The organism is Pseudomonas sp. 22490, from assembly GCF_052044465.1.
GTDB classification, from domain to species: domain Bacteria; phylum Pseudomonadota; class Gammaproteobacteria; order Pseudomonadales; family Pseudomonadaceae; genus Pseudomonas; species Pseudomonas aeruginosa.
Window position 1 is genome coordinate 3091 of sequence record NZ_JBQENS010000012.1, and the last position, 54808, is coordinate 57898.

The window sequence follows — 54808 nt, forward strand, 5'->3', positions numbered from 1 at the left end:
TCCGGTGGTAAGGTTGGCGTCGCCAAACAAACCCACCCAGACCACAGGAGGTCCGGCATGAAGAACGAATACCGCTTTGGATACGACGAGATGCTTATCCAGATCCAGGCATGCGTTCCTGACTCACAAAAGGGGGACGGATTGCCTATGACGATGGCCAGAGCGCAATGGATAAGCCAAGTCTTTGTGCTGTGTACCCTTGGTAACTCACTGGCACGTGACAAAGGCTGGAGGCTATGGGGAATGGATGCCATTGAGTATGCGCTCATGCGTCGCTACTCCTGGCCACTGGAAACCATTCGGGAGATGCCAATTCGGGATAGGTGGCTAGCACTGCATGAAGAACTGGCGGATTTGCAATGGGATGAAGAGGCTCAGCAGGTATGGCTAGCGAAGATCGAACCAGTGCTGCCAGGCGCACCGGGGACGGACTACGACGTCTGGCGTTCGGATGCGCCAGGATTTCAATTACCCCAAGCTCCTGGCTATCTAGTGGTCCGGTAACGAATGCTTCGGGTCTCGAGCGCTTATCGGGCCAAATCTGTTCGGGGTCGATCCTGACCACCGTGGAAAAGCGATAGCCGTGCTCCTGCCAGTGCAAGACTGCCCCGCACCGGTGACTAATCAATCCCTCCTGCTCGAGCCGCTGAGCCACCCAGCTTGGGCGTAGCCCTCCGTATGGTATGTCCTCACGGCTGTTAAGAATGTACTCGATGACACCGTGGATGAGGGCAGCGCTGGGAACAAGTAGGCAGGCATCCAATAGCCAGGCATTGGCGGCGGACCCGTCATACACTCGTCCGTGGTGGCAGAAGTTCTGCAAGGCTTGTATCCATTCGGCGCTCGCTATCGAAAGGAGATTGTTAGCGGGCTGCTGGTCACGCATGACTAGACTCCTTGCCGGCTCCCGCCGGCGAGAGATCGGAAGTTCAATGAAGGGGCTCATGCAAGAGCTCCCTGCCAAGTTGGTGCAAGGTCGGCGAAGCGGGTCTGGTTGGCGATGAAGGCGGCGCGGACGGTGCCGATCGGGCCGTTGCGGTACTTGCCGATGATGATTTCGGCAATGCCCTTGGCCTCGGTGTTGGGGTGGTAGACCTCGTCGCGGTACACGAACATGATCACGTCCGCGTCCTGCTCGATTGCGCCGCTCTCACGCAGGTCTGCGTTGTTCGGTCGCTTGTTCGGCCGGTTCTCCAGGCTGCGATTGAGCTGGGACAGGGCCACGACGGGGCAATCCATTTCCTTGGCCAGTGCTTTCAGCGAGCGGGAGATTTCCGAGATCTCGGTGGCTCGGTTTTCCAGGCCTGGGCAGCGCATCAGCTGCAGGTAGTCGACCAGGATCAGTACGGGGTGGCCGTACTTCCTGGCTGCACGGCGAACCTTGGCGCGCAGCTCTGTCGGCGTCAGGTTGCCCTGGTCGTTGATGACCAGTCGGCTGCCATAGTCGTTTATGCGCTGGATCGCGACGGTCAGCCTGGGCCAATCCTCTTCTTGCAGTTGGCCCTTCATCAGCTTGCCAAGGTCCAGGTGGCCGAGCAGGGCAGCAAGCCTGAACAGCAGCTGCTCTGCTGGCATTTCCATGCTGTAAACCTGGACAGACTTCTGTTGGTCGCTCTGTAGCGCGGCGTCGATCAAGTTGAGGGCAAACGACGTTTTGCCCATCGAGGGACGGGCACCGACGATGATGAGATCCGACTTCTGTAGTCCGCCGGAGAGCTCGTCGAGATCCTTCAGGCCTGTCGGGACCCCCGTTACCGTCACGTTGTTGTTGAAGCGGTAATCGATGGTGTCGACGATCTTCGCGAGGCCCTTGTTGATATCGACAAAGTCGGACTTGTGCTGATCTTGGCCGAGGGCGAACAGCTTCTGCTCGATCTCCTCCTGAACCTCACAGGGATTCGCCTGGTGGTTCGAGGCGGTTCTGGTGCAGTGGTGCCCGAGAGACATCAACTGCCGCAGGTGCGCCCGATCGCGAACGATCTGCGCGTAAGCCTCGATATTGGCCACGGAGGGCGTGTTGTCAGCGAGCTGGCCGAGGTAGGCCAGCCCGCCGGCTTCTGGAAGGTCTTCGATCGCTTCCGACACCGTCACGACGTCAAACGGGGCGTCCTTCGCGGCCAACTCGCTGATGGCGGTGAAAATCAGCCGATGCTCATGCCGGAAGAAGTCCTCCTTCTGCAACTGATCGCCGACAATGTCCCATGCCGCGTTGTCCAGCATCAGGCCGCCGAGTACCCCTTGCTCCGCCTCGACGGAGTGCGGCGGCGTAAGTTCCAGAACACTCACTTCGAGTCCTCCCGGCTGATCTGCAGAAACGTGCTTCCGCTGCCGTCCGGGGAGCCGATGATCTCCAGCGCTTTCACTTCCACCTTGGCGGACTCGATGATCACCGAACCCACATGAGCCACCGCTTTCGCGCGCTCGATATCCAGGGGCTTGTCTTCGTCAAGCAACCCTTCGATGGTGGCAAAGAGGTGATTCCGCAGATCCTCAATCTTGTTCTTCATGCTCGACCTCCTGAATGGTGCGCTTGAGCTTGCTGATGACGCGGATTGCGCTCTTCAGCTCAGGTGGATAGCGATGGATGGAGTTGCGGCGCATGCGTTCGGCCCGGGTGATGAGTTCCAGGTTGTCGATGACGACGTTCTGCTTGTTGTTGTCCTTGAAGCAGACGCAATGGCCGGTTGGGATGGGGCCGACGTGTTCTTCCCAGAGCAGGATGTGGATGCTCTTCCAGTCCCGGGGGGGATAGCCGGTATCCGAGATCTTTCGTTGCAGGTAGCCATCGGCACTTACCCGTGTGCTGCCGACCGGGAGCCATGTGTGGGGCTTCTGCCCCTTCTTGAACTGCGTTTCCGATGAGCGTCCTCGCGCGGGAAGCCCCTTCATGCCGCAGTTCCATGGGGTGTTTCCCTTCTTGAACCGAGTTGCGCTGCCCCAGTCCTGCCGGATCTTCTTGGAGAACTCGGGGCTTTTTTTCAGCCCGAGCCGATACGCTTTGGAGCAGATCTGCTGGAGCGTTTTGTTCAACCTGGCTGCCAGGACCTCGTTCGGCATATCCGGATACAGGCGCAGCAGCACCAGTTCCTGTTCGGCGGTCCAGGTTTCGCGGATGCAGCGCTCCTCTCGGTTGCTGAATTTGCGGCGGGCATGCACCAGAGCCTCGTAGGCGATGTTCGAGAGAGCAGAGCGAGTCATCGGGAACCTCCCTGCTCGAGCGCGCCTTGAACTCGCCGGCTGACGCCGCGGTGCAGGCGAGTGTTTTTGCCGTGCTCCCAGCCTGCGTGCAGCGAAGCCTGGTCATAGGCCAGGGGCTTCGTCGGCGCTGCCGGCTCCAGGAGTTTCAGCTCCGGATGGTGTAGTTCGAGGTAGGCCTTGATGGCTGCTTGAGTCGACTCGTCCGGCCTGCCGGCAAAGTCACGTACCAGCGAACGCACTGCGAGAAGCCAGCCTTCGACGAAGAGCTTGCTGCGACGGCGCTTGGTCGACAGCTTGCAGCGCTTCTGTTGAGCGACATGAGCCGAGCGCGCCGCCACCAGTTGGTGGTGGAGCGTAGAGTAGGCGTGAGCGGCTAGCTCAGGGCCGATCCCTCGGCCCATGAACTTGAACGTCCAGCCCGCTGGCATCGCGTATGCCGCCAGGTAGTCGCAGCCGAAGGAGTTGGCGCAGATCCCGGCCAGTTCATGCAGCCATGGGGCAGGAGAGCGCCTGGTTCGAGTGGGAACGCACGCGGTCTCCACCGTGTGGGCCGAGATCTCCGCATCGCTGAGGTCGAACTGGCGCTTCAGGATCGCGGCCTGGCGCAATGCGGTTTCCGCCTCGTTCGGCGTGGCCCCCTTGGCATTCGCCAGGGCCATCAGCTTCTCGACCTTGGCGAGGACTTTTTGCTTGTCCATTACGCGTCCCCCTTGCAGCAGGTTGAGCCCTGCACGGGCGCGGTGCGGTCCAGGCGCTCGATCTCAGCCAGCGCCAGGGCGCAGGCCTTGACCAGATCTCGTCGCACGGTGGTTGGCTTCCACCACTGCTCATCCCAAGGCCATGCCAGCGACACCAGCAGGGCGGCGGTTCCATCGTTCGGAGCGCTGGATCCGGCCAGGGCGTAGCAGGCGGCGGCTCGGGCCATCTGGCCGTGGCTGTGCTCGTCGTCGTGCTCTGGCGTCCAGCCTTCGGCCTCGATCTGCCGGCGGCGCTCGGCTTGGACATCGAGCCATGCTTGGGGAACAGGGGATAGGCTCGAGGTGGGGTAAATTCGGTCTGCGACCTGCCTTACCCGGTCGACAATAGCCAGGGCTGCTACGTCGCCCAGTGCGACCTCCAGGGCGGCGAGCAGGTTGGCCATCAAGAACTGCTCACGCTCGTCCGCGTGGTTTTTTGCGCTTGGGCGCCTGTTCCAGTCGACCTGTGCTGAATACCTCGCTGTTACTGTGTCTGGCTCGCAGTAGGACGGCCCGATGTAAACCTGGCAGTCCAGGCATTCAATGGCACAGTTCCAGGCATTGGTGTCGAGCAGCTCGGGTTCCAGCATTCGAATGTTCGTGCTGCCGCAGAGCGGGCAGGGCTTGAGCTTGGGGTCACTCGGGGCTGCCGGTTCCAGCTTCTCCAGCTCCTCCAGCTTGGACTCAAGCGAGGCGACCCTGGCCAGGGCGGCGTCGCGCTGATTCAAGGCCTTGGCACAAGCCTCGCTGAGCAGGCGTTCATGCTGTTCTGCTGCCGCATCGAGATCGATTGGACTCAGGTGCTCTCCGAGCGGTCGCACGTACTGGCACACCGGGCCGTTATCGGTATCGTGGATCGATAGCACGAACCAACCGGAGCCTTCGGGTCGCGTTGGGATCCACTCGCTGTATCGTTGGTCCGATCGTGCAGAGTCGTAGAGGCGAGGCGCATCCGACTCCATGAAGACGGTCTGCAACTCAAGGCCAAGCCGGCGCAGCGTTTCCTGCGCCTCGTTGGAAGAGCAGTTGTCGGCCAGGTCTGGATAGTTCGGATGGGTCCAGAAGCCGAACTGGTCGCGCTCGACCAGGTGGGCTTGAATCATAGGCTTCATGCCAGGCCCCCCTCGCTCATGCCAAGCACTGCACTTGCCTCTGCGGCCAGTTGCTGGCCTTCCGGGCTAGGCGAGCTGCCGACGAAGAGCATCAGCCGCTCGATGACCTTCACGGTGTCCTGGGAGGGTTGGGCGAACTCGGCCAGGTGATCGATGGCAGTCGCGATATTCCAGATAGCCCTGTTCATGTCCCGCTGGATCACGTGGATCGAGCTGGCATTGGCCGCGATGGCCAGTTGCGACTTCGTCTGCAACAGTAGGTCGTGGGCGATTTGGAGCAGGGCGTTCTGCAGGGGCTGTCCACAGGCACGCTGCTGAGCGCGAACCGGAGCGACAAGGCCCTGCAGCATCGCAGCACCTTCAGCCTCGACCAGCAGATTGTCGGAAGCACCGGCGGCAGCGCCTGCTTTGGCCATGTAGCCTTGCACGTAGGCGTCGAACTGGGTCTCGGCGATCAGGCTCAGGATGAGGTTGTTGCGGTTCTGGAGGTTCATATGAGGCCCTCCGGAGCCGATTGCAGAGCGTCTGTCCAGAGCTGAAGGGTTTCCTGCTCCTCGCTGGTCAGAGCGATCTGTGCGGTGCAGTCAGCGACCTTCTGCTTGATGACGCGCAGGCGCTCCTCGACTTCTCTGCCATCGTCGTAGGCGATTTCGTGAGTCAGGTGGCTAATGAAGTCACATCGCAGGCTCCCCACCTGACTAGCGAAATACTCGGCTTCACTGCGCCACCCGATGAGCTGCTTGGGACGCTCCAGCCAGCGTTTGAGTTTTGAGTGGAGCTGGTGCGTGGAGTACAGGGGATCGAACACCTTGGCCCGGTTGTAGATCAACGCGATCTGCAGGATTTCCAGCCGCTCTTCGAGCGTATTTCCCGGAAGCGGGTAGTTCGAGGCGACCAGTTGCTTGGCCAGGCGCCCGCGCAGCTCACGCCGCTTCTTGGCCTGTTTCTCGTCGCGATCACGCTTTTCCTTCGCATGCTCGACCTGCTGGTTCACCGAGTCGAGCAAGCGCGCAGCGTCTTGTAGGAGCTGCTTTTGCTCGAAGCTCAAGTAGCAACCCAGCTTCCCGAACAGGTCGGTACCGCCACCAGTCAGCTTGCGTATTTCTCGCGCAGCGCCGGTCAACTTGGCCTGTTGGCTCCGAAGGTCGGCGGCGCTGCCGAACTTGTTCAGTTGCAGCACAAGTTCCGCGTCGACGTCGCGGGCTTGGGTGATAGGAGGCTTCGCCATGTCAGCGCCCTCCCTTGACCAGTGCTGCTACCGCCTCCGGCGTCAGCGCGAGGAAGCGGTCAGTCCACTCGGGAAAGACCTCGATGGCCAGGTTACGGATGATTTCCAGCGCGGGCGCTGATGTGCGATTCGAGGGTTGCCGCGTTTCGAGGCGGTGCGCTGGTAGCCCGCGCGATGCTGCATTGCGAAACACGACGGCATCCGGGACAGTCGTTTCGAGTACAGAAATGTCCTGATGCTCATCGAAGATGGCACGCACATTCTCGTGAATCGCCCGGGAGTCATTGGTCTGGTCCAGGCAGTTGATGACGATCTGAACCTTGGGGATCCGCATGCCGAGGCGCTCGTAGGGACGCAGTCCATCGAGCATTTGCATGGTGCCGCGGTTGAACTCGCGGGCAGTGAGCATGTTGGGCTGCAGGGGGGAAACAACCAGATCCGATGCGAGCACGACCATTTCTAGTAAAGCGGAGCGCGCACCTTGGGTGTCGATCAGCACCAGGTCGTAGCCCTGTTTCAGGGACGGCATGAGGTTTGCCAGCCGGAGCCGGCCATCGGGCGCCTGGAGCAGTAGGTTGTTGAGCTGGTTGTTCTGGTCGTTGGAAATCACGACGTCCAGGTTGGGGATAATCGTCCTGGAGATGATCCTCGCTGGGTCAGTTATGTTGGCGGCGAGCAGGTCGTAGATGCCGCCCTGGGCGACTTCAGGAAGCTCGTAGTACGAAGATAGGGAGGGCTGGACGGGGTCCAGGTCGATGAGGAGGGTCTTCAGGCCAGCATCGGCGCAAAATGCACCGAGGTTGGCGGCGGTGGTGGATTTCCCTACACCACCCTTGGTGGATACAATTGAAGTCGCTTTCGCATTCATGTCTACAGCCTCTAATGTGGGGTCATTAGAGGCTGCTAAACAGACTCGTTGTAACGGGAGTGGAAACCCTTCCTAGACGACCTTGGTCCAAATGGCTTTTAACCAATTGGTCGTAGGTTCGAATCCTACACGACCCACCATATTAGAAAGGAGTTTCTGTAGCTCTCCGTAGAGCTCGCAACTTTAGCTTCGGAGCTGCAGTATGCCTTGGCCAGGAAACTGGCCAGAATCGACCGAGTCGATATGAAAAGCCCGCCCGACAAGGCGGGCTTTTCTGTTTCCGCAGTCCGGATATCTCATCCCCAGCGCACCGCAACTCTTATCCTTATCGACATCGGGAAGAAGGCCGGTTTCGCGCTTCCGCCAGTCATATCGGTACTGGCAGCCGCTTTCCCGTTCGTTCTGGCGTGTTCCTGTCAGACCCCGCGCAGCCTGGTGAACTGGTGCACGGCTATCCGAGGATTTGTCAGCGGACCGGGACTCCCATAGAGTGAGGTTCCTTTCCTGGCGACCGGATGAGTGACCCGATGCCGACCCCGGTTTTCATAAAGAGAACGGTACTGTTTGGCGACTGTGATCCCGAAGGGATCGTCTATACGCCACGTTTTTCATACTTTGTGCTGGAAGCGGTGCAGGAGGCGCTCGGGGTCTGGCTGGGCGGCCCGGGGCTCAGAACCCTCCTGGGGTTCAGGATTCTTCCCCCGGCGAGAGCGTTCTCCCTGGAATTCCTGCATCCGGTCACCTGGGACGACGAGCTCACGATGCAGGTGGGCGTGTCGAACGTGGGGACGCATTCTTTCTCGTTTTCAGTCGAAGGACGTCTTTCGCCGGACGTGGTGGCGTTCACTGCGAGCCTGACGCAGGTCTGTGTCTCCCCGGATACCCGCGAAGTCATGGAGGTCCCCGCGCAGCTCCGCGCGCTCCTCGCATAGAGAAACATTCTGGCTATTCGTCGCGGCGCTGGCTACGGCCGGCAGGACGCTGCGAGCGGCATGCCGCTGACCTGCTCCGTGGGGCTCCGGAGGAGGGCGGCAAGCCGCCTTCCTTCATTTCTACTCGTTGCCGAGCATCGCATCCAGATCGCGCATGGTCTGTTTCTTGGCCTGGACGCCCTGCAGTTCGACGAACATTGCCTGGACGGTCTGCACCATGCGTGCAATGGGCATCTTGCCCAGCGGCAACATCTGGTTGTTGTCGCGGATGGCCGGGGCGCAGACGAAAGCGAACGAGCGTTGCAGCCAGTAATCGTATTTCCCCGGGTCGATCCAGCCGTCGACGGTTTTCACGTTGGTGATGACGTTGTCGATGCGGCGCATGGCGCGTGCGTTGTCGAAGCGGACCCTGCGCTCCTTGCACTTGAACTGGACCTCGTAGGCCGTCAGCGTCGGCATCGACCGGTCTTCGAATAGCTGGATGATCTGCGCCGACTGGATACCTTTGGGTTGCTGCAAGATGCCGGTGGCGTTGGCGACGAATACCTCGTTGTTGTAGCGTTCGCCCTTGCCGTAGACGATCCAGTAGTCGCCGGTGCTTTCGGCGACCGCAGTCGTTGCCGTGCAGATGAAGGTGAGCGGCAGCAGCCAGCGCCGAGCGTGAAGGAATGGTTTGCCCATGAGTTCGTCCTTGAATGTCTTGTTCCCGACCGCGGAGGGTCATCCAAGGGACGAATCATAGGTGCAGCCCAAGGTGAGGGTCGACTAGCACGGATGAGCTATGGACGAAGCGGGGGAACTCGATCGGAGTTCGCTCCATCGGCACGTTCGGGAGGGTCGATGGCTGGCGCCTCGGGTGCGCTCCGCCACGCATTCGAACGAGAACGACGGGCCGGCTTTACTGCTCGGAAGGCACGCTGCGCCGCTGTTGGCGGCATCAAGCTGCCGGCGATGGGGGAGGGCGGCAGGCGCTCGTCGACTGGCCGGTCGATCTGCCGGGTACGCCTGCTGGACGTCGTTAGGGTCAGGCCGTCTGCCGCGCGATGACTCCATGAGGTCGGGGGGCTAGTCGAAAAGCGCCTCTGGCGTTTCCGCGTGGATTCGCTGCCATAACGTCTGGATCTGCGAGGCCAGTACCCGGTGCTCGGAAAGCGGCGGCAAGGCGTCCACCGGGAAGTACTCGGCCGCCGACGTTTCGTCCGTTTGTTGTTGAAGACTGCCTCCGGTGACGTGGCAGAAGAAGAAGGCTTTCAACGCATGCGGCAGTTGGGGAGGGTGGGGATGCTTGTGCTTGTCCAGCAATGCCAACAGGCGTATCGCTCGAACTTCCAGTCCGCTTTCTTCCTGGGTTTCGCGAACTACCGCATCTGCCGGCGACTCGTTTACGTCGCACCAGCCGCCTGGTAGGGTCCAGCGACTATCCGAGGCCTCCCGAACCAGCAGAACCCGCTGTTGCGAGTCGAGGATCAACGCACGGACGTCCAGTTTCGGGGTCGGGTAGTGGCTGTCCAGAGCGATCCAGTTCTCGACCCGTTCGTACGCTACCCCCTGGTCGCTGGCGATGAATTCGGCGACGGCATGCTGGAGCGCGCGAAAGCGTCCGATGTCGAAGCGGTCCTTGGAGAAGGCGAGACCGGCCTGGGCGGTGGACAGTATCAATTCCAGAAGACGGGCAAGCGCCCTGGGATCGCTGACCGATGGCATCCTTCCTTCCGTTTTTTCGGCCTTCGCGTGGTCCGCGTCGTGCAAGCCGTCCAATGGATTTGCCATAGATAGAACCCTCGCCGCTCGATGATCTGTAGAGCTGGTTTTCAACCAGGTGTTCCCTGCGTCTTCCTCGTATGCCTGTGTGCGCCAATAGTGGCTTATGCCGCTGTTTTATCGCGACCTGCGCGTAACCCTGACTCGCCTGTCGCAGCGATGGCTCCTCCGCCAGGTTCGCTTCGAACCGTCAGGCGGTCGCAACCGATGACGCCTCTTCGCACAGACTTACCGTAGGAGTTTCCCTCCCCGAAACGAGCGGTCGGGCCGGCTGCGGTCGGCTGGCAAAGGTAGACTCCGTGCCGGCCATGAGCGTTTCCAGGGCCGTTTGGGTCCGTTCGAGGAGACGCAACAAGCGATGCTCCCCTGTTTGGACGGCAGAGGCGGAGGCAATTCCCTTATGCTGCTTGCGGATAACTGGCCCGGACGGCATGTACGGCCTTGTCGTTCTACGGATGCCTGGAGTCCCGCAGGCGGGACAGCGCAACGCGCAGTGACCTTCCTTTAAGCATATCGATGGAGTCTGTATGAAAGAGCTTGGTTCGGAATCGCCGATGGAAAGTCTTTTCGACATTCGTTCGCTGGAGGCCATTACCGGCGGCGAGCCGGCTGCATTGCAGCGGTTGCTGGAAACTTTATTGGCCAGCAGTCGGGATGATCGTACTCGGTTGGCGGAATTGCTTGAACTCGCAGACCTGCAAGGAGTGGCCGAACTTGCGCACAGGATAAAAGGGGCTGCGAGGGTGGTGGGCAGCAGCCTATTGGTCGAGTCTTGTTCCTGCCTTGAAAAGGCTTGCCAGAACCCATCGGAGTCTTCCGAGCGGATAGCCAATCTGGCCTCTTCATTGGAAGGCAAACTAAGTGCGTTCGAAATCAGTATCTCAACCGAATTGGCAAAGCTCTAGAGATCGGACCAGATAGAGGTTTCAGAAGCTGTTCAGGTTTCTCCATAACCTGAATCGCATCTATTCACCAGCATGGATTTCCCGTTCCCGTAAGCTCCGCGCCTGCTGCTGGAGTAATGGGATAATTGGGAGCCTGCTGGGTTTGCTTTGGTTTGTCTTGGTTTTTCATTTTTCTATATAAGAGGCGCTATCGAAGCTGATGCGCTTCTTTCGGATCGTTCATTTTGTTTGGCTGTTAGTGGTAGCGGGCTTATGGTGTCGGAGGGTTTTTAACTACGAGGTTTTTTCCGCTTGTAGGAAACTTCATACAAGCACTGGGGAGATTTCACACGATTGCCTGGGAAGTGCTTCGTTGTCGTTCTATTCGGCTTTTCGGAGAATGTTGCTGGCTCTTATAGAGTTCAAAAATCGCAACACTTTCACTGTCAAAAGGAAGCTCAATCGTGTCCATTTCCATGAAAAGCATTCTGGCTGCCGCAGTAGCCAGCCTGGTCGTCGGCAATGCCATGGCGGCAGACGGCACCATCAATTTCAAAGGTGAAATCACCGCGGCCGCTTGCAGCATCACTGGTGGTGCCGGCACCACCGTTGGCGGTGCTGCGGGCAACCAGACCATCGACGTAAACCTTGGCAAGATCAGCATCGACTCGCTGGGCGGCACCGCGGGCGGCAGCATCGCCGGTGGTACCAGCCTGAACCTGAACCTGGACTGTGGCAAGACCGGTACCGGCCTGACCACCGTCAAGCTGAAGTTCAACCCGATGTCTGGGAGCACTATTGACCCGAACAATGAGAGCCTGCTGAAAACCGTCGGCACCGCCACCGGTGTCGGTATCGGTATCTATGGATCCGATGGCAAGCTGCTGAACCTGTCGGCGAACGAGACCATCGATGCGCCCCTGGATTCCAAGGTACAAAAAGATGGCGAAGGCAATGACATCACTGTCTACAGTGCCAAGCTGAATCTGCGTGCCGCTTATGTCAAATCCGGCTCCGTAGCTCCTACGGCTGGTAGTGCCGACGGTTCCCTGCCGTTCACCCTGGAATACAACTAAGTTCTGCTACGTGGGCGGGGTATGTATATACCCCGTTCCATGAGGTGCGAGTTCATCATGAAATATCCATTTTCTTCCAGAGTTATCTGGGGTGGCATCCTTTTGCTTTTTTCCACCCTGGCCAATGCGGGAATCACACTGGGAGGAACCCGGGTCGTTCTGCAGGCGCCTGCCAAGGAGGCTGCGATCCTGGTCAGGAACCAGGCTTCCAAGGACGTGATGATTCAATCCTGGGTAGAGGCTGATAATGGGGCAGATAAACGTGAGGTTCCGTTTGTCATCACGCCTGCCCTCAGTCGTTTGGGAGGCAACAAGCAGCAAACCCTGCGTATCCTGTTTCAAGGGGAAGGCTTGCCGAGCGACAGGGAATCCGTATTCCGCCTGAACGTCCAGGAAATTCCGCAAAAATCTGCCTCGGCTAATACGTTGCAGATAGCTTTGCGCCAGCGTATCAAGGTCTTCTACCGCCCCGATAACTTGTCGGGAACTTCCGCCGAAGCGCCTGGAAAGTTGAACTGGCGTCTTGTCCGTCAGGGTGGAAAGTCAGTTGTCGAAGTTTCCAACGATACTGCGTTTCATGTCTCTTTAGCCAGCGTGAAATTAAAAGCTGGCAATGCCTACTATGTTGTTGATGCCGACATGGTCGCGCCGAAGTCGAGTCGCCGATTCGAAATCAAGGGAACTCCATCCGGCGTTTCTGGAAATGTCGAGTTCCAGAGCGTAAATGACTATGGCGGACTCGATAAACATTCCAGCTCCTTATCCGACTGAAGCTCAGAAGAGCAGAGTAGAAGAGCAGAAGAACTGCTCTTAACTTCCCCTATGGATGGGTGTTTCCGTTTTGTCGGAAATTAGTCCAAGGAATATTCGCGTGGCCATATTTAGGAAAAAGTTCGACTTCGAGTTGTCCGTCTATTCCAGGTCTTCCTGTCTCATGGCCTTGGGATTGGCTTTGCCTGCCGTAACTTTCGCGGTGGAATTCAACGCCGAGTTCCTGAACAACGAGGGCGGGGCGCCCGTTGAACTGAAGTATTTCGAGAACGGCAACTCGGTGTCGCCCGGCACTTACAGCGTCGACATTCATTTGAACCAGATCATGATCCGGCGCGAAGATGTCGTGTTCAGTGCCGATCCCGAAACCGGAAGCGTTCGTCCGGTCGTCCGGGTAGGGCTGCTCAAGGAGATCGGGGTCGATATAGCCCGGCTGACGCGAGACAAACTCATTCCGGATAATCTGGAAAACAATACGCCCCTGAATGTCGCCGAACTCATCCCCGGTGCATCCATCGAGTTCGACGTCAACAGCCTTTCCCTGCTGGTCAGCATTCCACAGCTGTATGTACAGCGGCACTCGCGTGGCTATGTGGATCCCTCTCTTTGGGATGACGGTGTCACCGCGTTGTTTTCCAACTACCAGGCCAACTTCACGCGCAACACCAACTTTGGCCAGAACAGCGATTATCGCTACCTGGGCCTGCGCAACGGCTTCAACCTGTTTGGCTGGCGTCTGCGCAACGACTCCTCCCTGAGCGGAGGTACCGGCATGCGCAACAAGTTCAGTAGCAACCGTACCTATGTGGAACGTGACATTCGTGCCCTGAAGGGGACTTTGTCCCTCGGCGAGTTGTATACCTCCGCTCAGGGGGATGCTTTCGAGAGCGTGCGTATGCGCGGCGTGCAACTGCAATCCGATATCGGCATGCTGCCCGACAACGAGATCAGCTATACCCCGGTGGTGCGCGGTATCGCTGAAACCAATGCGACGGTCGAGGTGAGCCAGAATGGCTTCGTGATCTATTCCACCAACGTACCTCCCGGTGCGTTCGAGATCACCGACATCTATCCCAGCGGCTCCAATGGCGACCTGGAGGTCAAGATCATCGAGGCGGACGGACGCCAGCGGTCCTTCAAGCAGTCCTATTCCTACCTGCCGGTCATGACCCGCAAGGGGAACCTGCGCTATGGCCTGGCCGCCGGTGAGTACCATAATGATGGCCAGCCGTCGGTCAACCTGCTCCAGGGGTCGGCTGTGTATGGCTTGTCCGACAGGGTTACCGGCTTTGGCGGCCTGCTCGCTGCGGAGAAGTACAATGCCACCAACCTGGGCCTCGGCTTCAACACGCCCCTGGGCGGTTTTTCTGCGGACGTGACCCATAGCCAGTCCCGCACGCGGCGGGGTGGGCGCAACCAGGGACAGAGTCTGCGGCTTCTCTATTCCAAGACCATCAACGCCACCGAAACCAGCTTTACCGTGGTGGGCTATCGCTATTCCACGGAAGGCTACCGTACTCTCAGCCAGCATATCGACGACATGTCCGAAGAGAGCTACCTCTATGGCTCAAGTTCCAGTCGGCAGAAGAGCCGCATAGACCTGACGGTGAACCAGACGCTGTTCCGACGCAGTTCGCTCTATCTCACGGCGGGCGAAACCACATATTGGAATCGCCCCGGCAGCAGCCGTCGCGTGCAGTTCGGCTTCAGCAGCGGCATCAAGCGCGCGAGCTATAGCCTGGCGGTTTCCCGTACCCAGGAGACGGGTTCGTTCGGGCGCTCCGATACCCAGTTCACGGCCTCCGTCAGCATCCCCTTGGGCGGTAGCGCACGCTCCAGTCAGGTATATGCCAATGCCGTGAGTTCACAGCATGGTGATTCGAGCCTGAACACCGGTATCTCCGGATACCTGGATGAAGCCAATGCGTTCAACTACAGCGCACAGGCCAACTACAGCAAGGACGGCGGCAACTCCGGCAGCGTCGGCCTGGGTTGGGACACGTCCAAGGCCAAGTTGTCCGCCAATTACAGCCAGGGGCGCGACAACAAGCAGATCAACCTGGGAGCAAGCGGTTCGGTAGTGGTGCATTCGGGGGGAGTGACCTTCGGCCAGCCGGTGGGGGAAACGTTTGGCCTGGTGGAGGTTCCGGAGGTCGGCGGCGTCGGCCTCGACGGCTACTCTTCGGTTCGCACCGACGGCCGTGGCTATGCCGTGCTCCCTTACATGCAACCCTATCGTTACAACTGGGTGAACCTGGATACCAATACCCTTGGAAGCGATACCGAGATCAGCGACAGCACGCAAATGGCCGTGCCGACCCGGGGCGCCGTGATCGCCAAGCGTTTCTCCGCGGAGTCCGGTCGGCGGGTGCAGTTCGACCTGAGCATGGACTCTGGAGGAAAGATTCCCTTCGGTGCACAGGCATACGACAAGGAAGAGCGGGTCGTGGGAATGGTCGACAACCTGTCCCGTTTGCTGGTGTTCGGTATCGAGGACCAGGGGCGCCTGTCCATTCGCTGGAGCGATGGCTCCTGTTCCGTCGACTATCAGTTGCCGCCCAGGAACAAGGACCTGACTTACGAACGAGTTGCGCTCAGTTGCCGTCGGTCCTCGATCTGAAATGTCCCCGCTGCAGTCGGGTCAAGTCAAAAGGCGAGGATTTTTCCGGTGAACACCGGGCGCGAGGGCAAGCGGCAGCTCACTCGTCCTCGATCATGCTCAACAGGTCTGGTGTCCTGCCTCGGGTTTCCAAACGCAGCAACCACTGCTTGGCGGCCAACCCACCGGCGAAACCGGTGAGGCCGCCAGAGGCTCCGATCACCCTATGGCAAGGTGCAACAATGGACAGTGGGTTCCGTCCGTTGGCGGCTCCAACCGCCCGTACTGCGTTGGGGCTGCCGATCTGCACGGCTATTTCCGTATAGCTGCGGGTCTCGCCGAATGGAATGGTGAGCAGGGCGGACCAGACCTTTTTCTGAAATTCGGTACCTTGGAAGTCGAGCGGGAGTTTGAACCGGGAACGTTTGCCGGAAAAATATTCCCGCAACTGGCGTTCGGTTTCCGCCAGGAGGGAGCTGTCCTCGGAGAGCCGCATCTCGTCCAGCGGTACTCGGTTGGGACGCTCATGCTGCCAAAGAATCGCGACCAGAAAGGCATCGTCCCTGGCTACCAGGGTCAGTGTCCCGACCGGCGATTCCATTTTCCTGTAGCTATGGGGCATGTAGGTGTCCTCTTCGGCAGGCTCGCCCAGTGTACTACGCAATGGGATTTCAACAGGGAAGCCTGCAAATGGCAGGCGAGGCGGGGCGGAGCGCTATCGGCCCGATGGATGGCCGCCTGCTTCCAGGCATGCCGTCGCCCCTTGGAGCCCAGGTCGAGCGCCTCGAACTGTGAGATCTGGGAGGCGATTTGCCGAGCAAAGTGGGTTGTCATTGGTTTGCCATCTCATGGGTTCGGACGAGGCCTCGAGCAAGGGTTGTAACGGTTTTTGTCTGGCCAATGGGCTCTTGCGTAAAAAGGCTGCCGCCCTTCTTGCTTGGTTGCCGTTCTCGGATCCCGCGCAGCCCGGTGGGTGTGCCAAATTTCTCGCGGTTTGGTTCGCGCCGATTGCCGCGGCCTACGAAGCCCGTGGTTCTTCTCCCCGAAACTTTTTCGTTCGGACTCCGAATATCGCGCTTCGCCCAGCGCCGCTAGTTTCCCGTTCCTGACAAAGCAAGCGCTCTGGCTCAGGTATCTCCTGATCCGGATGCATATCGCTGAAGAGGGAACGTTCTGTCATGTCCACATTGGCCAACCTGACCGAGGTTCTGTTCCGCCTCGATTTCGATCCCGATACCGCCGTTTATCACTATCGGGGCCAGACTCTCAGCCGGCTGCAATGCCGGACCTACATTCTCTCCCAGGCCAGCCAACTGGCCCGCCTGCTCAAGCCCGGCGATCGCGTGGTGCTGGCGTTGAACGACTCGCCTTCGCTGGCCTGCCTGTTCCTGGCCTGCATCGCGGTCGGCGCCATTCCCGCCGTGATCAATCCCAAGTCCCGCGAGCAGGCCCTGGCCGATATCGCTGCCGACTGCCAGGCCAGCCTGGTGGTGCGTGAAGCCGATGCACCGTCGCTGAGCGGTCCTTTGGCGCCGTTGACCCTGCGTGCGGCCGCCGGACGCCCTTTGCTCGACGATTTCTCGCTGGACGCGCTGGTCGGTCCTGCGGACCTCGATTGGAGTGCCTTCCATCGCCAGGACCCGGCGGCAGCCTGTTTCCTGCAATACACCTCGGGTTCCACCGGGGCGCCCAAGGGGGTGATGCACAGCCTGCGCAACACGCTCGGTTTCTGCCGGGCGTTCGCTACGGAGTTGCTGGCATTGCAGGCGGGAGACCGGCTGTATTCGATTCCCAAGATGTTCTTCGGCTATGGCATGGGCAACAGCCTGTTCTTTCCCTGGTTCAGCGGAGCCTCGGCGCTGCTCGACGATACCTGGCCGAGCCCGGAGCGGGTTCTGGAGAACCTGGTCGCCTTCCGCCCCCGGGTCCTGTTTGGGGTGCCGGCCATCTATGCCTCGCTGCGTCCGCAGGCCAGGGAGCTGTTGAGCAGCGTGCGCCTGGCGTTTTCCGCCGGCTCGCCGCTGCCGCGCGGCGAGTTCGAATTCTGGGCCGCGCACGGGCTGGAGATCTGCGACGGCATCGGGGCTACCGAGGTCGGCCATGTGTTCCTCGCCAACCGCCCGGGCCAGGCGCGTGCCGACAGCACCGGGCTGCCGTTGCCTGGCTATGAGTGCCGGCTGGTGGACCGCGAAGGACACACTATCGAGGAAGCGGGCCGGCAAGGCGTGCTGTTGGTGCGTGGCCCTGGGCTGAGTCCGGGTTACTGGCGGGCCAGCGAAGAGCAGCAGGCGCGCTTCGCAGGTGGCTGGTACCGCACCGGCGACCTGTTCGAGCGCGACGAGTCGGGTGCCTACCGTCACTGTGGGCGGGAAGACGATCTGTTCAAGGTGAATGGCCGCTGGGTGGTGCCGACCCAGGTCGAGCAGGCGATCTGCCGTCATCTGCCGGAAGTGAGCGAGGCGGTTCTGGTTCCTACCTGCCGGCTGCACGACGGCTTGCGTCCGACCCTGTTCGTCACCCTGGCCACTCCGCTGGACGACAACCAGATCCTGCTGGCGCAGCGCATCGACCAGCATCTCGCCGAACAGATTCCCTCGCACATGCTGCCCAGCCAATTGCATGTGCTGCCGGCCTTGCCGCGCAACGACAACGGCAAGTTGGCGCGCGCCGAGCTGCGCCACCTGGCCGACACCCTTTATCACGACAACCTTCCGGAGGAACGGGCATGTTGATTCAGGCTGTGGGGGTGAACCTGCCCCCATCCTATGTGTGTCTGGAGGGGCCGCTGGGAGGCGAACGCCCTCGCGCCCAGGGCGACGAGATGCTGATGCAGCGCTTGCTGCCGGCGGTTCGCGAAGCCCTGGACGAGGCGGCGGTCAAGCCCGAGGAGATCGACCTGATCGTCGGCCTCGCCCTGTCTCCCGACCATCTGATCGAGAACCGCGACATCATGGCGCCGAAGATCGGCCATCCGTTGCAGAAGGTCCTCGGCGCGAATCGCGCGCATGTCTTCGACCTCACCGACTCGAGCCTGGCCCGCGCCCTCTACGTGGTCGATACCCTCGCCAGCGACCAGGGCTATCGCAACGTCCTGGTCGTGCGCGGCGAATCCAGCCAGGGATTGGAAGTGGACAGCGAGTCCGGCTTCGCCCTTGCCGACGGCGCCCTGGCGCTGCTCTGCCGGCCGACCGGCAAGGCCGCGTTCCGTCGCGGTGCGCTGGGCGGTGATCCGGCGCAGGAATGGCTGCCGCTGAGCATTCCGCTGAATACCGATATTCGCCAGGTAGGCGACGTCAAGGGACACCTCAACCTGCCGGCCCAACCTGGATTGCCCGAAGCGGTACGCGCCGGATTCACCCGTCTGGCCGGGGACTTTCCGCAACTGAACTGGGTGCGCGAGGAATGGTTCGGCCAGGGACGGCCCGATGGTCGTTGCCTGGGGCCGTTCGAACTGGCGTCGCAACTGCGCGCGGCACAGCGCGACCGTCTGGATGAACTGCTGCTGATCAGCTTCGATCCGTTCGGCATGGTGGTGGAGGGCGTGACCCTGGAACTGGCGGGAGAAGCTCATGCATAAGGTCAAACTGGCAGCGATCACCTGTGAACTTCCGGCTCGCAGCTACGAAAACGACGATCCGGTGTTCGCTGCGGTACCGGACCTCAGCGAGTCCTGGTGGCAATTCTGGGGCGTCAATCGGCGGGGCTATTTCGACCCGCGGAACGGCGAGAACGAGTTCAGCCTGGTGGTCCGGGCCGCCGAGCGCCTGCTGCGCAGCAGCGATACCGCGCCGGATAGCGTGGACATGCTGATCTGTTCGGCTTCCTCGCCGATCATGACCGACGCCGGCGATGTCCTGCCGGACCTGCGCGGACGTCTCTACCCGCGCATGGGCAACGTGCTGTCCAAGCAGCTCGGCCTGAGTCGGGCGCTGCCATTGGATTCGCAGATGGAGTGCGCCAGCTTCCTGCTCAACCTGCGCCTGGCAGCGAGCATGATCCGCCAGGGTAAGGCCGAGAAAGTGCTGGTGGTGTGCAGCGAGTACATCTCCAACCTGCTCGACTTCACCTCGCGTACCTCGACCCTGTTCGCCGATGGCTGCGCGGTGGCCCTGCTGACCCGCGGCGACGATGACAGCTGCGACCTGCTGGCTTCGGCCGAACACAGCGACGCTACGTTCTATGAAGTGGCCACCGGTCGCTGGCGCCTGCCGGAAAACCCGACCGGCGAGGCCAAGCCGCGGCTGTATTTCTCGTTGTTCAGCGACGGCCAGAACAAGATGGCCAGCTTCGTCCCGACCAACGTGCCGATCGCGATGCGCCGGGCGTTGGAAAAGGCCGGCCTGGGCAGCGATGACATCGATTATTTCGTCTTCCACCAGCCAGCGCCGTTCCTGGTCAAGGCCTGGGCCGAGGGCATCGGTGCCCGTCCTGAGCAGTACCAACTGACGATGGGCGATACCGGCGTGATGATCTCCGTTTCCATCCCGTACACCCTGATGACCGGCCTGCGCGAGGGCAAGATCCGCCCCGGCGATCGTATCGTCATGGCCGGCGCAGCCACTGGCTGGGGGTTCGCCGCCCAGGTCTGGCAATTGGGCGAGGTGCTGGTGTGCTGAGGCATCGCCATGTTGAACCACGGTGTCCGAGGAGGGCTGCACATGGGTAATCCGATCCTGGCCGGGCTGGGTTTCAGCCTGCCGAAACGCCAGGTCAGCAATCATGACCTGGTAGGGCGCATCAATACGTCGGACGAGTTCATCGTCGAACGTACCGGCGTGCGCACCCGCTATCACGTCGAGCCGGAACAGGCGGTCAGCGCGCTGATGGTGCCGGCGGCGCGCCAGGCCATCGAGGCTGCCGGGCTGCTGCCGGAGGACATCGACCTGTTGCTGGTGAACACCCTGTCGCCGGACCACCACGACCCGTCCCAGGCCTGCCTGATCCAGCCGCTGCTGGGCCTGCGGCACATCCCGGTGCTGGATATCCGGGCACAGTGCAGCGGGTTGCTGTACGGCTTGCAGATGGCTCGCGGGCAGATCCTCGCCGGGCTGGCACGGCATGTCCTGGTGGTCTGCGGCGAGGTGCTGTCCAAGCGCATGGACTGTTCGGACCGCGGCCGCAACCTGTCGATCCTGCTCGGCGACGGTGCCGGCGCAGTGGTGGTCAGCGCCGGCGAGAGCCTCGACGACGGCCTGCTGGACCTGCGCCTGGGCGCCGACGGCAACTACTTCGACCTGCTGATGACTGCGGCGCCGGGCAGTGCCTCGCCGACCTTCCTCGACGAGAATGTCCTGCGCGAGGGCGGGGGCGAGTTCCTCATGCGCGGCCGGCCGATGTTCGAGCATGCCAGCCAGACCCTGGTACGGATCGCCGGCGAAATGCTCGCGGCCCATGAGCTGACCCTGGACGACATCGACCATGTGATCTGCCATCAACCGAACCTGCGCATCCTCGATGCGGTACAGGAGCAACTGGGCATTCCCCAGCACAAGTTCGCGGTGACCGTGGATCGTCTGGGCAACATGGCTTCGGCCTCGACCCCGGTCACGCTGGCGATGTTCTGGCCGGACATCCAGCCGGGACAGCGGGTGCTGGTCCTGACCTACGGCTCCGGCGCGACCTGGGGCGCGGCGCTGTACCGCAAACCTGAGGAGGTGAACCGGCCATGTTGAGGCTTTCGGCTCCCGGTCAACTGGATGATGACCTGTGCCTGTTGGGGGACGTCCAGGTGCCGGTGTTCCTGCTGCGTCTCGGTGAGGCGAGCTGGGCGCTGGTTGAAGGAGGGATCAGCCGGGATGCCGAATTGGTTTGGGCGGACCTGTGCCGCTGGGTCGCCGACCCGTCCCAGGTGCACTACTGGCTGATCACCCACAAGCACTACGACCACTGCGGCCTGCTGCCCTACCTGTGTCCGCGGCTGCCGAACGTACAGGTCCTGGCGTCCGAGCGGACCTGCCAGGCCTGGAAGTCGGAAAGCGCGGTGCGGGTGGTCGAGCGCTTGAACCGGCAACTGTTGCGTGCGGAGCAGCGGTTGCCCGAGGCCTGTGCCTGGGACGCTCTGCCGGTTCGCGCGGTGGCCGACGGCGAGTGGCTGGAGCTGGGACCGCGGCATCGCCTGCAGGTCATAGAGGCCCACGGCCACAGCGACGATCACGTGGTTTTCTACGACGTGCGACGCCGACGCCTGTTCTGCGGCGATGCCCTGGGCGAGTTCGACGAGGCAGAGGGGGTGTGGCGGCCGCTGGTGTTCGACGACATGGAGGCTTACCTGGAGTCCCTGGAACGTCTGCAGCGTCTGCCGACCCTGCTGCAACTGATCCCGGGACACGGCGGCCTGCTGCGGGGGCGGCTGGCCGCGGATGGGGCCGAGTCGGCCTATACCGAGTGTCTGCGCCTGTGCCGGCGGTTGCTCTGGCGCCAGTCCATGGGCGAATCCCTCGACGAACTGAGCGAGGAGCTGCACCGCGCCTGGGGTGGGCAGAGCGTCGACTTCCTGCCCGGCGAACTGCACCTGGGGAGCATGCGCCGGATGCTGGAGATTCTCTCCCGCCAGGCGCTGCCTCTGGACTGACACGGGACATCCATTGCGGCGATCGCCGCCGACGGCAGCGGTCGCAATTGGGGGAAAAGGGGGGTTATCGATGATGAACATGCCGTTGCGCGCTAGCGTCGCGCAGGCCAGTCGCCCATGGGCGCGAGGAGGTGGCTCGTGAGCGGGGTTGGCTATCGACTGGAAGAAAGTCTGGAGTACCGCACGCTGGTGCCGGAGGCGCTGTCGATCTGGCGCATGGCCGGCGCCAACCGGATGCTGTTCGACTGCTTCGACGTGGACAGCAAGGCTGCGCGGCGTAGCGTGGCGATCCTTTCCAGCTGCCTGCGCATCGAGTGCTGGGGGCGCGATGTGGTGCTGCGGGCGTTGAACTCCAACGGACGTGCCTTGCTGGCGCCATTGAGCGAGGCCTGTCCGGCCCAGGTCACCTGCTTGCGTGACGGCGACACCCTGCACTGGCGCTTCCCCCAGGAAGAGTCGCATGCGGACGAGTGGCGACGCCTGCATGGCCTGTCCAGCCTGGAGGCGCTGCGCCGCGTGCTCGGAACGCTGGGCGACGCGGAGGGGCCCGCGCTGCTGGGCGGCCTGTTCAGCTTCGACCTGGCCGAGCAGTTCGAACCCTTGCCGGCGCCGGCCGAACCTGCGCGGCATTGCCCGGACTACCTGTTCCTGGTGCCGGAGTTGCTGCTGGACATCGATCACCTGGCGCGCCGGACTTCGCTGCAGGCGTTCGTCCACGATCCGGCCGGGCACGACCGGTTGGCCGCCAGCCTGCGCCAGTGTGCCGACGAATTCCATGGCGCCGTGGAGGAGGTTTCCGAGTCGCCGGTGGCAGGCGTACGGGCCGGCAACTACCAGGTCGACCTGGACGATGCGAGCTTTGCCCGCCAGGTAGAGCGCCTGCAGGCCCACGTGAGGGCCGGCGACGTGTTCCAGATCGTACCGTCGCGCAGCTTCAGCATGCCGTGTGCGGACCCCTGGCGGGCCTATCGCCAGTTGTGCCTGCGCAACCCCAGCCCGTACCGCTTCTTCCTCGATGCGGGGGACTTCTGCCTGTTCGGCGCTTCGCCGGAGTCGGCATTGAAGTACGACGCGGAGAGTCGCGAGGTGGAACTCTATCCCATCGCCGGCACCCGCCCGCGCGGACGCGATGCCCGGGGCGCCATCGATGCGGAACTGGACAATCGCCTGGAAGCGGAGTTGCGCCTGGACGCCAAGGAGATCGCCGAGCACATGATGCTGGTCGACCTGGCGCGCAACGATCTGGCGCGGGTCTGCCGCAGCGGTACGCGGCAGGTGCGCGACATGCTCAAGGTCGATCGCTACAGCCACGTGATGCACCTGGTCTCGCGCGTGGCTGGCGAACTGCATGGCGAACTGGATGCGCTGCATGCCTACCGTGCCTGCCTGAACATGGGCACCCTGGTCGGTGCGCCGAAGGTCCGTGCCATGCAGTTGCTGCGGCAGTACGAGGATGGCTATCGCGGCAGCTACGGTGGCGCGATCGGCATTCTCGACAGCGCCGGCAACCTCGATACCAGCATCGTCATCCGCTCCGCCGAGGTCCGCGAAGGTATCGCCCGGGTCCGGGCAGGCGCCGGCGTGGTGCTGGATTCGGATCCACGGCTGGAGGCCGAGGAAACCCGCAACAAGGCGCTGGCGGTGCTGACCGCCGTGGCCGCTGCCGAACGCGAAAGGGGAGAGCGCGATGCGCATCACGCTGTTGGATAACTTCGATTCCTTCACCTACAACCTGGTCGAGCAGTTCTGCCTGCTCGGCGCGGAGGTCCGGGTGATGCGCAACGATACGCCGTTGCCGACGATCCAGGCGGCATTGCTGGCCGACGGTTGCGAACTGCTGGTGCTGTCGCCGGGGCCCGGTCGGCCGGAAGACGCCGGCTGCATGCTGGAATTGCTCGCCTGGGCCCGCGGGCGCTTGCCGGTGCTCGGCGTCTGCCTCGGCCACCAGGCGCTGGCGCTGGCCGCCGGTGGCGCGGTGGGCGAGGCGAGGAAGCCGCTGCACGGCAAGAGCACGTCCCTGCGTTTCGATCAGCGTCACCCGCTGTTCGACGGCATCGCTGACCTGCGCGTCGCGCGCTACCACTCGCTGGTGGTCAGTCGCCTGCCGGAAGGTTTCGACTGCCTGGCCGATGCCGATGGCGAGATCATGGCGATGGCCGATCCGCGCAATCGACAGCTGGGCTTGCAGTTCCATCCCGAGTCGATTCTCACCACCCACGGCCAGCGTCTGCTGGAGAACGCTCTACTCTGGTGCGGCGCGCTGGCGGTACGCGAGCGCCTTCGGGCCTGAGCGGCGCTGCGCCGTTTCGACGATGCTCGGTTGCCAGGCCGGCGCATCGTCGAAACGCTGGCGGCCGAGTTCGCGCAGGCGCTGGCGGGCGCTTTCGAGAAAGCGCAGGAAGCTGCGCTCGGATTCCAGCGCGGTGTTGTAGTAGCAATACACCTTGGTGTCGATGCCGCCCGGTTCGTAGAGTTCGCTGAGGACTGCCAGGGTACCGTTGCGCAGGCGTTCCTCGACGAAATAATGCGGCGCGATGCCCCATCCGACGCCGGCTTCCACCAGACGCAGCATGTCGTCGAAGTTTTCCACGAAGAGCACCTTGTCGCTGACCGGCCGCAGCAGGTTCGAATGCTGCCCGGAGCGGCTGCCGAGGCTGATCTGCCGGTAATTGGCCAGGCTCGCGATGCTGTGCAGGGAGGCATTGCACAACGGGTGCTGCGGATGGGCGACGACGAACGCCTTGGTGTAGCCGAGCACGCACTGGTTGAAGCGGGAGATCTTCAGTTCCTCGTCGATGGTGATGGCGATATCGATTTCCGCGTTGTCCTGCTTGATCGTCGCCAGGCTATCGGCGGGCGAGGTGCGTATCAGGCTGACCATGTTGAAATCGTCGAGCAGTACGCTGCTCACCGTATCGCAGAACGACGGCGGGATGGCGGTGTCCAGCAACACCCGGAGATTGCGCGGACCCTTGTTGAGATTGAAGGCGATGTCGCCGATCAGCTGCTGGTAGTTCAGCAGGCTGCGCATGTAAGGGATCAGGCGAAGCGCCTGCTCGGTGGGTTCGACCTTGTAGCCGTCCCGACGGACCAGCTCCACGCACAGGTCGATTTCCAGGTTGCTGACCGCCGAGCTGACCGCGGTGTGCGACTTGCGCAGGATCCGCGCAGCGGAGGAAATCGAACCGGAGGCGATGACCTGGAGGAACATGTTCACGTGATTCAGGTTATGAATAGGCATCCCTTATTCCTTTTATTGGGTGGCGCGTGCCGCTTCCCTTGATCGGGTCAGGTTGCCGCTACTGTGGAAGAAGCGTCGAGGACTCGATAGATAGCGCCCGAGTGTTTCAACTTGTCTTCTGGATGACGTTTTCATCGGGGAAACCTCCCGTCGGTCAGTGAAGCGCAAGGGCTGGCGTGCGAGGGTGGAATCGGCCGCCGGCTCGCTTTCTGCGCGGCGGGCGCACGGCACGGGGAGTCGTCGTTTTGGAGGTGAGGGATGACGGCTCTGTTTCAGGATATTTTTATAATTATGTGAAAGAAGAGCTTATTTCAACGAAATATGTTTCATATTGCTCGTAAATTCGACGAAAAGAAAATCCGGATATTTACCGGTTATTTAACGTTAATACCAAGGGCATAATACCAAAGTATTAACGCTGGCATGCCGGCATGTCGTGTTCGGTCGTGGAGCGAGCCGAGTCAGGGACGGTTCTAAGAAACGAAAAAATTATGTCGCGTAGGTCTAACGACCGAAACCTATGTCTTTTGTTAGCGGAGCCACCGGCCAGGCCGGTACGGATGCCGGGATGGCCCTGGCGCGACCTATGCGGTTAGAATCCGCGGCCTTGCAGGCGGATCCCCGGGGTTTGCTCAAGGGGGACACGGGTGCCGTGCCCGAAACCTGCAATCGTCAGTTCCCTGCGGTCCAGTCTGCCGCCGGGTATAAAATCGAGAGACGCGCTGTTGCGCCTTCAGGTGTAGCGACTATGACGCACATTTCCGAACGACTCCTGGTACAGGCCCACCTGGCCGCCAAGCAACCCCGTGTGTTGAGCGAGCAGGAGAGCGCCGAGCATCGCGCGGCGATCGCGGCCGAACTGAAGGCGCAAAATGCTGTACTGGTGGCGCATTACTACTGCGACCCGGTGATCCAGGCGTTGGCCGAGGAGACCGGCGGTTGCGTATCCGATTCGCTGGAGATGGCCCGTTTCGGCAACCAGCATCCGGCGCAGACGGTGGTCGTGGCCGGGGTGCGCTTCATGGGCGAGACGGCGAAGATCCTCAACCCTGAGAAGCGTGTGCTGATGCCGACCCTCGAAGCGACCTGCTCGCTCGACCTGGGCTGCCCGGTGGATGAATTCTCGGCATTCTGCGACCAGCACCCGGAACGGACCGTGGTGGTCTATGCGAACACCTCCGCGGCGGTGAAGGCACGCGCCGACTGGGTCGTGACCTCCAGTTGCGCGGTGGAGATCGTCGAACACCTGATGGACAACGGCGAGCCCATCCTCTGGGCGCCGGACCAGCACCTGGGACGCTACATCCAGCGCGAGACGGGGGCCGACATGCTGCTCTGGGATGGCGCCTGCATCGTCCACGAGGAGTTCAAGGCCAAGCAGCTGGAAGACATGAAGGCGCTCTACCCGGACGCCGCCATCCTGGTCCACCCCGAATCGCCGGAAAGCGTGGTCGCGCTGGCCGATGCCGTGGGCTCGACCAGCCAGTTGATCAAGGCCGCGCAGACCCTGCCGAACAAGACCTTCATCGTCGCCACCGATCGCGGCATCTTCTACAAGATGCAGCAGTTGTGCCCGGACAAGGATTTCATCGAGGCCCCCACCGCCGGCAACGGCGCCGCCTGCCGCAGCTGCGCGCACTGCCCGTGGATGGCGATGAACACGCTCGAGCGGACCCTGGCCTGCCTGCGCGAGGGCAGCGGGGAAATCTTCGTCGACCCGGCGTTGATCCCGAGGGCGGTCCGTCCGCTCAAGCGCATGCTCGACTTCACCCAGGCCGCGCGCCTGCGCCAGGCCGGGAACGCCTGATCCTGGCGAGGGCGTCCCGCTGCGTAGGGCGAGTAAGCGCGGTGCGGTTGTTCGCCCAACCCCCTGTTTCGATGAGCTTCGCCGGGTGTTTTTCCTCGGATATGCCGCTCAGCGGAACATTTCCTTGACCATCTTTTCCTGTTGGCGAATTTCCTGCTGGCGAGCGTCGAGTCGCGCAGCCAGTTGGAAGTTGCCGCCAGCGCGGCGCTTGGCGAAATCGAGCTGCTCGATGGCGGCCTGGTAGTCGCCGGTCAGAGACAGGTACTCGGCACGGGCCTGGTGCACGCCGATGGCGTTGTTGGTCAGGCTGCGCACCTCGGCCAGGCGGTTCCAGACATCCGGGTCCAGCGGCCGCGCCTTGCTCAGGTCGTCGAGGATCTTCTCCGATTCCTGCGGCTTGCCCATCTTCAGCATCAGGTCGGCGCGCACCTGTTTCAGCGGGTAGCTGCTGGGGAACTGGGCGAGCATCTTCTTCAACCGCTGATCGGCATCCGGAAGGCGGTTGGCGGTGATGTCCAGCTCGACCTGGGCCAGGTTGTAGGCCACGTCGTTGGGTGCCTTCGCCAGCAATTGCCTGAGGTTGTCACGGGCATCGTTGAGCTGGCCGATGCGCGTCTGCGAGATGGCCAGTCCGTAGCGCGCGGCATCCAGCTTGGGATTGTCGTTGAGCATGGCGCGGAAGCGCTTGCCGGCCATCCCCGGGGTTTCCTCGAAGAGCAACTGGGTGCGCGCGCGCATCTGCTGGTAGCGCAGGCTGTCTTCCTTGCCGCCCTGGGGATACTGTTCGGCGCGGTTGCGGGTGTCGGCGATACGCGATTCGGTGACCGGGTGGGTGAGGAGGAACTCCGGCGGCTTGCCGTCGTAGCGGTACTGCCGCGCCAGGCGCTCGAACATGTTCGGCATCGAGCGCGGATCGTAACCGGCGCGAACCATGTTGGTGACGCCGACGCGGTCGGCTTCCTGCTCGTTCTGCCGGGAAAAGCGCAACTGGTTCTGGATCGCCGCCGCCTGGGTCCCGGCGATCGCCGCGATACCCGCATCCCCTGCGCCGGCGGCCGCGGCGACGATGCCGGCGAGCATCGCTGCCATCACCGGCAGTTGCATGCGCTGCTGTGCCTCGATGCCGCGGGCGAAGTGGCGCTGGATCAGGTGGCCGAGTTCGTGGGCCAGCACCGCGGCATACTCGCCTTCGGTCTGGGCGTTGAGCAGTAGCCCGCCGTTGACCCCGATCACGCCGCCGGGCGCGGCGAAGGCGTTGATCTGTGCGTCGCGGATGAGGATGAAGGCCAGCCGGTGGTCCTGCAGGTCGCTGGTTTCGGCCAGCCGGTAGACGCTGCTTTCGACGAAGTCCTTGAGCTGCGGGTCGGAGATCGCATCGACCTGGTTGCGCAGCATGCTCAGCCAGGCGCGGCCCAGCTGGAACTCCTGCTCCGGCGAAACGATCGAGGAAGATGCGTCGCCCAGGGAGGGCAGATCGTCCGACATGACCGGCGAAGCGAGCATGCAGGCGAGCGTCAACAGGGCAGGGCGCAGTACATTCATGCAGGAGGCTCAGGTTGGCAAAGGCCTTACTTTAGCCGTTGGTTATCGGCACTGCCTAGGTATCTGCCCGAGACCCCGAAGCTGTTGGACTTCGAGCGCCGTTTCAACTGGCCAGCGGCGGATAGGCTTGGGTATGCTTGTCGGCCCTTCGGGAGAGGCTGTCATGACGGATAACGATTCATCCCCCCTGGTATGTGACGCGGAGCTGGATGCCAGTGGTCTCAATTGTCCGCTGCCCCTGCTAAAGGCCAAGCTGGAGCTGAACCGCCTGCCCAGCGGCGGGGTGCTCAAGGTGATCGCCACCGATGCCGGGTCGCAGCGAGACTTCCGGGCCTTCGCCCAGCTCGCCGGCCATGAACTGCTGCGCGAAGAGGCCGCCGAAGGCGTCTATCGATACTGGCTGCGCAAGCGTTAGCGGAGCCTTCGCCGTTCCGATTCAGGATTTCCGATGATCAAGGTGTTACGCGACTGGATGCAGCGCTACTTCTCCGACGAGGAGGCAGTGGTGCTGGCGATCATGCTGGTGCTCGGCTTCAGCGTCATCCTCGCCTTCGGCGGGATGCTCGCGCCGGTACTGGCGGCGATGGTGATCGCCTTCCTGATCCAGGGCGTGGTCGGCATGCTGGAACGCTTCCGGGTGCCGCACCTGTTCGCCGTGTGGCTGGTCTACAGCCTGTTCCTCGGCTTGCTGGCGCTGTTCCTGGTGGTCCTGCTGCCGCTGCTCTGGCAGCAATTGTTCACCCTGTTCAACGAACTGCCGCGGATGCTCGGCGAATGGCAGAGCGTGCTGCTGATGCTGCCCGAGCGCTATCCCAGCCTGATCAGCGAGGAGCAGGTGCTCAAGGCCATCGAGACCGCGCGCGGCGAATTCGGCCAGATCGGCCAGTGGGCGCTGACCTCGTCGCTGGCCAGCCTGCCGGTGGTGGTGAACGTCATGATCTACCTGGTGCTGGTGCCGATCCTGGTGTTCTTCTTCCTCAAGGACAAGAAGCGCTTCCATACCTGGTTCCACCGCTACCTGCCGCGCGAGCGTGGGCTGATGAAACAGGTCTGGGCCGAGATGAACCAGCAGATCGCCAATTACATTCGCGGCAAGGTCATCGAGATCGTCATTACCGGCGCGGTGACCTACATCGCCTTCGCCTACCTGGGGCTCAACTACGCAGCGCTGCTGGCCCTGCTGGTCGGCCTGTCGGTGGTGGTGCCGTACATCGGCGCGGTGGTGGTGAGCGTACCGGTGGCGATGATCGCCTTCTTCCAGTGGGGCTGGAGCGACCAGTTCATCTACCTGATGGTGGCCCACGCGATCATCCAGGCGCTGGATGGCAACGTGCTGGTGCCGCTGCTGTTCTCCGAGGCGGTGAACCTGCACCCGGTGGCGATCATCTGCGCGGTGTTGCTGTTCGGCGGGCTCTGGGGCTTCTGGGGCGTGTTCTTCGCGATCCCCCTGGCGACCCTGGTGAAAGCGGTGCTGGATGCCTGGCCCAAGGACCTTCCCGAGACTCCGGCAGCCACGCGATAGCATCGGCCGCATGAAAAATGAAAAAGGCCGCGGATGCGGCCTTTTTTTCGGGGCGGGGCTCAGGCGCCGTTGAGCGCCTGGGCGGCGGCGAGAACCGCGTCGACATGCCCGGGCACCTTCACGCCGCGCCACTCCTGGCGCAGTACGCCGTCCCTGTCGATCAGGAAGGTGCTGCGGTCGACGCCCATGTATTCCTTGCCGTAGAGCTTCTTCAGCTTGATCACGTCGAACAGCTGGCAGACCGCTTCATCCTTGTCGCTGATCAGCTCGAAGGGGAATTCCTGTTTGCACTTGAAGTTCTCGTGGGACTTCAGGCCGTCGCGGGAGATGCCGAAGACCTCGGTATTGGCCTTCTGGAACGCCGCGTACTGGTCGCGGAAGCCCTGGCCCTCGGTGGTGCAACCGGGGGTGCTGTCCTTCGGGTAGAAGTACAGGACGACCTGCTTGCCCTTCAGCGCGGACAGGGTCACCTCCTTGCCGCTGGTTGCGGGGGCGGTGAAGTCGGGTACGGGTTTGTCGATTGCGACCGGCATGGCTCGGCTCCTCAGGGGTGTTGGGGGCGCCAGGGTTCGATCAGGGCATCCAGGTTCAGGGCGTCGGCGAAGTCCAGGAACTGGTCGCGCAGCCAACTGATCTGGGTGCCGGCGGGCAGCGTCACGGTAATCGTGGCGTTGAGCATGGTGGTGTTGGTGTGCGGCGCCTGGTAGGTGTCGCAGGTCAGGTTCTCCAGCTCGATGTTGTGGTCGATGAAGAACTGGCAGAGTTCGTTGAGGATGTCCGGGCGATACACCGCGCTGACATAGGCCACGTAAGGCAACGCCTGGGCGCGGGTCACGTGGGCGTTGCTGCGGGTCATGCTGAGGGTGATGTCGCCGCGCTTGGTGAGGGCCGGCAGGCTGCCCTCGAGGCGGGCGAGGGCATCCCAGCTTCCGGAGATCTGCAGCACCAGGGCGCTGAACTCTCCGTGGCGGGTCAGGCGGCTGCTGACCACGGCGCAGCGGCTCTCGACGCAGGCGCGGCAGAGCAGGGTGGTCAGCTCCATCGGATTGGGGCCGAGGGCGCTGATCAGAAGGAATTGTTCGCGGGGTTGGCTGGTGGACATTCAACTTTCCTGGAATACGCTGGCGGCACGGGCCGTACCTAAAGCGGGAAGGGTAGCGAAAAGCGCCGCCGAGGGAAACGTCTGCCGCCTGTCAGCGGCTTCCGACGAGGTGGCGCTCGTCTTGTGCAAGGCCTGCCGCCGACAGTACCATTACCGCTTTAATTTCGCGGCAGGAGCGGTTGCATGATTGCGGGCAGTATGGTGGCACTGGTCACCCCCTTCGATGCTCAGGGTCGACTGGACTGGGACAGCCTCGCCAAGCTGGTGGACTTCCACTTGCAGGAAGGCACCAACGCCATCGTCGCCGTCGGCACCACCGGTGAATCGGCCACGCTGGACGTGGAAGAGCACATCCAGGTGATCCGTCGCGTGGTCGACCAGGTCAAGGGCCGCATCCCGGTGATCGCCGGCACCGGCGCCAACTCCACCCGCGAGGCGGTGGCGCTGACCGAGGCCGCGAAAAGCGGCGGCGCCGACGCCTGCCTGCTGGTGACGCCGTACTACAACAAGCCGACCCAGGAAGGCATGTACCAGCACTTCCGCCATATCGCCGAAGCCGTTGCGATCCCGCAGATCCTCTACAACGTACCGGGCCGCACCTCCTGCGACATGCTTCCGGAGACCGTCGAGCGCCTGTCCAAGGTGCCGAACATCATCGGCATCAAGGAGGCCACCGGCGACCTGCAACGCGCCAAGGAAGTCATCGAGCGCGTCGGCAAGGACTTCCTCGTCTATTCCGGCGACGACGCCACGGCCGTCGAGCTGATGCTGCTGGGTGGCAAGGGCAACATCTCCGTGACCGCCAACGTCGCGCCGCGCGCCATGAGCGACCTGTGCGCCGCCGCCATGCGCGGCGACGCCGCAGCCGCGCGCGCCATCAACGATCGCCTGATGCCGCTGCACAAGGCGCTGTTCATCGAATCCAACCCCATTCCGGTGAAGTGGGCCCTGCATGAGATGGGTCTGATCCCCGAGGGCATCCGCCTGCCCCTGACCTGGCTCAGCCCGCGTTGCCACGAGCCGCTGCGTCAGGCCATGCGCCAGACCGGCGTATTGGCTTGATCAAGGAGCTCCACGCAATGAAGCGACTGGCTGGACTGACCGCCCTCGCCCTGGTTATCGGCAACACTTCCGGCTGCGGCTGGCTGTGGGGGCCGGAGGGCTATTTCCGCGACCGCGGTGACGACTACCTCGGCGCCCGCGAAACGCCTCCCATGCAATTGCCCGAAGGGGTGCACAGCAAGCCGCTCGATCCGCTGCTGCCGATTCCGCTGAACGTCGCCACCACCCACGAAAAAGAGGGTGAGTACGAGGTTCCGCGTCCGCAGCCGCTGGCCAACGCCGGCGACATCAGCGACTACAGCCTGCAGCGCAGCGGTGATAGCCGCTGGGTCGTGGCCCAGCGTCCGCCGGCGGAAGTCTGGCCGGTGGCCCGGCAGTTCTTCGAGGAGAACGGTTTCCGCATCGCCGACGAGCGCCCGCAGACCGGCGAGTTCAGTTCCGACTGGCAATCGCTGTCGCAGCTTTCCGCGCCGCTGGCACGCCGCCTTAGCAGCCGCGTGAGCGGTGTCGAGCCGGACGGCCAGGCACGGGTTCGGGTGCGTATCGAGCCCGGCGTGCAAAGCAATACCAGCGAGGTCTACGTGCTCAGCCAGACCCGCGCCGCCGGTGACACCAGCAGCCCGAGCTGGCCGAGCAAGTCGGTGGCGCCGAGCCTCGACGCGGCGCTGCTCGACGAGATGGTCGCGAGCATGGCGCGCAGCGCCGAGCAGGGCGGCTCGGTCTCCCTGCTGGCAGCCAACTCGATCTACGACACGCCCGGCACCTTCGAGTTGAGCAAGGACGGCAGCGGCAACCCGGTGCTGACCTTGCAATCCGACTTCGACCGCTCCTGGGTCAGTGTCGGGCGTGCCCTGGATAACGCCGATATCCGCGTCGACGACCTCAACCGCAGCCTTGGCGTGTACTACGTGAACATCGCCGAAGGGGCGAAGAAGCCCGACGAAGACAAGCCCGGGTTCTTCAGTCGCCTGTTCGGCGGCGGCGAGAAGACCAAGGAAGAGGAAGACGCCAAGGCGCAGCGCTACCAGGTCCGCCTGACCACCGTCAGCGACGCCGTGCAGGTCACCGTCGACAAGGACATCAACACCTCTGCGCCGGCCGATGTCGCGCAAAACGTACTGGAAAAACTCCAGGAGAGCATGCGCAATGCGGTTCGCGGTTCTGGGCAGCGGAAGCCGGGGCAATTCGGCCTTGGTGAGCAGTTCTGACACCCGGATACTGATCGATTGCGGCTTCCCGCTGCGTGAAATCATCAAGCGTCTGGCGCGCCTGGGGCTGAGCCCCGCGCAGCTGGACGCGATCCTGGTCACGCACGAACACGCCGATCACATCCATGGCGTCGAACTGCTGGCGCGGCATTACCAAATCCCGGTCTATCTCAGTGCGGGTACCCTGAGCGGCATGCGCCGCCCGGTGCACCCCGCCGAGCTGTTGAGGGCCGGCCAGCGCCTGGCGATCCGCGGGCTGGAAGTGCAGGTGGTTGGCGTCTCGCACGACGCCCGCGAGCCTACCCAGTTCGTGCTGTCCGATGGGCAGCGGCGATTCGGCATGCTCACCGATCTGGGAATGGCCACGGCCGAGGTGCTGGAGTGCTATCGTGCGGTGGATGCTCTGGTGGTCGAGGCCAACCACGACAGCACGATGCTTGCCGGTGGCCCGTATCCCTATTTTCTCAAGGCCCGCGTAGGCGGTTCGCGAGGGCACTTGAACAACCATCAGTCCGCAGAACTGGTGAAGCAGCTGGATTGGGGCCGCATGCAGCACCTGGTGCTGGCCCATCTCAGCGAAAAGAACAACTCGCCGCAGCTGGCCCGGCAAACCTTCGTCGACACCCTCGGGTGCGATCCGGACTGGCTGCAGGTGGCCGATCAGCATTCAGGCCTGGATTGGCGCGAGATCGCCTAGGCCCTATTACCCGTAAGCGGAGCCCATCATGGAAAAACGCGAAGAACTCTACCGCGGCAAAGCCAAGTCGGTTTACCAGACCGACGATGCCGATCGTCTCATCCTGCTGTTCCGCAACGACACCTCCGCCTTCGACGGCAAGCGCATCGAACAGCTCGATCGCAAGGGCGCGGTGAACAACAAGTTCAACGCCTTCATCATGCAGAAGCTGGAAGCTGCCGGCATTCCGACCCAGTTCGACAAGCTGCTGTCGGATACCGAGTGCCTGGTGAAGAAGCTCGACATGATCCCGGTCGAGTGCGTGGTGCGCAATTTCGCCGCCGGCAGCCTGGTGCGTCGCCTCGGCGTGGAAGAGGGCATCGCCCTGACTCCTCCCACCTTCGAGTTGTTCCTGAAGAACGACGCCCTGGGCGATCCGTTCATCAATGAATCCCACGTCCAGGCCTTCGGCTGGGCCACTCCCGAGCAACTGGCGCAGATGAAGACCTATTCCTTCAAGGTCAATGAAGTGCTGAACAAGCTGTTCGACGACGCCGGCCTGCTGCTGGTGGACTTCAAGCTGGAGTTCGGCCTGTTCCATGGCCAGATCGTCCTCGGCGACGAGTTCAGCCCGGACGGCTGTCGTCTGTGGGACAAGGAAACCCGCAAGAAGATGGACAAGGACCGCTTCCGCCAGGGCCTCGGCGATGTGATCGAAGCCTACGAAGAGGTAGCCAAGCGCCTGGGCGTGCCGCTTTAACCTCTAAATGCGCGCAACCATCTGAAAGAACGCGAAAAAATCTTCAAGAAAGCTTCGCGTTCTTCGTACAAGCTGGTATCATGCGCGCCGCACGGAGAGATGCCGGAGTGGTCGAACGGGACGGATTCGAAATCCGTTGAGTCAGCAATGGCTCCTAGGGTTCAAATCCCTATCTCTCCGCCATTACATATGAGCAAAGCCCCTGGAATGCCTGGCGTTCCAGGGGCTTTGTCTTTTCTGGCGAGCGTTCGGGCGTCCCCTCTGCGGGGCGGGCGAGAAAGCCGTGCCATGGTTTCGGGTATTGGCCAGGTCGTGCAGTTCTCCTAGGAATGCTGCGGGCCCTTCCTTCGTTCTGTCCTTCCTTCTCCTCTGGGTGGTCGTCCCGCTCTGTCTGGGTTTCGTGGGTGCGCTGAGCGCGCATTTCTCCATTGCTTCCGATTTTCTGTCCTTCGAGCGCCGGGTCGGGCGACCTGCCGGTTTCGATGGTCGGGGCGGTTCTTCTTAGTATCCCGGCGCTTGAAGGCGCCGCGGATGTGTGGCCGAGCTGCATGGCACGGTTTCCTTCCAGCGGACAGCCAGGTTATCGGTTTGTGCCGAGTCCCGGAGCCAGGGCTGGGGAGGAAGAAATGCGACCGCTCGTTTCCGTCGTTTGCGCCTGTTTCAATATCTCGAAGTATCTGGACGAGGCGATTGCCAGCATCTACGCGCAGGGCTATCCCAATCTCGAGTTGATCGTGGTGGATGACGGATCCACGGACGACACCTATGAGCGTCTCGCCATGCTCCGCGAGCGTCACGGTTTCCAGCTCTACCGCCAGGCTAACCGAGGGGTGAGCGACGCGCTCAATCACGGTTTGCGTCATGCGCGGGGGGAGTTCGTGATGACTCCCGACCTCGACGACATTGTCCTGCCTGGAGCGCTCGACACGCGCGTCGACTACTTGCTTGCGCACCCCGAGGTCGGGTGCGTGGGCGGTTTCAATATCTGTATCGACAGTGCCGGTAACGAAGTGGCGCGAGACGGTTTCAGCGAGGGTTGTGTGGAGCGTTGGGGGTTCGATGCAGCATTGGCCGAGACCCTGGTGGTCATGCCGCTGACGGCGCTCTACCGCATGGACGCGATGAAGCGGGCGGATTTCTTCGACCCGTCGATTCGCGTGCAGGATTTCCAGATCACCCTCAGGATCGCGGCGCAGGGCTATGAAATTCATCGACTACCGGCCTACATGGGGCGTTATCGCCGGCATGGAAGCGGTCTGTCCGGCAGGTACAAGCTCAATTACGAGGCGGATATGCAAGCCATCGAGCCTTATCGGGCTCACCCGAATTATCGCCGGGCCCGGCAACTGATCCTGAACAAGGCGCTGAAGAAGGCTGTTGTCCAGGATGGGCGATATGCCTGGCAGCTGTTCCGCTCGGTGCCGCTGCGGGCGTGGGACCGGGTGACGCTGAAGCGATTCTGGCGCTTCCTCCGTTATCTGCCGGTCCTCGGGTTGAAAGGTGGTACCGACGTCGCGGGTCGATAACGGCGGGCCGGCTAATCGTTCAGTGGGTTGAATGTCATTTCAGGATTTCCCCTTCAGTGCCTCGCCCTGGGGAAATAGCGCGCGGCTCACGAAGCGCGCGGTATCCCGCAGGCTGGTGCCGATCCGTTCCAGGTCGTCGGGCTGGTGCTGGGCGCTGATGCCGATCGCGGAGATGGCGAAGCGCGGTTGTCCGTCGCGGTCGGTGATGGCGCTGGCGACCATGCTCACGCCGCGGTAAAGGTGTTCCTGGTCGATAGCCCAGCCGCGCTCGACGGCCTCGGTCGCTTCGGCCTGGTAGCGCTCGAAGCTCGGCGGATTTTCCCAGCGCACGCGGGTCAGTCGGCGGCGCAGTTCGTCCTCCGGCAGTTCGCGCAGGCCGGCAATGCAACGCCCGGCGGCGCCGACCAGTTCCGGCAGGCGCGTGCCGACGGCGACGTTGACGTGGGCGACGGGCGGCGCGGCAAGGGCGATGACGCGGATGTGCGCATCGTCGGTGACTTGCCACAGGGCGATGAGGATGTGGTGGGCAAGGCTTAGTCGCTCCAGCTCTGGCTGGATCAGGTCGGCATAGCTGCGTCCGACGAATCCTACGGCCAGTTCCGACAGGCCAAGGCCCAGTTGGTAGGTCTTGCCCGCATCGTCGAAGGAGGTCAGTCGTTCGTTGCTCAGGGTGCGCAGGATATTGAAGGCGCTGCTCGGGCTGATACCGGTGGCGCGAGCGATGGCGGCCACGCCTTGCGGTCCGTCGGCGTGGGCCAGGTGGCGAAGTATCTGAATGGCGTTCACTACCGCGCCGACATCTTTGCTGCTGGTGCCTTTGGTTGTGGCGTCCTTGGTCATTTTTCCTCTTTTCATTCAGTATTGTGATTGACATTCACGATAGTGAATATATTCTGGCCTTCCGGAACGTACAACCGGGGGCGGAAGCAGTATCCGGTTCGGCGTCCAGCGCGATGCACTTTGCAGCAAAGGTCGACAAGAACAAAGGAGAAACCTCGTGGCAGATCTTCCCGATGGCAGTACTCCGGGACCTGAGGCGCAGTACCTTGCGTTTCTCGCCCAGGGCCGTTTCATGTTGCAGCGCAGCCGTTCCAGCGGTCGCTATGTGTTCTACCCGCGCCAGTTGGTGCCGGGTAGCGGCGAGACTGATCTCGAGTGGGTTCCCGCCAGCGGCCTGGGTACGCTCTACGCGATCACTGTCAATCGCTCCCGCGGCGGCAATCACAATGTCGCGCTGGTCGACCTGGACGAGGGCGTGCGCATGATGTCGCGGATCGACGGGCACCAGAGCCTGCCGATCGGCACCCGTGTGCAGGCGCGCATCGTCGAGCAGGATGGTGCCAATGTCGTGGTGTTCGTTCCCCACCAGGAGGGACGACCATGAGCGCAGCCATCCGTGGCAAGACCGCCATCGTCGGCATCGGTAGCGCCGGCGTCGGCGAGGCGCCGGGCTACAGCGCCATCGAACTGCTCGGCCAGGCGTCGCTCAGGGCCATTGCCGATGCCGGCCTGAAGCTTTCCGACATCGACGCGATCTTCGCAGCCTCCAGCTCCCATGCCTTTCCCACCTTGTCGGTCGCCGAATACCTCGGCATCCGCCCGAAATTCGTGGATGGCACCAATATTGGCGGCTCCAGTTTCGAGCTGCACCTGCTGCAGGCCACTTTGGCACTGGAGGCCGGTCTCTGCGACGCTGCGCTGATCTGCTACGGCTCCAACCAGCGAACCGCCGGCGGCCGCCTGGTATCGATGAGCGAGCCACAATGGCACGAGACGCCCTACAAGCCGCGCCACCCGATCACCGCCTATGCCCTGGCGGCCAGCCGGCACATGCACCAGTACGGCACCACACGCGAGCAGCTCGCCGAGGTGGCGGTCTCTGCCCGGCAATGGGCCAACCTGAATCCCGAGGCGTTCGCCCGCGGACCGTTGAGCGTCGATGACGTCCTTGCCGCGCGGATGGTCAGCGACCCGCTGAGCGCCGCCGACTGCTGCCTGGTCACCGACGGCGGCGGCGCCTGCGTGGTAGTGCGCGCCGAGCGCGCCCGCGACTTGCCCAATGCGCCGGTGTACTTCCTTGGCGCGGCCGGAGCGCAGTGGCATCGCTCGATCGTGTCGATGCCCGACCTCACCGTGACGGCGGCCTCGGAAAGCGCTCCGCGAGCCATGCAGATGGCCGGTGTGCGGCACGCCGACATCGACCTGGTGATGCTCTACGACGCCTTTACCATCAACACCCTGCTGTTCCTCGAGGACCTGGGATTCTGCGCCAAGGGCGAGGGCGGCCCATTCGTCCAGGGCGGACGCATCGCGCCCGGCGGCGAGTTGGCGGTGAACACCAACGGTGGCGGGCTGTCCTGCGTGCATCCGGGGATGTACGGGATGTTCCTGATCATCGAGGCGGTGACCCAGCTCCGCCGCCAGGCCGGCGAGCGGCAGTTGGCCAAGGCCGACGTGGCGTTGCTGCACGGCAACGGCGGCACGCTGTCCAGCCAGGTAACCGCGTTGCTCGGTACCGGCGACACGCTCTAGACCCCTGGCCGACAGGCCTTCCGGGCGCTGCCGTGGCGGCGTCCCGCGGGCGCGCTCGCCCGCGAGAAGGTTGTCGTGCCGGCCACAGACAAACGGATCAGGTGAACCCATGTCAGCGAACCACTCGCAACAGCTCATCGACGCTCCCCGTTTCGCCAGTCTTACTCCATTGATCGAACCACGCTCGGTCGCGGTGATCGGCGCTTCCAGCGACCCGACCCGCATCGGTGGCCGACCCATCGCCTACATGCTGCGCCATGGCTATGCCGGGCAAATCCTCCCGGTCAATCCGAACCGTGCTGAAATCCAGGGGCTACCGGCCTTCGCCAGCGTCGCGGAGCTGCCGCAGGCACCGGACGCGGCCATTGTCGCGGTGCCTGCGCCTCAGGTGCTGGAGACCGTCCGGGCACTGGGCCGCCAGGGGGCGCGCAGTGCCATCGTGTTCTCTTCCGGATTCAGCGAGGTCGGCGAGGCCGGCGCGGCGATGCAGGATGCGGTGGTAGCCGCTGCCCGCGAGTACGGTATGCGTCTGCTCGGTCCGAATGCGCTGGGCGCGTTCAACAGTAACCTCGGTTACTACGCGTTCTTCTCCACCAGCCTGGAACGTGGCGTACCGCTGCCCGGCCGGGTAGGCATCGCCACCCAGTCCGGCGCCTACGGCGCGCACCTGCTCGGCATGGCGCGCCAGCGCCGCCTGGGAACCCCTATCTGCGTGGCCACCGGTAACGAGGCCGACGTCACCCTGGGCGACAGCATCGGCTGGCTGGTGGAGTCGCCGGAGATCGACGTGGTGATGGCCTACGCCGAATCCATCCGCAACGTCGACAGCTTCCTCGCCGCCCTGGAGGCCGCGCATCGCGCCGGCAAGCCGGTGATCCTGCACAAGGTCGGGCGCAGCGCCCTGGGTAGCCGCGCGGCGCTGTCCCACACCGCTTCGCTGGCCGGCGACGACAAGGTGCTGGACGCCGTGCTGGGCGACTATGCGGTGATCCGCGCCAGGACCACCGAGGAACTGATGGACATCGCCTACCTCGCCACCCGGCGTATCTATCCGGTGGGCAACAGCCTCGGCATGATCACCGTCAGCGGCGGCGCCGGGATCATCGTCAGCGATGTCGCCGAGGAAGTCGGCCTGCCGATGCCGCCGATGCCGGACATGGCCCAGGAGCGGCTGAAGGCACGGCTGTCCTTCGCTTCGCCGATCAACCCGGTGGACTGCACCGCGCAGGCCCTGAACGACCTGACGCTGGTGCGCGACTTTACCGAGTCGATGGTGGTCGACGGTGGCTACCGTTCGCTGCTCGCCTTCTTCACCCAGGCCGGCACCGCCGCCTCCATCGGCGCGCGTCTGGCCGAGCAGTTCCGGCGGATCAAGGAGGCTCATCCCGAGCGTCTGTTCGTGGTCTCGGTGATGGGCGAGGGGGAGGAGCTGGCACCCTACGAGGAGGCCGGCTTCGCACTGTTCGAAGACCCCACCCGGGCGGTAGTGGCGATCCAGGCCATGGGGCGGCTCGGCGAAGCCTTCGCCCGGCCGTTGCGCCTGCGCCGGCCTGCCGGCGGGCTACAGTTGCCCGCCTCCACGCCCGGCGAAGCCGAGGCCAAGCGCCTGCTGGCGCGCGCCGGTATCGAGTCCGCCGCCGAGGCGGTGCTGGGCAGTGCCGAAGAGGCGGTTGCCTTCGCCGAGGGCATCGGATACCCGGTGGTGCTGAAGCTCGCCTCGGCGGACATCCAGCACAAGTCGGAAATCGGCGGCGTGCTGCTTGGCGTAAGCGATGCGGACGCGGTACGCGCCGGTTTCCAACTGCTCCTGCGCCGGGCCGCCGAGAAGGCGCCGCAGGCGCGTCTCAATGGCGTCCTGGTGGCGCGCCAACTGCAGGGCGGGGTGGAGTGCTTCATGGGGATCCAGCGCGATCCGCTGTTCGGCCCGGTGGCGTTGTTCGGCCTGGGCGGGATCTTCGTCGAAGTGCTGCAGGACGTGGTGTTCCGCCGCTGCCCGTTCGAGGTCGACGAAGCCGAGGCGATGATCCGTAGCATCAGAGGCGCGCCGCTCCTGTTCGGCGCGCGTGGCCGGCCGCGGGCCGACGTCGCGGCGCTGGCACGGCTGCTGTCGAATCTCTCGCGGTTCGCCTGGGAGGCGGGAGAGCGCTTGCGCTCGGTGGACCTCAACCCGGTCATCGCCTTGCCGGAGGGCCAGGGCGCCTGGGCGGTGGATGCGGTGTTGGAAGTCGAGGAGGTGGCCGATGGCGCTCGATCCTGAGGTGCTCCTGAACTACCCGATCCCCGAAGTACGCCAGCGCTACAGCCGGCGCGACAGCGCCTTCTACGCATTGAGCCTCGGTCTGGGCGGCGACCCGCTGGACGAGCGCCAACTGGCCTACGTCGATCCGTGCCGCGATCTCCAGGCATTGCCGTGCATGGCCCTGGTGCTCGGTCATCCGGGCTTCTGGCTGGGCAATCCGGCGACTGGCGTGGACGCGCTGCGCCTGGTTCACGGCGAGCAGCGCCTGGAGTGGCGGCGGCCGTTGCCGGCGGAAGGCGAGGTGATCGGCCGGACCCGGGTCACCGGTCTGGTAGACAAGGGCGCCGACAAGGGCGCGCTGCTCTACAGCGAGAAGGTGCTCAGCGACGCGCTCAGCGGCGAGGTGCTGGCTGTCGCCCGCAGCACCACCTTCCTTCGCGGCGACGGCGGCTTCGGTGGTTCCCGGCAGGTGCCGGAAACGCCGCATCGCTTGCCTGAACGGACACCCGACCTGCGACTCGACCTGCCGACCCGTCCGGAGCAGGCCCTGTACTACCGCCTCAACGGCGACGACAACCCGCTCCACGCGGAGCCCGCGGCAGCGCTGCGGGCCGGCTTCCCGCGGCCGATCCTGCATGGCCTGTGCACCCTCGGCGTGGCATTCCACGCGGTGTTGCGCGGGCTCGCCGACTACCGCGCGGGGCAACTGGGACATCTGCAGGTGCGTTTCTCGGCTCCGGTGTTTCCCGGCGAGACCTTGCGTACCGAGATGTGGAGCGACGGCTCGTTCCGCACTCGCGTCGTCGAGCGCGATGTGGTGGTGCTGGACAACGGCCGGGTAGGTCCGCCGCCAGAGCGGCCGGACTGAAGCGAAGGGCGGCGGCGCGAGGGAACGACCGTCGGGCTGCCGTGAAGATCAACCGAAATCCTGCTTGCGAGAACAAGAATAATGAATGCAACCGCGCTTTCCCCGAACCCGGCGCCGGCCATTTCCCGGCGCACCATGCTGATCGCCTTCGTCTTCTGCTTCCTCGGCCTGCTCGCCGACGGCGTCGACCTGATGTTCCTGGCCTACAGCCTCAACAGCCTGAAGGCCGAATTCGGCCTGAGCAACTTCGAAGCCGGCTCCCTCGGCAGCCTGACTCTCGCCGGCATGGCCGTCGGTGGTATCTATGGCGGCTGGTGCTGCGACCGCTTCGGCCGGGTGCGAGTGGTGACCTGGACCATCGTGCTGTTCTCCATCGGTACCGCGTTGCTGGGGCTGACCCAGAACTACTGGCAGTTCGCGCTGATCCGCTTCGTCGCCTCGCTCGGCCTCGGCTCGCTGTTCGTCGCCTGCAACATCCTGATGTCCGAGTGCGTCGGAACCAGGTACCGCACCACCATCCTCGCCGCCATGCAGGCCGGCTGGACCGTGGGCTACCTGGTGGCGACCCTGCTGGCGGGGCAGATCATCCCCGAGTTCGGCTGGCGCGCCTTGTTCTTCACCGCCGTGGCGCCGGCGCTGGTCTGCCTGGCCCTGCGGCCCTGGGTGCCGGAGTCGCCGTCCTGGCTCGCGGCCCAGGCCGGGCGCCAGCGTCCCGGCGCGGCTCCGCAGAGCCACGCCGAGGCTGGCGGCGCCGGCCCGCTGGGACGGATGCTGGGCGATCCGGAAACGCGCGGCATGTTCCTGCTCTGGAGCCTCACCTCCTGCTTCCTGCTGTTCGGCTACTACGGCACCAACAACTGGATGCCGTCCTACCTGGAGAGCGAGTTGGGGATGAACTTCAAGTCGATGACCGGCTACATGGTCGGCACCTACAGTGCGATGATCCTCGGCAAGGTCGCCGCCGGCGTCTGCGCCGATCTCTTCGGCCGGCGCCTGACCTTCGCCGCCGGGGCCATCGGCAGCGCCGCCTTCATGCCGTTGATCGTGTTCTACCACTCGCCTTCCAACATCCTCTGGATCCTCATCACCTTCGGCTTCATCTATGGCGTTCCGGTCGGGGTGCTGGCCACCTACATGACCGAGAGCTTCTCCACCCGCGTCCGCGGCTCGGCGGTGGGCACCGCCTACAACCTGGGTCGTATCGGCGCGGCGGTGGCGCCCGCCGGCATCGGCCTGCTGGCCACCCACGTGTCGATCGGCGCGGGTTTCCTGGTGATGGGCATCACCTACGTGCTCACCGGGTTGATCCCGGCGCTGTTCATTGCGGACCGGCTCTACGACCCGAACCGCGAGTCCCGCGATGCCGAGAGCGCTTCCCGACGGCAAGCGCCGGGCAGTGCCGGGGATACCGCCGAGCGGCGCGCGGCCAAGGCCTGATCCTGCGGAAGGAGTGCACATCCATGAGTTCTTTTCCACGACAGCCAGCGGCGGAGCAGCGGCCCGCCAGCTTCCAGGAGTTCATCGGCCTCGAGCGCTGGACCGATGCCGACGGGGTGGCGCGGGTGCGCCTGGGGCATCGCCCGGAACTGATGAACTACCTGCAACAGTTCCACGGCGGGGTGTTGATGTCGGTGCTGGACGCCGCCATGGCCCAGGCGATCCGTGCCTGCCTGCCGGACTGCTCGATGGTGACCATCGACATGGCTACCCACTTCATGGGTAGCGCCCGCGGCGAGCTTCGTGCGGTTGGCAGGGTGGTGCGACGGACCCGCACGATCTGCTTCTGCACGGCGGAAATCTGCAACGAGGACGGCGAGGTCATCGCCATGGCCTCGGGCAGCTTCAGGTACCGCGCGGCTAAGCCGTAGCGGAGTTCCGGCGGCGCGGCAGCGGAGCCATCCGTCGCGCGTCCGGACCACGGCCTGCGCGGTCGCTCCGCGCGGACAAGCCGGCGCCTCCCGTGCAGATGACGGACGGGCGGACGGCGTATCGACAGGAGGGCGAACAGATGAGTGAGCAAGACGAGTGGGCCGGCGAGCGCGAGCAGCGTCTGCGGATGATCCGCGACAGCGCGGCTTCGCTGGTGCCACGCGACGGCGACCTGACCCGCGTGCGCCGCGGTCGTTTCACCGGTAGCGGGGTGGACCGCCAGGCCTGGCGCGAGGTCTGCGCCATGGGCTGGCCGGCGCTGCGCCTGGATGAAGCGTTGGGCGGCAGCGGCCTGGGCATGAGCGAATACGCGGCGTTGCTGGAGGCGCTGGGGCGCGGCCTGCTGCCCGAGCCGCTGATCGAGGCCGGGCTGGTGGCGCCGCTGCTGCCGGAAGACGAGCGCGTTGCGTTGCTGGCCGCTGAGCGGCTGGTCCTGCCGGCGGGCATCGCCTACCGCGATGGGCGGCGACGCCCTCGTATGCAGCAAGGGCGGTTGCACGGCGAAGTCGCTCACGTACATCTGGCTGGTGCCGCCGATGCCTGGCTGGTGGCCTGCGAGCAGGGCCTGGCGCTGGTCGAGCGCGATGCCGATGGCGTGGAACTGCTCTGCGAGGCGACCCAGGATGGCGCTCACCTGGCGCGCCTGCGTTTCCGCGATGCGCCGGCACGGTGGTTGTCCGGCGAGGTAACGGAACAGGTTCTGGACGAGGCAGCGCTGGCCTGCGCGGCCTATCTGGTCGGACTGATGGATGGCGCCTTCGAGCGAACCCTGGAGTACCTCAAGGTACGTCGCCAGTTCGGCCGCGAGATCGGTAGTTTCCAGGCGCTGCAGCACCGCATGGTCGACCTGAGGATCCAGATCGAACTGTCGCGCGCCATGGTCGAGCAGGCCGCCGCCGCGATCGATGCCGGGGCGTCGGAAAGCGAGCGCCAGCGGCAGGTTTCCAGCGCACGGGTACGGGCCTCGGAAGCGGCTCTGCTGGTGACCCGCCAGGCCATCCAGTTGCACGGCGGCATCGGCTACACCGACGAGGCGGACATCGGCCTGTTCCTGCGCCGCGCCATGGTACTGCTCAATGCCCACGGCTCGCTGGCGTTCCACAAGGCGCGCTACGCCGCGCTGCTACAGCGGGAGGTGGCCTGATGAGCGGTTTGTTGCAGGAAACGCGCGGCACGGTGCGCCTGTTGCGCTTCGACAACCCGGCCCGGCGCAACGCACTGTCGCCGGCGCTGCGCATGGAATTGCTGCGGGCCCTGGAGGCGGCCGAATGCGACCCATCGATCCGCAGCGTGCTGCTGACCGGTGGCGAAGAGGTGTTCTGCGCCGGCGGCGACCTGGGCGACATGCGGGTGACCGAGTTGGCCGCCGGCAGGGCGCGAATGCAGGACAACGCGCGGCTGGTGCGGCAGATGGTGCGCATGGGCAAGCCGCTGATCGCCGCGGTCGAGGGCTGGGCGGTGGGGGCCGGGCTGTCCGTGGCGCTGGCCTGCGACAGCATCGTTTGCGGCGCCGGCGCCCGCTTCGCCGCCGGCTTCGGCAAGGTCGGGCTGCTCGCCGACCTCGGCCAGTTGCATACCTTGCCGGCGCGCATCGGTTGGGGGCGGGCACGGCAGATCCTGATGTTCGGCCAGGTGGTAGAGGCCGAGGAGGCACTGCGCATCGGCCTGGCCGACCGCCTCTGCGCCGCTGGCGGCGCCTTGGCGATGGCGCTGGAGCTGGCCGGGCGGGTGGAGCAGCAGGCGCCGTTGCCCCTGGCGATGACCAAGGCGTTGCTCGCCGAGGGCCTTGACCTATTGCTGGAGCGGGAGGGCGAGTTGCAGAGCCAGTTGTTTCTCAGCGCCGACCACGCCGAGGGCAAGGCGGCCTTTCTCGCCAAGCGTCCCCCCGTATTCAGAGGAAACTGAGATGACCGACTACGACAGTCTCGACGACAACGCCTTTCGCCTGATGGTCCGTGAGTGGATCGCCGCCAACTATCCGCAGCGCATCCGCAATCCGCCCCGTCGCCTGGGGCGCGAGGAAACCCGCGAGTGGTACCTGCTGTTGTCGCGCCAGGGCTGGCTGTGTCCCGGCTGGCCCAGGGAGTACGGCGGCATGGGGCTGAGCGCCGGCAAGCAACTGATCATGATGGAGGAAATGGAGGAGTACGGCTGCGCGCGCCTGCCCGACAGCGGCGTGACCATGCTCGGCCCATTGTTGATCCGCTATGGCGACGAGGCGCAACGGGCGCGCTTCCTGCCGCGCATTCTCAGCGGCGAAGACATCTGGTGCCAGGGCTACAGCGAGCCCAACGCCGGCTCCGACCTGGCCAGCCTGCGCACCGAGGCGCGCCTGGAAAACGGCGAGTGGGTGATCAACGGACAGAAGACCTGGACCACCATGGGCTCTGAGGCCAACTGGATCTTCCTGCTGGTCCGCACCGAGCGCAGCGCCAAGGCGCAGCACGGCATCAGCTTCCTGCTGGTGCCGATGGACAGCCCGGGCATCGAGGTGCGGCCGATCCTCAACCTGGAGCTGCACGGCGAGTTCTGCGAAGTGTTTTTCAACGACGTGCGGGTGCCCTACGACAGCCTGGTCGGCGGAATCAACCAGGGTTGGAGCATGGCCAAGGCGCTGCTCGGTTTCGAGCGGATCTTCCTCGGTTCGCCCAAGCAGTCCACCTTCGCTCTCCAGCGCCTGGAGCGCCTGGCCCGGCACCTGGGACTGTGGCACGACCCTCTGTTCGTGCGCCGCTTCGCCGCGCTGAGCATGGACCTGGACAGCCACAAGGCGCTCTACGAGCGTTTCGCCGAACGCCTGCGGCGTGGGGAGAGCCTCGGCCCGGAGGTATCCATGCTGAAGATCTTCCAGTCCGAACTGTTCCAGCGCATCAGCGAGCTGGGCCTGGAGGTCGCCGGGGAGGACTCGGCCCTGCTGCAGCCCTTCGCCGAAGACCCCGAGCTGCATCCGGCGGGGATCTTCATCCAGTCGCGGCCGACCACCATCTACGGCGGCAGCAACGAAATCCAGCGCAACATCCTGGCCAAGAGCGTCCTCGGCCTGCCGGGCTGAGCGCAACCGAACGACATCCACGGGACGAAGAGGATTACCCATGAGCAGCAGACTCAATGAAGGCAAGGTCGCGATCGTTACCGGCGCGGGCGGCGGCATCGGCCGCGAGATCGCCCTGGCCCTGGCCGATTCCGGGGCACGGGTGGTGATCAACGATATCGGCGTATCGCTACAGGGCGAGGGCGGGTCGGCCTCGCCGGCCGAAGAGACCCTTGGCCTGATCCGCCAGCGAGGCGGCGAAGGTCTGATCAACACCGACAGCGTCGCCGACTGGGACAGCGCGCGGCGTATCGTCGAATGCGCCATGGACGGTTTCGGGCGTCTGGATATCGTGGTGAACAACGCTGGCATCCTGCGCGATGCGATCTTCCACAAGATGAGCGCCGACGACTGGCTGTCGGTGATCAATGTCCATCTCAACGGCAGCTTCTTCGTCAGCCGGGCCGCCGCCGAACGCTTCCGTACCCAGCAGGCCGGCGCCTTCGTACACATGACCAGCACTTCCGGGCTGATCGGCAACTTCGGCCAGGCCAATTATTCCGCGGCCAAGCTGGGCATCGTCGCCTTGAGCAAATCCATCGCCCTCGACATGCAGCGCTACAACGTGCGTTCGAATTGCATCGCGCCGTTCGCCTGGAGCCGGATGACCGACTCGATCCCGGCCGCAACCCCGGAGCAGAAGGCCCGCGTCGACAAGCTGCAGCGCATGACCCCCGAGAAGAACGCGCCGCTGGCCGTCTACCTGGCGTCCGACGCCGCCCGCGAGGTCACCGGCCAGGTGTTCGCCGCGCGTCACCACGAACTCTTCCTGATGAGCCAGAGCCGGCCGCTGCGCAGTGTGCATAGCGAGCACGGCTGGACCCCGCAGAGCATCGCCGAGCACGGCATGCCGGCGTTGCGCGGCAGCTTCATGGACCTGGCGCGCAGCCCGGACGTGTTCTCCTGGGACCCGATCTGACCGAGGAGGCAATCCATGGGCGTGTTCAGGACCCGTTTCACCGAGACCTTCGGCGTCGAACACCCGATCATGCAGGGCGGCATGCAGTGGGTCGGCCGTGCCGAGATGGCTGCGGCGGTGGCCAACGCCGGTGGCCTGGCGACGCTGTCGGCGTTGACCCAGCCGAGCCCGGAGGCACTGGCTGCGGAGATTGCCCGCTGCCGCGAGCTGACCGATCGGCCGTTCGGGGTCAACCTGACCTTGCTGCCGACGCAGAAGCCGGTGCCCTATGCCGAATATCGCGCAGCCATCATCGAGACGGGAATCCGCGTCGTCGAAACCGCCGGCAACGACCCCGGCGAGCACATCGCCGAATTCCGTCGACACGGCGTCAAGGTGATCCACAAGTGCACCGCCGTGCGCCATGCGCTCAAGGCCGAGCGACTGGGCGTGGACGCCGTCTCCATCGACGGCTTCGAGTGTGCCGGCCACCCGGGCGAGGACGACATCCCCGGCCTGGTGTTGCTGCCGGCCGCGGCCAACCGGCTACGCGTGCCGATCATCGCCTCCGGCGGTTTCGCCGATGGACGTGGCCTGGTCGCGGCGCTGGCGCTGGGCGCCGACGCGATCAACATGGGCACGCGCTTCCTGGCCACTCGCGAATGTCCGATACACCCTGCGGTGAAGGCGGCGATCCGTGCGGCCGACGAGCGTTCCACCGACCTGATCATGCGTTCCCTGCGCAATACCGCGCGGGTGGCGCGCAACGCGATCAGCCAGGAAGTACTGGCGATCGAGGCACGCGGCGGCGCCGGCTACGCCGATATCGCCGCGCTGGTCAGCGGCCAGCGCGGTCGCCAGGTGTACCAGCAGGGCGATGCCGACCTGGGGATCTGGTCGGCCGGCATGGTCCAGGGCCTGATCGACGACGAACCGGCCTGCGCCGAGTTGCTCAGGGACATCGTCGAGCAGGCGCGCCAACTGGTGCGTCAACGCCTGGAGGGCATGCTCGCCGGGGTCTGATCCGCTCCGCCACGGCGGTCGCGGCAGGGAGTGGTCGCGGCGCCGTGTCTATCCACTGACGACGAAGAGACAACAACAATGAAAATTCTTCCCGTTCCGATGCTGGCCGCGGGGCTGGCGTTGCTGCCGTCGTTCGCCCAGGCGGAGTTTTTCGCCGACGGCAAGGCCGGCCTCGAACTGCGCAATTTCTATTTCAATCGCGACTATCGCCAGCCCGGCGCCAGCCAGTCCTATTCGGAGGAGTGGGCGCAGGGTTTCCTGTTGCGCTACGAGTCCGGCTACACCGAGGGGCTCTTCGGCCTGGGCGTCGATGCGCTGGGCCTGCTGGGCGTCAGGCTGGACTCCTCGCCAGAGCGATCCGGTAGTGGTCTGTTGCCGTATTCGACGAGCGACCGGCGCGCCGCCCACGACTATTCCAGCCTGGGCCTGACCGCCAAGCTACGGGTCTCGCACAGTACGCTGAAGATCGGCAGCCTGATGCCCAGGCTGCCGGTGGTGCAGTTCAACGACACGCGCCTGCACCCGCAAACCTTCCAGGGTGGACTGCTGGAAGTGAACGAGATCGACGGGCTGGCGCTGCAGTTTGGCCAGTTGCGCCAGGTCAAGCAGCGCGACTCGACCAACGCCGAAGACCTCGGCATCACCCGCGGCAACAAGCGCAACGTACTGGCGGGCCGGCACCCCGGCAGCGACCGCTTCGACTTCGCCGGCGGTACCTACCGCTGGAGCGAGCGCCTGAGCAGCAGCTACCACTACGCCAACCTGGAGGATTTCTACCGCCAGCATTATCTCGGCGTGCAGCACCTCTTGCCGCTCACCGATGACCAGTCGCTGAAGTCCGACATCCGCTGGGCGCGTTCCACCGACGAGGGCGGCAGCCGCGTCGACAATCGCGCGCTGAATGCGCTGTTCACCTATCGCCTGGGTGGCCACGCCTTCGGCCTCGGCTACCAGCGCATGTCCGGCGACAGCGGCTTCGCCTACCTGGCCGGGACCGATCCGTATCTGGTCAACTTCGTGCAGATCGGCGATTTCGCCAACAAGGACGAGCGCTCCTGGCAGTTGCGCTACGACTACGACTTCGCCGCCATCGGCCTGCCCGGCCTGACATTCATGAGCCGCTACCTGCGTGGCGAACACATCGACCTTCTGGACGGCGGTGGGCGCGGCAAGGAATGGGAGCGGGACACCGATATCGCCTACCTGGTGCAATCGGGGCCGCTGAAGAACCTGGGGATCAAGTTGCGCAACGGCACCTTCCGCAGCGATTTCGGCAACGACATCGACGAGACCCGGCTGATCGTCAGCTACGCGTTGCCGCTGTGGTGAAGCGGACTTGAGTTTCCCGATGTTTCCGCGCCATTGACCCTGTAGTGGCTACAGCCTTTTCACTGGAAGCCGTCAGATCCAGACGAGAGGGTTGTGCCATGGGGTTCTTCGAACGGTTGTTGATGGGTGGGCGTCATCATGGACAGGGCGGTGGTCATCACGGCGGCGGTCATCACCGCGGTCAGGGCGGCTATCCGCCGGCGCCAGTCGCGGCGGGAATGGCCTGTCCCGCCTGCCGCACCGCGAATGCGGCGACGGCACGATTCTGCCAGGGCTGCGGCGGCGCCCTGGCGCCGCTGCGCTGTATCGCCTGCAGCGCCGATCTCGCGGCGGGCGCGAAGTTCTGCGGCGCCTGCGGTGCGCCGCAGCAGTAGCCTCAGTCGACGGCGAGGATTTCCACCGCAAGGGGGGAGTCCTTCGCCCCGGTCTCGTCGCCCGGGTGCCTGCCGATCAGGCTCTGGCCCAGTGGCGAGCGAGGCGTGATGACCAACACCTCGCGACCTTCGCAATCGATCTTCAGCCCGGCCGCCTCGGGGCCGAGGAACACTGTTCGCCGGCTGCCGTCGGCGTTCAGCAGGGTGACCAGCGCGGTGAGCTGGATGCCCTGTTCCTCGTCGAAATCGCGCAGCACCAGGTTGCGGTACAGGCCCAGCGCCTGGCGGATCTCCTCGACCCGGCGCGACTGCCCGGCGGCCAGGTAGGCCGCTTCCAGGCCGAGGGTGTCGTACTTGTTCTCGGCGACGTTCTCTTCGTGGGTTGCCGTCTCATGGGCGGTCTGCGCGGCGCGGACGGCGACTTCCAGGTCCGCGGCGAGCTTTTCCGTGATCAGGCGCAACAGCTTTTTCTTGTCCATGTCGGGTAGGCGGGGGCTGGCCGGCGAAGGCGTGCATGGTACGGGAAACACGGCGGATCGCGACAGCTCGGAGCCAGTATGAAAACTCGGAATGACGTGGCGAATAAAGGTCGTTTGTTGCTACCGGGCAAACCGACTAAAACGAGCGGAAACGAACAGCCAGGAGAACCTCACATGATCGACGGATTGCTGCGCAGTCTCGGCCTCGACCCCAATGCCTTTCGCGATGGCGAGCTTGCCGTGCATACCCCCATCGACGGCAGTCGCCTGGCTGCGGTGCGACTGGAGGGGCGCGCCGCCGTTGCCGCCAAGGTCGAGCGCGCCGAACAGGCGTTCCGCGCCTGGCGCCAGGTGCCGGCGCCGCGCCGTGGTGAACTGGTGCGGCTGTTCGGCGAGGAATTGCGTCGGCACAAGGCCGAACTCGGCGAACTGGTGTCCTGGGAGGCGGGCAAGATCACCCAGGAAGGCCTCGGCGAAGTCCAGGAAATGATCGATATCTGCGACTTCGCGGTGGGCCTCTCGCGCCAGTTGTACGGTCTTACCATCGCATCCGAGCGTCCCGGCCACCACATGCGCGAGACCTGGCACCCGCTGGGCGTGGTAGGCGTGATCAGCGCGTTCAACTTCCCAGTCGCGGTGTGGTCGTGGAATACCGCGCTGGCGCTGGTCTGCGGTAATTCCGTGGTCTGGAAGCCTTCGGAGAAGACCCCCCTCACCGCACTGGCCTGCCAGGCACTGTTCGAGCGTGCCGCGCGGGCCTTCGGCGGCGATGCGCCGGCGCACCTGAGCCAATTGCTGATCGGCGACCGCGAGGCCGGCGAAGCGCTGGTGGACGACCGTCGCGTCGCCCTGGTCAGCGCCACCGGCAGCACTCGCATGGGGCGCGAAGTGGCGCCGCGGGTGGCGGCGCGTTTCGCTCGCTGCATCCTCGAACTGGGCGGCAACAACGCGATGATCCTGGCGCCAAGCGCCGACCTCGACCTGGCGGTGCGCGGCATCCTGTTCGGCGCGGTGGGCACCGCCGGGCAGCGCTGCACCACCTTGCGCCGGTTGATTGCCCATGAGTCGGTGAAGGACGAGATAGTCGAGCGCCTCAAGGCAGCCTATTCCAGGGTCCGTATCGGTCATCCGCTGGAGGGCAACCTGGTCGGGCCGCTGATCGACGAACGCAGCTACCTGGCCATGCAGGACGCCCTGGCGCGAGCCCGCGAGCAGGGGGGGCGGGTGTTCGGCGGCGAGCGGCAATTGCAGGAGCGCTATCCGGATGCCTACTACGTGTCGCCGGCCATCGTCGAGATGCCGGGACAGACCGAAGTGGTGCGCACGGAGACCTTCGCACCGATCCTGTACGTGGTCGGCTACCGCGATTTCGACGAGGCCCTGCGCCTGAACAACGAGGTTCCCCAGGGACTGTCGTCGTGCATCTTCACCACCGACCTGCGCGAGGCGGAACTGTTCCAGGGCGCGGCGGGCAGTGACTGCGGGATCGCCAACGTCAACATCGGCACCAGCGGGGCGGAAATCGGCGGGGCGTTCGGCGGCGAGAAAGAGACCGGCGGCGGCCGCGAGTCCGGCTCGGACGCCTGGAAGGCCTACATGCGACGGCAGACCAACACCGTCAACTATTCCCGCGAGCTGCCGCTGGCACAGGGCATCACCTTCGATTGAACGGGGCGCGGCGGGCTCCCGCCGCATGGCAATGAGGCTGGCAGCGGAGTCGCGCATGGGCGGTTTGCAGCAACGGTGTCTGTGGGAAGTGGTTACGCCTCGCCTGTCCGGAGCGGCGAGCCTGAACGGCGAGCAGCGCGCCGACGTATGTGTGATCGGCGCCGGTTTCACCGGGCTTTCGGCGGCGCTCCACCTGCTGGAGGCCGGCCGTTCGGTGTGCGTGCTGGAAGCGTACGAGGTCGGCCACGGCGGGTCGGGACGTAATGTCGGATTGATCAACGCCGGCACCTGGATTCCCCCGGACGAGGTGGTCGCCACCCTCGGCGCCGAGCAGGGAGAAAAGCTCAACGCCGTGCTGGGGCGGGCGCCGGCGCTGGTGATGGAGACCATCGAACGCCTCGGCATCGATTGCCAGTTGCGCCGCGAGGGTACCCTGCACATGTCGCACAACGCCAGCGGCGTGGCCGATCTGCAACGCCGTCACGCGCAGTGGACGCGCCGCGGCGCTCCGCTGGAGTTGCTGACCGGCGCGGCTTGCCACGAGGCCTGCGGCACCCGGCGAATCAGCGCGGCGTTGCTCGACCGACGCGCCGGCACTCTCAATCCCATGGCCTATTCGCGCGGACTGGCCACCGCCGTCGTACAGCGGGGCGGCCAACTGTACCAGCGCTCGCCGGTGCTCGCCCTGGAGCGGCAGGGCGCGCTGTGGGCGGTGCGCAGTAGCGCGGGGGCGGTACTGGCGGAACAGGTGGTGATCGCCTCCAACGCCTATACCGAGGGCGAGTGGACCAACCTGAGGCGGCACTTCTTTCCCGGCTACTACTACCAGGTGGCTTCGGCGCCGCTGCACGGCGCCGCGGCCGAGCGCATCCTGCCTCACGGCCAGGGTTCCTGGGATACCAGGACGGTGCTCAGCAGCATTCGTCGCGATGCCCAGGGTCGCCTGTTGCTGGGAAGCCTCGGCAATGGCGCGAACAAGCCCGCCTGGTTCCTGCGGCAATGGGCCGATCGAATCCAGAGCCATTACTTTCCCGACCTGGGCCAGGTCAACTGGGAGTACAGCTGGACGGGTTGCATCGCCTTCACCCCCGATCATCTGATGCGCCTGTTCGAGCCTGCGGAAGGCTTGCTGGCGGTGACCGGCTACAACGGACGCGGCGTGACCACCGGTACGGTAGTGGGCAAGGCGTTCGCCGACTACTTGCTGAGCGGCGAGCGAGCGACATTGCCGTTGCCGTTCAGTGACATGAAGCCCGTCCCCGCGGCCAGGCTGCGCAGTTGCGCCTACGAGATGGGTTTTTCTCTCTATCACGCCGGTCAATGCTTGCGCGTGGTTCTCTAGGCTCGACCGAATCAAGGTGTGTTTTCAGCAAAATAATGATAGTTTGTTGTAAACACACATGAGGAGGTCGTCATGAGCGCTCTCATCAAGGAACGTCCCAGCGCCGATGCCGTCCTGGCCAAGGCCGTCCTGGCCGCGCGCGAGCAATTGGGGCTGACGCAGCTCGAACTGGCCGGCATCGTCGGCGTCGATCGCAGCGCCATCAGCCGCTGGAAGACCCAGGGCTTGCTGGTGGACAGCAAGACCGGCGAGCTGGCTCTGCTGCTGGTGCGAGTCTATCGCGCACTGTATGCCCTGTTCGGCGGGCAGCAGGAGGACATGCGCCACTTCCTGCGCACTCCCAACCATCACCTGGCGGGCGAGCCGCTGGCACTGATGGGACAGGTGCAGGGCCTGGTTCATGTGCTGGAATACCTCGATGCGATCCGCGGCAAGGTCTGATACCCGGCGCGCCTGTACGGGGGCCTACGCCTGTCACGGAAAAGGCTGGCAGCCAGAGGCGACAAGCCTGGCTGAATGGAGACTGCGGTGCCGCTACGCTGGCATCCGACACCACAGGAAGCGAGGGGCGGAAGGTGAGCGAGATCTGGCGACAGTGCAAGGGTGAGCGGCATATCCGACCGCTCCAGGGGCGCCTGGTGCGGTTGGTGGAGAGCCAGGAGCAGGTGGCGACCCTGCAATTGGTCGACACCCTGGAAGAACAGGCGTTGCTCGAGGAACTGCTCGAGTCGAGCAAGCCGCCGGTGCCGGCGGATGCCGAGCCATTGCATTACCTGTTGAAGACCCCGTTCCGTTATCCGCCCTTGCGCTGGGGGTCGCGGTTTGGCCGTCGCCACGAGCCAAGCCTGTTCTA

The 54808-nt window shown here is 64.2% G+C and carries 55 protein-coding genes and 1 tRNA gene (1 of these 56 cut by a window edge); 39 read left to right on the forward strand and 17 right to left on the reverse strand.

The features are described from left to right. The first annotated feature begins 57 nt into the window (after positions 1-57). The gene (locus tag ACTJJX_RS15050; RefSeq protein ID WP_003117028.1) at positions 58-504 is read left to right on the forward strand and encodes a hypothetical protein; all 447 of its coding nucleotides are present in this window, start codon (positions 58-60) and stop codon (positions 502-504) included. Positions 505-942: 438 nt separating this feature from the next. On the opposite strand, the gene dnaB is transcribed toward ACTJJX_RS15050, so the two are convergent. Genes dnaB through ACTJJX_RS15090 form a run of 8 tightly spaced genes read right to left on the reverse strand, consistent with a single transcriptional unit; the run spans position 943 to position 7143 of the window. Next, positions 943-2286, reverse strand: coding sequence for a replicative DNA helicase (gene dnaB, locus ACTJJX_RS15055; RefSeq protein ID WP_023082650.1), 1344 nt, complete (start codon positions 2284-2286; stop codon positions 943-945). Next, complete coding sequence (locus tag ACTJJX_RS15060) at positions 2283-2507, reverse strand: hypothetical protein (protein ID WP_009315888.1); 225 nt, start codon at positions 2505-2507, stop codon at positions 2283-2285. The genes dnaB and ACTJJX_RS15060 overlap by 4 nt, the downstream gene beginning before the upstream one ends. After that, positions 2491-3198 carry an HNH endonuclease signature motif containing protein gene (locus tag ACTJJX_RS15065; protein ID WP_023082649.1) on the reverse strand — a complete coding sequence of 236 codons (708 nt, stop codon included), beginning with the start codon at positions 3196-3198 and terminating at the stop codon, positions 2491-2493. The genes ACTJJX_RS15060 and ACTJJX_RS15065 overlap by 17 nt, the downstream gene beginning before the upstream one ends. Next, entirely contained in the window at positions 3195-3896 is a 702-nt protein-coding gene (locus tag ACTJJX_RS15070; RefSeq protein ID WP_023082648.1) for a DUF2786 domain-containing protein, read from the reverse strand. The genes ACTJJX_RS15065 and ACTJJX_RS15070 overlap by 4 nt, the downstream gene beginning before the upstream one ends. Next, positions 3896-5047 (reverse strand): Lar family restriction alleviation protein, encoded by a 1152-nt coding sequence (locus tag ACTJJX_RS15075; RefSeq protein WP_023108755.1) that lies wholly within the window; start codon positions 5045-5047, stop codon positions 3896-3898. The genes ACTJJX_RS15070 and ACTJJX_RS15075 overlap by 1 nt, the downstream gene beginning before the upstream one ends. Further along, positions 5044-5541, reverse strand: coding sequence for a hypothetical protein (locus tag ACTJJX_RS15080; RefSeq protein ID WP_003111783.1), 498 nt, complete (start codon positions 5539-5541; stop codon positions 5044-5046). The genes ACTJJX_RS15075 and ACTJJX_RS15080 overlap by 4 nt, the downstream gene beginning before the upstream one ends. Then, the gene (locus ACTJJX_RS15085) at positions 5538-6275 is read right to left on the reverse strand and encodes a hypothetical protein (RefSeq protein WP_023108754.1); all 738 of its coding nucleotides are present in this window, start codon (positions 6273-6275) and stop codon (positions 5538-5540) included. Before ACTJJX_RS15085 ends, ACTJJX_RS15080 begins: the two co-directional genes overlap by 4 nt. A gap of 1 nt (position 6276) precedes the next feature. Further along, positions 6277-7143, reverse strand: coding sequence for a ParA family protein (locus ACTJJX_RS15090; protein ID WP_023108753.1), 867 nt, complete (start codon positions 7141-7143; stop codon positions 6277-6279). A gap of 527 nt (positions 7144-7670) precedes the next feature. On the opposite strand from ACTJJX_RS15090, the gene ACTJJX_RS15095 reads away from it, so the two are divergent. After that, positions 7671-8075 carry an acyl-CoA thioesterase gene (locus tag ACTJJX_RS15095; RefSeq protein WP_003112559.1) on the forward strand — a complete coding sequence of 135 codons (405 nt, stop codon included), beginning with the start codon at positions 7671-7673 and terminating at the stop codon, positions 8073-8075. Positions 8076-8195: 120 nt separating this feature from the next. Here ACTJJX_RS15095 and ACTJJX_RS15100 read toward each other — a convergent pair whose 3' ends face one another. Further along, the gene (locus tag ACTJJX_RS15100; protein ID WP_003117022.1) at positions 8196-8756 is read right to left on the reverse strand and encodes a hypothetical protein; all 561 of its coding nucleotides are present in this window, start codon (positions 8754-8756) and stop codon (positions 8196-8198) included. A 384-nt stretch (positions 8757-9140) separates the two neighbouring features. Further along, on the reverse strand, positions 9141-9779 hold the full coding sequence (locus ACTJJX_RS15105) for an NUDIX hydrolase (protein WP_003120654.1): 639 nt from the start codon (positions 9777-9779) through the stop codon (positions 9141-9143). A gap of 584 nt (positions 9780-10363) precedes the next feature. Here ACTJJX_RS15105 and ACTJJX_RS15110 point away from each other — a divergent pair. The 4 genes from ACTJJX_RS15110 to ACTJJX_RS15125 all read left to right on the forward strand — a co-directional run bounded on the left by ACTJJX_RS15110 (position 10364) and on the right by ACTJJX_RS15125 (position 15187). Beyond that, positions 10364-10741, forward strand: a complete 378-nt coding sequence (locus ACTJJX_RS15110) for an Hpt domain-containing protein (protein WP_003117019.1) — start codon at positions 10364-10366, stop codon at positions 10739-10741. Positions 10742-11184: 443 nt separating this feature from the next. Next, complete coding sequence (locus tag ACTJJX_RS15115) at positions 11185-11796, forward strand: fimbrial protein (RefSeq protein WP_004348355.1); 612 nt, start codon at positions 11185-11187, stop codon at positions 11794-11796. A gap of 57 nt (positions 11797-11853) precedes the next feature. Beyond that, the gene (locus ACTJJX_RS15120; protein ID WP_003120653.1) at positions 11854-12567 is read left to right on the forward strand and encodes a fimbrial biogenesis chaperone; all 714 of its coding nucleotides are present in this window, start codon (positions 11854-11856) and stop codon (positions 12565-12567) included. Positions 12568-12667: 100 nt separating this feature from the next. After that, positions 12668-15187, forward strand: a complete 2520-nt coding sequence (locus ACTJJX_RS15125) for a fimbria/pilus outer membrane usher protein (RefSeq protein WP_003123214.1) — start codon at positions 12668-12670, stop codon at positions 15185-15187. Between the two features lie 79 nt (positions 15188-15266). Here the strand turns inward: ACTJJX_RS15125 and ACTJJX_RS15130 are convergent, their stop codons facing one another. Continuing rightward, positions 15267-15788, reverse strand: coding sequence for a methylated-DNA--[protein]-cysteine S-methyltransferase (locus tag ACTJJX_RS15130; protein ID WP_016851909.1), 522 nt, complete (start codon positions 15786-15788; stop codon positions 15267-15269). A gap of 556 nt (positions 15789-16344) precedes the next feature. Between ACTJJX_RS15130 and pqsA the strand changes: the two genes are divergently transcribed. From pqsA to phnB, 7 genes are all read left to right on the forward strand, one after another. Beyond that, complete coding sequence (gene pqsA / locus ACTJJX_RS15135; RefSeq protein ID WP_003112552.1) at positions 16345-17898, forward strand: anthranilate--CoA ligase; 1554 nt, start codon at positions 16345-16347, stop codon at positions 17896-17898. Then, positions 17892-18743, forward strand: coding sequence for a 2-heptyl-4(1H)-quinolone synthase subunit PqsB (gene pqsB / locus ACTJJX_RS15140; protein ID WP_003108611.1), 852 nt, complete (start codon positions 17892-17894; stop codon positions 18741-18743). The genes pqsA and pqsB overlap by 7 nt, the downstream gene beginning before the upstream one ends. Next, on the forward strand, positions 18736-19782 hold the full coding sequence (gene pqsC / locus ACTJJX_RS15145; RefSeq protein WP_016851908.1) for a 2-heptyl-4(1H)-quinolone synthase subunit PqsC: 1047 nt from the start codon (positions 18736-18738) through the stop codon (positions 19780-19782). Before pqsB ends, pqsC begins: the two co-directional genes overlap by 8 nt. A 42-nt stretch (positions 19783-19824) precedes the next feature. After that, the gene (pqsD, locus tag ACTJJX_RS15150) at positions 19825-20838 is read left to right on the forward strand and encodes an anthraniloyl-CoA anthraniloyltransferase (protein WP_003117014.1); all 1014 of its coding nucleotides are present in this window, start codon (positions 19825-19827) and stop codon (positions 20836-20838) included. Further along, entirely contained in the window at positions 20832-21737 is a 906-nt protein-coding gene (gene pqsE, locus ACTJJX_RS15155; RefSeq protein ID WP_003086247.1) for a 2-aminobenzoylacetyl-CoA thioesterase PqsE, read from the forward strand. Before pqsD ends, pqsE begins: the two co-directional genes overlap by 7 nt. Before the next feature lie 117 nt (positions 21738-21854). Then, complete coding sequence (locus tag ACTJJX_RS15160; RefSeq protein WP_016851907.1) at positions 21855-23447, forward strand: anthranilate synthase component 1; 1593 nt, start codon at positions 21855-21857, stop codon at positions 23445-23447. Continuing rightward, entirely contained in the window at positions 23425-24027 is a 603-nt protein-coding gene (gene phnB / locus ACTJJX_RS15165; RefSeq protein WP_003112548.1) for an anthranilate synthase component II, read from the forward strand. The genes ACTJJX_RS15160 and phnB overlap by 23 nt, the downstream gene beginning before the upstream one ends. Here the strand turns inward: phnB and mvfR are convergent. Further along, the gene (gene mvfR / locus ACTJJX_RS15170) at positions 23980-24978 is read right to left on the reverse strand and encodes a multiple virulence factor transcriptional regulator MvfR (protein WP_003108614.1); all 999 of its coding nucleotides are present in this window, start codon (positions 24976-24978) and stop codon (positions 23980-23982) included. The two genes, phnB and mvfR, sit on opposite strands and share 48 nt — an antisense overlap. Positions 24979-25726: 748 nt before the next feature. On the opposite strand from mvfR, the gene nadA reads away from it, so the two are divergent. Then, positions 25727-26785, forward strand: a complete 1059-nt coding sequence (nadA, locus tag ACTJJX_RS15175; protein WP_003112547.1) for a quinolinate synthase NadA — start codon at positions 25727-25729, stop codon at positions 26783-26785. 108 nt (positions 26786-26893) lie between these two features. Here the strand turns inward: nadA and ACTJJX_RS15180 are convergent, their stop codons facing one another. Continuing rightward, positions 26894-28327 (reverse strand): tetratricopeptide repeat protein, encoded by a 1434-nt coding sequence (locus ACTJJX_RS15180; RefSeq protein WP_003112546.1) that lies wholly within the window; start codon positions 28325-28327, stop codon positions 26894-26896. A 163-nt stretch (positions 28328-28490) separates the two neighbouring features. Here ACTJJX_RS15180 and ACTJJX_RS15185 point away from each other — a divergent pair, with 163 nt between their 5' ends. Beyond that, positions 28491-28742 (forward strand): sulfurtransferase TusA family protein, encoded by a 252-nt coding sequence (locus tag ACTJJX_RS15185; RefSeq protein WP_003086258.1) that lies wholly within the window; start codon positions 28491-28493, stop codon positions 28740-28742. A 33-nt stretch (positions 28743-28775) separates the two neighbouring features. Further along, positions 28776-29849: an AI-2E family transporter gene (locus ACTJJX_RS15190; protein ID WP_003108615.1), complete on the forward strand. Its 1074-nt coding sequence runs from the start codon at positions 28776-28778 to the stop codon at positions 29847-29849. Positions 29850-29908: 59 nt separating this feature from the next. Here ACTJJX_RS15190 and ACTJJX_RS15195 read toward each other — a convergent pair whose 3' ends face one another. Both ACTJJX_RS15195 and ACTJJX_RS15200 read right to left on the reverse strand, forming a co-directional pair. Further along, a complete protein-coding gene (locus tag ACTJJX_RS15195) occupies positions 29909-30382 on the reverse strand; it encodes a peroxiredoxin (RefSeq protein ID WP_003086262.1) in 474 nt (157 codons plus the stop codon). Between the two features lie 11 nt (positions 30383-30393). Beyond that, positions 30394-30951 carry a glycine cleavage system protein R gene (locus tag ACTJJX_RS15200; protein WP_003086267.1) on the reverse strand — a complete coding sequence of 186 codons (558 nt, stop codon included), beginning with the start codon at positions 30949-30951 and terminating at the stop codon, positions 30394-30396. A 183-nt stretch (positions 30952-31134) separates the two neighbouring features. Between ACTJJX_RS15200 and dapA the strand changes: the two genes are divergently transcribed. The 6 genes from dapA (at position 31135) to wapB (ending at position 36183) form a co-directional block, all read left to right on the forward strand. Further along, complete coding sequence (gene dapA, locus ACTJJX_RS15205; protein ID WP_003086270.1) at positions 31135-32013, forward strand: 4-hydroxy-tetrahydrodipicolinate synthase; 879 nt, start codon at positions 31135-31137, stop codon at positions 32011-32013. Positions 32014-32030: 17 nt separating this feature from the next. Next, the gene (bamC, locus tag ACTJJX_RS15210) at positions 32031-33221 is read left to right on the forward strand and encodes an outer membrane protein assembly factor BamC (protein WP_003086271.1); all 1191 of its coding nucleotides are present in this window, start codon (positions 32031-32033) and stop codon (positions 33219-33221) included. Continuing rightward, positions 33160-33918, forward strand: coding sequence for an MBL fold metallo-hydrolase (locus ACTJJX_RS15215; RefSeq protein WP_003120645.1), 759 nt, complete (start codon positions 33160-33162; stop codon positions 33916-33918). Before bamC ends, ACTJJX_RS15215 begins: the two co-directional genes overlap by 62 nt. Positions 33919-33946: 28 nt before the next feature. After that, positions 33947-34657, forward strand: coding sequence for a phosphoribosylaminoimidazolesuccinocarboxamide synthase (gene purC / locus ACTJJX_RS15220; protein WP_003108622.1), 711 nt, complete (start codon positions 33947-33949; stop codon positions 34655-34657). A 93-nt stretch (positions 34658-34750) separates the two neighbouring features. Further along, positions 34751-34840 (forward strand) — tRNA-Ser (locus tag ACTJJX_RS15225). A 350-nt stretch (positions 34841-35190) separates the two neighbouring features. Then, on the forward strand, positions 35191-36183 hold the full coding sequence (gene wapB / locus ACTJJX_RS15230; RefSeq protein WP_014603190.1) for a 1,2-glucosyltransferase WapB: 993 nt from the start codon (positions 35191-35193) through the stop codon (positions 36181-36183). A gap of 39 nt (positions 36184-36222) precedes the next feature. Here the strand turns inward: wapB and ACTJJX_RS15235 are convergent, their stop codons facing one another. Next, positions 36223-37023: an IclR family transcriptional regulator gene (locus ACTJJX_RS15235; protein ID WP_003120643.1), complete on the reverse strand. Its 801-nt coding sequence runs from the start codon at positions 37021-37023 to the stop codon at positions 36223-36225. A gap of 157 nt (positions 37024-37180) precedes the next feature. Between ACTJJX_RS15235 and ACTJJX_RS15240 the strand changes: the two genes are divergently transcribed. The 13 genes from ACTJJX_RS15240 (at position 37181) to ACTJJX_RS15300 (ending at position 50466) form a co-directional block, all read left to right on the forward strand. Beyond that, positions 37181-37567, forward strand: coding sequence for a Zn-ribbon domain-containing OB-fold protein (locus ACTJJX_RS15240; RefSeq protein ID WP_003158187.1), 387 nt, complete (start codon positions 37181-37183; stop codon positions 37565-37567). Beyond that, complete coding sequence (locus ACTJJX_RS15245) at positions 37564-38715, forward strand: thiolase (protein WP_003158188.1); 1152 nt, start codon at positions 37564-37566, stop codon at positions 38713-38715. Before ACTJJX_RS15240 ends, ACTJJX_RS15245 begins: the two co-directional genes overlap by 4 nt. Positions 38716-38824: 109 nt before the next feature. After that, positions 38825-40972, forward strand: a complete 2148-nt coding sequence (locus ACTJJX_RS15250) for an acetate--CoA ligase family protein (protein ID WP_003158189.1) — start codon at positions 38825-38827, stop codon at positions 40970-40972. Beyond that, on the forward strand, positions 40956-41822 hold the full coding sequence (locus ACTJJX_RS15255; RefSeq protein WP_003112540.1) for a MaoC/PaaZ C-terminal domain-containing protein: 867 nt from the start codon (positions 40956-40958) through the stop codon (positions 41820-41822). The genes ACTJJX_RS15250 and ACTJJX_RS15255 overlap by 17 nt, the downstream gene beginning before the upstream one ends. Positions 41823-41903: 81 nt before the next feature. Further along, positions 41904-43259: an MFS transporter gene (locus tag ACTJJX_RS15260; protein ID WP_003158190.1), complete on the forward strand. Its 1356-nt coding sequence runs from the start codon at positions 41904-41906 to the stop codon at positions 43257-43259. Between the two features lie 23 nt (positions 43260-43282). Beyond that, positions 43283-43690, forward strand: coding sequence for a PaaI family thioesterase (locus tag ACTJJX_RS15265; RefSeq protein WP_003158192.1), 408 nt, complete (start codon positions 43283-43285; stop codon positions 43688-43690). 140 nt (positions 43691-43830) lie between these two features. Then, positions 43831-44895, forward strand: a complete 1065-nt coding sequence (locus ACTJJX_RS15270) for an acyl-CoA dehydrogenase family protein (protein WP_003158193.1) — start codon at positions 43831-43833, stop codon at positions 44893-44895. Next, positions 44895-45656: an enoyl-CoA hydratase/isomerase family protein gene (locus ACTJJX_RS15275; RefSeq protein ID WP_003086299.1), complete on the forward strand. Its 762-nt coding sequence runs from the start codon at positions 44895-44897 to the stop codon at positions 45654-45656. Before ACTJJX_RS15270 ends, ACTJJX_RS15275 begins: the two co-directional genes overlap by 1 nt. A gap of 1 nt (position 45657) precedes the next feature. Further along, positions 45658-46803, forward strand: coding sequence for an acyl-CoA dehydrogenase family protein (locus ACTJJX_RS15280; protein ID WP_003158194.1), 1146 nt, complete (start codon positions 45658-45660; stop codon positions 46801-46803). Between the two features lie 40 nt (positions 46804-46843). Further along, on the forward strand, positions 46844-47761 hold the full coding sequence (locus ACTJJX_RS15285; RefSeq protein WP_003123194.1) for an SDR family NAD(P)-dependent oxidoreductase: 918 nt from the start codon (positions 46844-46846) through the stop codon (positions 47759-47761). Between the two features lie 15 nt (positions 47762-47776). After that, positions 47777-48763, forward strand: a complete 987-nt coding sequence (locus ACTJJX_RS15290) for an NADH:ubiquinone reductase (RefSeq protein ID WP_003158195.1) — start codon at positions 47777-47779, stop codon at positions 48761-48763. Positions 48764-48841: 78 nt separating this feature from the next. After that, positions 48842-50092 (forward strand): OprD family porin, encoded by a 1251-nt coding sequence (locus ACTJJX_RS15295; RefSeq protein WP_003120635.1) that lies wholly within the window; start codon positions 48842-48844, stop codon positions 50090-50092. Positions 50093-50190: 98 nt separating this feature from the next. Then, on the forward strand, positions 50191-50466 hold the full coding sequence (locus tag ACTJJX_RS15300; RefSeq protein ID WP_169057979.1) for a zinc ribbon domain-containing protein: 276 nt from the start codon (positions 50191-50193) through the stop codon (positions 50464-50466). A gap of 2 nt (positions 50467-50468) precedes the next feature. On the opposite strand, the gene ACTJJX_RS15305 is transcribed toward ACTJJX_RS15300, so the two are convergent. Next, positions 50469-50945, reverse strand: a complete 477-nt coding sequence (locus ACTJJX_RS15305) for a GreA/GreB family elongation factor (protein WP_003112531.1) — start codon at positions 50943-50945, stop codon at positions 50469-50471. A 174-nt stretch (positions 50946-51119) separates the two neighbouring features. Between ACTJJX_RS15305 and amaB the strand changes: the two genes are divergently transcribed. The 4 genes from amaB to ACTJJX_RS15325 form a co-directional block, all read left to right on the forward strand. Then, positions 51120-52613 (forward strand): L-piperidine-6-carboxylate dehydrogenase, encoded by a 1494-nt coding sequence (amaB, locus tag ACTJJX_RS15310; RefSeq protein ID WP_003086325.1) that lies wholly within the window; start codon positions 51120-51122, stop codon positions 52611-52613. Positions 52614-52668: 55 nt separating this feature from the next. Further along, complete coding sequence (gene amaA / locus ACTJJX_RS15315; protein WP_003112529.1) at positions 52669-53955, forward strand: L-pipecolate oxidase; 1287 nt, start codon at positions 52669-52671, stop codon at positions 53953-53955. Positions 53956-54027: 72 nt separating this feature from the next. Then, positions 54028-54396: an antitoxin Xre/MbcA/ParS toxin-binding domain-containing protein gene (locus ACTJJX_RS15320; protein WP_440782010.1), complete on the forward strand. Its 369-nt coding sequence runs from the start codon at positions 54028-54030 to the stop codon at positions 54394-54396. Between the two features lie 134 nt (positions 54397-54530). Next, positions 54531-54808, forward strand: partial view of an RES family NAD+ phosphorylase gene (locus tag ACTJJX_RS15325; protein WP_003112528.1) — the beginning only. The gene runs 478 nt beyond the window's last position; 278 of the gene's 756 nt are visible here — the first part of the coding sequence; it begins with the start codon at positions 54531-54533; the stop codon falls past the right edge of the window.

What these genes read in the sequence shown, in the direction of transcription:
- dapA (WP_003086270.1), top strand. Translation starts at nt 31,135, where the DNA reads ATGATTGCGGGCAGTATGGTGGCACTGGTCACCCCCTTCGATGCTCAG.
- ACTJJX_RS15300 (WP_169057979.1), top strand. Translation starts at nt 50,191, where the DNA reads ATGGGGTTCTTCGAACGGTTGTTGATGGGTGGGCGTCATCATGGACAG.
- ACTJJX_RS15215 (WP_003120645.1), top strand. Translation starts at nt 33,160, where the DNA reads ATGCGGTTCGCGGTTCTGGGCAGCGGAAGCCGGGGCAATTCGGCCTTG.
- ACTJJX_RS15200 (WP_003086267.1), bottom strand. Translation starts at nt 30,951, where the DNA reads ATGTCCACCAGCCAACCCCGCGAACAATTCCTTCTGATCAGCGCCCTC.
- purC (WP_003108622.1), top strand. Translation starts at nt 33,947, where the DNA reads ATGGAAAAACGCGAAGAACTCTACCGCGGCAAAGCCAAGTCGGTTTAC.
- ACTJJX_RS15095 (WP_003112559.1), top strand. Translation starts at nt 7,671, where the DNA reads ATGCCGACCCCGGTTTTCATAAAGAGAACGGTACTGTTTGGCGACTGT.
- ACTJJX_RS15105 (WP_003120654.1), bottom strand. Translation starts at nt 9,779, where the DNA reads ATGCCATCGGTCAGCGATCCCAGGGCGCTTGCCCGTCTTCTGGAATTG.
- pqsD (WP_003117014.1), top strand. Translation starts at nt 19,825, where the DNA reads ATGGGTAATCCGATCCTGGCCGGGCTGGGTTTCAGCCTGCCGAAACGC.
- ACTJJX_RS15275 (WP_003086299.1), top strand. Translation starts at nt 44,895, where the DNA reads ATGAGCGGTTTGTTGCAGGAAACGCGCGGCACGGTGCGCCTGTTGCGC.
- ACTJJX_RS15160 (WP_016851907.1), top strand. Translation starts at nt 21,855, where the DNA reads ATGGGCGCGAGGAGGTGGCTCGTGAGCGGGGTTGGCTATCGACTGGAA.
- ACTJJX_RS15290 (WP_003158195.1), top strand. Translation starts at nt 47,777, where the DNA reads ATGGGCGTGTTCAGGACCCGTTTCACCGAGACCTTCGGCGTCGAACAC.
- ACTJJX_RS15080 (WP_003111783.1), bottom strand. Translation starts at nt 5,541, where the DNA reads ATGAACCTCCAGAACCGCAACAACCTCATCCTGAGCCTGATCGCCGAG.
- ACTJJX_RS15320 (WP_440782010.1), top strand. Translation starts at nt 54,028, where the DNA reads ATGAGCGCTCTCATCAAGGAACGTCCCAGCGCCGATGCCGTCCTGGCC.
- ACTJJX_RS15265 (WP_003158192.1), top strand. Translation starts at nt 43,283, where the DNA reads ATGAGTTCTTTTCCACGACAGCCAGCGGCGGAGCAGCGGCCCGCCAGC.
- ACTJJX_RS15285 (WP_003123194.1), top strand. Translation starts at nt 46,844, where the DNA reads ATGAGCAGCAGACTCAATGAAGGCAAGGTCGCGATCGTTACCGGCGCG.
- ACTJJX_RS15185 (WP_003086258.1), top strand. Translation starts at nt 28,491, where the DNA reads ATGACGGATAACGATTCATCCCCCCTGGTATGTGACGCGGAGCTGGAT.
- ACTJJX_RS15260 (WP_003158190.1), top strand. Translation starts at nt 41,904, where the DNA reads ATGAATGCAACCGCGCTTTCCCCGAACCCGGCGCCGGCCATTTCCCGG.
- ACTJJX_RS15245 (WP_003158188.1), top strand. Translation starts at nt 37,564, where the DNA reads ATGAGCGCAGCCATCCGTGGCAAGACCGCCATCGTCGGCATCGGTAGC.
- ACTJJX_RS15235 (WP_003120643.1), bottom strand. Translation starts at nt 37,023, where the DNA reads ATGACCAAGGACGCCACAACCAAAGGCACCAGCAGCAAAGATGTCGGC.
- ACTJJX_RS15085 (WP_023108754.1), bottom strand. Translation starts at nt 6,275, where the DNA reads ATGGCGAAGCCTCCTATCACCCAAGCCCGCGACGTCGACGCGGAACTT.
- amaB (WP_003086325.1), top strand. Translation starts at nt 51,120, where the DNA reads ATGATCGACGGATTGCTGCGCAGTCTCGGCCTCGACCCCAATGCCTTT.
- ACTJJX_RS15270 (WP_003158193.1), top strand. Translation starts at nt 43,831, where the DNA reads ATGAGTGAGCAAGACGAGTGGGCCGGCGAGCGCGAGCAGCGTCTGCGG.
- pqsB (WP_003108611.1), top strand. Translation starts at nt 17,892, where the DNA reads ATGTTGATTCAGGCTGTGGGGGTGAACCTGCCCCCATCCTATGTGTGT.
- ACTJJX_RS15280 (WP_003158194.1), top strand. Translation starts at nt 45,658, where the DNA reads ATGACCGACTACGACAGTCTCGACGACAACGCCTTTCGCCTGATGGTC.
- ACTJJX_RS15110 (WP_003117019.1), top strand. Translation starts at nt 10,364, where the DNA reads ATGAAAGAGCTTGGTTCGGAATCGCCGATGGAAAGTCTTTTCGACATT.
- ACTJJX_RS15060 (WP_009315888.1), bottom strand. Translation starts at nt 2,507, where the DNA reads ATGAAGAACAAGATTGAGGATCTGCGGAATCACCTCTTTGCCACCATC.
- ACTJJX_RS15050 (WP_003117028.1), top strand. Translation starts at nt 58, where the DNA reads ATGAAGAACGAATACCGCTTTGGATACGACGAGATGCTTATCCAGATC.
- ACTJJX_RS15255 (WP_003112540.1), top strand. Translation starts at nt 40,956, where the DNA reads ATGGCGCTCGATCCTGAGGTGCTCCTGAACTACCCGATCCCCGAAGTA.
- amaA (WP_003112529.1), top strand. Translation starts at nt 52,669, where the DNA reads ATGGGCGGTTTGCAGCAACGGTGTCTGTGGGAAGTGGTTACGCCTCGC.
- ACTJJX_RS15100 (WP_003117022.1), bottom strand. Translation starts at nt 8,756, where the DNA reads ATGGGCAAACCATTCCTTCACGCTCGGCGCTGGCTGCTGCCGCTCACC.
- ACTJJX_RS15190 (WP_003108615.1), top strand. Translation starts at nt 28,776, where the DNA reads ATGATCAAGGTGTTACGCGACTGGATGCAGCGCTACTTCTCCGACGAG.
- ACTJJX_RS15180 (WP_003112546.1), bottom strand. Translation starts at nt 28,327, where the DNA reads ATGAATGTACTGCGCCCTGCCCTGTTGACGCTCGCCTGCATGCTCGCT.
- ACTJJX_RS15250 (WP_003158189.1), top strand. Translation starts at nt 38,825, where the DNA reads ATGTCAGCGAACCACTCGCAACAGCTCATCGACGCTCCCCGTTTCGCC.
- ACTJJX_RS15305 (WP_003112531.1), bottom strand. Translation starts at nt 50,945, where the DNA reads ATGGACAAGAAAAAGCTGTTGCGCCTGATCACGGAAAAGCTCGCCGCG.
- ACTJJX_RS15075 (WP_023108755.1), bottom strand. Translation starts at nt 5,047, where the DNA reads ATGAAGCCTATGATTCAAGCCCACCTGGTCGAGCGCGACCAGTTCGGC.
- pqsE (WP_003086247.1), top strand. Translation starts at nt 20,832, where the DNA reads ATGTTGAGGCTTTCGGCTCCCGGTCAACTGGATGATGACCTGTGCCTG.
- ACTJJX_RS15295 (WP_003120635.1), top strand. Translation starts at nt 48,842, where the DNA reads ATGAAAATTCTTCCCGTTCCGATGCTGGCCGCGGGGCTGGCGTTGCTG.
- ACTJJX_RS15195 (WP_003086262.1), bottom strand. Translation starts at nt 30,382, where the DNA reads ATGCCGGTCGCAATCGACAAACCCGTACCCGACTTCACCGCCCCCGCA.
- bamC (WP_003086271.1), top strand. Translation starts at nt 32,031, where the DNA reads ATGAAGCGACTGGCTGGACTGACCGCCCTCGCCCTGGTTATCGGCAAC.
- mvfR (WP_003108614.1), bottom strand. Translation starts at nt 24,978, where the DNA reads ATGCCTATTCATAACCTGAATCACGTGAACATGTTCCTCCAGGTCATC.
- pqsA (WP_003112552.1), top strand. Translation starts at nt 16,345, where the DNA reads ATGTCCACATTGGCCAACCTGACCGAGGTTCTGTTCCGCCTCGATTTC.
- ACTJJX_RS15090 (WP_023108753.1), bottom strand. Translation starts at nt 7,143, where the DNA reads ATGAATGCGAAAGCGACTTCAATTGTATCCACCAAGGGTGGTGTAGGG.
- nadA (WP_003112547.1), top strand. Translation starts at nt 25,727, where the DNA reads ATGACGCACATTTCCGAACGACTCCTGGTACAGGCCCACCTGGCCGCC.
- pqsC (WP_016851908.1), top strand. Translation starts at nt 18,736, where the DNA reads ATGCATAAGGTCAAACTGGCAGCGATCACCTGTGAACTTCCGGCTCGC.
- ACTJJX_RS15065 (WP_023082649.1), bottom strand. Translation starts at nt 3,198, where the DNA reads ATGACTCGCTCTGCTCTCTCGAACATCGCCTACGAGGCTCTGGTGCAT.
- phnB (WP_003112548.1), top strand. Translation starts at nt 23,425, where the DNA reads ATGCGCATCACGCTGTTGGATAACTTCGATTCCTTCACCTACAACCTG.
- ACTJJX_RS15130 (WP_016851909.1), bottom strand. Translation starts at nt 15,788, where the DNA reads ATGCCCCATAGCTACAGGAAAATGGAATCGCCGGTCGGGACACTGACC.
- ACTJJX_RS15120 (WP_003120653.1), top strand. Translation starts at nt 11,854, where the DNA reads ATGAAATATCCATTTTCTTCCAGAGTTATCTGGGGTGGCATCCTTTTG.
- ACTJJX_RS15070 (WP_023082648.1), bottom strand. Translation starts at nt 3,896, where the DNA reads ATGGACAAGCAAAAAGTCCTCGCCAAGGTCGAGAAGCTGATGGCCCTG.